Annotated in this window: 58 protein-coding genes, 1 tRNA gene and 1 riboswitch (1 of these 60 running past the window's edge); of the genes, 42 read left to right on the top strand and 17 right to left on the bottom strand. The window is 47.8% G+C overall.

The genetic code is table 11. The features are described from left to right. From BUA12_RS09295 to BUA12_RS09285, 3 genes are all read left to right on the top strand, one after another. A protein-coding gene (locus BUA12_RS09295; protein WP_072710333.1) for an ABC transporter ATP-binding protein crosses the window boundary here: on the top strand, positions 1 to 401 show its 3' portion. 478 nt of this gene lie to the left of the window's left edge; the window shows 401 of its 879 coding nt (coding positions 479-879); the start codon falls outside the window, past its left edge; its stop codon occupies positions 399 to 401. Then, positions 398 to 1,165, top strand: a complete 768-nt coding sequence (locus BUA12_RS09290; protein WP_072710332.1) for an ABC transporter permease — start codon at positions 398 to 400, stop codon at positions 1,163 to 1,165. Before BUA12_RS09295 ends, BUA12_RS09290 begins: the two co-directional genes overlap by 4 nt. Positions 1,166 to 1,253: 88 nt before the next feature. Then, entirely contained in the window at positions 1,254 to 1,940 is a 687-nt protein-coding gene (locus BUA12_RS09285) for a phosphoribosylaminoimidazolesuccinocarboxamide synthase (protein WP_072710331.1), read from the top strand. A gap of 69 nt (positions 1,941 to 2,009) precedes the next feature. Here BUA12_RS09285 and BUA12_RS09280 read toward each other — a convergent pair. Further along, positions 2,010 to 2,082 (bottom strand) — tRNA-Ala (locus tag BUA12_RS09280). 230 nt (positions 2,083 to 2,312) lie between these two features. Here BUA12_RS09280 and BUA12_RS09275 point away from each other — a divergent pair. Beyond that, positions 2,313 to 3,086, top strand: a complete 774-nt coding sequence (locus tag BUA12_RS09275; protein WP_072710330.1) for a formate/nitrite transporter family protein — start codon at positions 2,313 to 2,315, stop codon at positions 3,084 to 3,086. Positions 3,087 to 3,160: 74 nt separating this feature from the next. Here BUA12_RS09275 and BUA12_RS09270 read toward each other — a convergent pair whose 3' ends face one another. Then, the gene (locus tag BUA12_RS09270) at positions 3,161 to 4,771 is read right to left on the bottom strand and encodes a PucR family transcriptional regulator (RefSeq protein WP_072710329.1); all 1,611 of its coding nucleotides are present in this window, start codon (positions 4,769 to 4,771) and stop codon (positions 3,161 to 3,163) included. Between the two features lie 298 nt (positions 4,772 to 5,069). Between BUA12_RS09270 and BUA12_RS09265 the strand changes: the two genes are divergently transcribed. From BUA12_RS09265 to BUA12_RS09255, 3 genes are read left to right on the top strand one after another with little or no spacing between them, the layout of a single operon-like run. After that, the gene (locus BUA12_RS09265) at positions 5,070 to 5,783 is read left to right on the top strand and encodes a DUF5058 family protein (protein WP_072710328.1); all 714 of its coding nucleotides are present in this window, start codon (positions 5,070 to 5,072) and stop codon (positions 5,781 to 5,783) included. Between the two features lie 43 nt (positions 5,784 to 5,826). Beyond that, positions 5,827 to 6,558, top strand: a complete 732-nt coding sequence (locus BUA12_RS09260) for a small-conductance mechanosensitive channel (RefSeq protein WP_072710327.1) — start codon at positions 5,827 to 5,829, stop codon at positions 6,556 to 6,558. 20 nt (positions 6,559 to 6,578) lie between these two features. Continuing rightward, complete coding sequence (locus BUA12_RS09255) at positions 6,579 to 7,835, top strand: M20 family metallo-hydrolase (RefSeq protein ID WP_072710326.1); 1,257 nt, start codon at positions 6,579 to 6,581, stop codon at positions 7,833 to 7,835. A gap of 71 nt (positions 7,836 to 7,906) precedes the next feature. Here BUA12_RS09255 and BUA12_RS09250 read toward each other — a convergent pair whose 3' ends face one another. Then, the gene (locus tag BUA12_RS09250; RefSeq protein WP_084670098.1) at positions 7,907 to 8,497 is read right to left on the bottom strand and encodes a pyridoxamine 5'-phosphate oxidase family protein; all 591 of its coding nucleotides are present in this window, start codon (positions 8,495 to 8,497) and stop codon (positions 7,907 to 7,909) included. 189 nt (positions 8,498 to 8,686) lie between these two features. On the opposite strand from BUA12_RS09250, the gene BUA12_RS09245 reads away from it, so the two are divergent. Beyond that, positions 8,687 to 10,246 carry an ABC transporter substrate-binding protein gene (locus BUA12_RS09245; RefSeq protein ID WP_245772796.1) on the top strand — a complete coding sequence of 520 codons (1,560 nt, stop codon included), beginning with the start codon at positions 8,687 to 8,689 and terminating at the stop codon, positions 10,244 to 10,246. A gap of 76 nt (positions 10,247 to 10,322) precedes the next feature. On the opposite strand, the gene BUA12_RS13310 is transcribed toward BUA12_RS09245, so the two are convergent. Next, a complete protein-coding gene (locus BUA12_RS13310; RefSeq protein WP_415735800.1) occupies positions 10,323 to 10,703 on the bottom strand; it encodes a M15 family metallopeptidase in 381 nt (126 codons plus the stop codon). 445 nt (positions 10,704 to 11,148) lie between these two features. Here BUA12_RS13310 and BUA12_RS09235 point away from each other — a divergent pair, with 445 nt between their 5' ends. After that, on the top strand, positions 11,149 to 12,318 hold the full coding sequence (locus BUA12_RS09235) for a serine hydrolase domain-containing protein (RefSeq protein ID WP_072710323.1): 1,170 nt from the start codon (positions 11,149 to 11,151) through the stop codon (positions 12,316 to 12,318). Positions 12,319 to 12,359: 41 nt separating this feature from the next. After that, positions 12,360 to 12,875 (top strand): O-acetyl-ADP-ribose deacetylase, encoded by a 516-nt coding sequence (locus tag BUA12_RS09230; protein WP_072710322.1) that lies wholly within the window; start codon positions 12,360 to 12,362, stop codon positions 12,873 to 12,875. Positions 12,876 to 12,950: 75 nt separating this feature from the next. Here the strand turns inward: BUA12_RS09230 and BUA12_RS09225 are convergent, their stop codons facing one another. The 3 genes from BUA12_RS09225 to BUA12_RS09215 form a co-directional block, all read right to left on the bottom strand. Further along, positions 12,951 to 13,820, bottom strand: a complete 870-nt coding sequence (locus tag BUA12_RS09225; protein WP_072710321.1) for a DMT family transporter — start codon at positions 13,818 to 13,820, stop codon at positions 12,951 to 12,953. A gap of 93 nt (positions 13,821 to 13,913) precedes the next feature. Further along, positions 13,914 to 15,275, bottom strand: a complete 1,362-nt coding sequence (gene mgtE, locus BUA12_RS09220) for a magnesium transporter (RefSeq protein WP_072710320.1) — start codon at positions 15,273 to 15,275, stop codon at positions 13,914 to 13,916. A gap of 226 nt (positions 15,276 to 15,501) precedes the next feature. After that, positions 15,502 to 15,668: riboswitch (M-box (ykoK) riboswitch) on the bottom strand. Between the two features lie 56 nt (positions 15,669 to 15,724). Further along, positions 15,725 to 16,372: a phosphatase PAP2 family protein gene (locus BUA12_RS09215; RefSeq protein WP_072710319.1), complete on the bottom strand. Its 648-nt coding sequence runs from the start codon at positions 16,370 to 16,372 to the stop codon at positions 15,725 to 15,727. A gap of 291 nt (positions 16,373 to 16,663) precedes the next feature. Between BUA12_RS09215 and BUA12_RS09210 the strand changes: the two genes are divergently transcribed. The 7 genes from BUA12_RS09210 (at position 16,664) to BUA12_RS09180 (ending at position 23,628) form a co-directional block, all read left to right on the top strand. Beyond that, the gene (locus tag BUA12_RS09210) at positions 16,664 to 17,044 is read left to right on the top strand and encodes a fluoride efflux transporter FluC (protein ID WP_245772794.1); all 381 of its coding nucleotides are present in this window, start codon (positions 16,664 to 16,666) and stop codon (positions 17,042 to 17,044) included. Beyond that, a complete protein-coding gene (locus BUA12_RS09205) occupies positions 17,041 to 17,409 on the top strand; it encodes a fluoride efflux transporter FluC (protein ID WP_072710317.1) in 369 nt (122 codons plus the stop codon). Before BUA12_RS09210 ends, BUA12_RS09205 begins: the two co-directional genes overlap by 4 nt. A 140-nt stretch (positions 17,410 to 17,549) precedes the next feature. Beyond that, a complete protein-coding gene (locus BUA12_RS09200; protein ID WP_072710316.1) occupies positions 17,550 to 19,085 on the top strand; it encodes a BCCT family transporter in 1,536 nt (511 codons plus the stop codon). Positions 19,086 to 19,181: 96 nt separating this feature from the next. After that, complete coding sequence (locus BUA12_RS09195; RefSeq protein ID WP_072710315.1) at positions 19,182 to 19,832, top strand: hypothetical protein; 651 nt, start codon at positions 19,182 to 19,184, stop codon at positions 19,830 to 19,832. A 154-nt stretch (positions 19,833 to 19,986) separates the two neighbouring features. Then, positions 19,987 to 22,053 (top strand): HelD family protein, encoded by a 2,067-nt coding sequence (locus BUA12_RS09190; RefSeq protein WP_072710314.1) that lies wholly within the window; start codon positions 19,987 to 19,989, stop codon positions 22,051 to 22,053. 213 nt (positions 22,054 to 22,266) lie between these two features. Beyond that, positions 22,267 to 22,971, top strand: coding sequence for a DUF5058 family protein (locus BUA12_RS09185; protein ID WP_072710313.1), 705 nt, complete (start codon positions 22,267 to 22,269; stop codon positions 22,969 to 22,971). 12 nt (positions 22,972 to 22,983) lie between these two features. Continuing rightward, positions 22,984 to 23,628, top strand: coding sequence for a small-conductance mechanosensitive channel (locus BUA12_RS09180; RefSeq protein WP_072710312.1), 645 nt, complete (start codon positions 22,984 to 22,986; stop codon positions 23,626 to 23,628). Positions 23,629 to 23,693: 65 nt separating this feature from the next. Here the strand turns inward: BUA12_RS09180 and BUA12_RS09175 are convergent, their stop codons facing one another. Further along, positions 23,694 to 24,473: an aspartate dehydrogenase gene (locus BUA12_RS09175; RefSeq protein ID WP_072710311.1), complete on the bottom strand. Its 780-nt coding sequence runs from the start codon at positions 24,471 to 24,473 to the stop codon at positions 23,694 to 23,696. Between the two features lie 298 nt (positions 24,474 to 24,771). On the opposite strand from BUA12_RS09175, the gene BUA12_RS09170 reads away from it, so the two are divergent. Then, positions 24,772 to 26,430 (top strand): BCCT family transporter, encoded by a 1,659-nt coding sequence (locus BUA12_RS09170; protein ID WP_072710310.1) that lies wholly within the window; start codon positions 24,772 to 24,774, stop codon positions 26,428 to 26,430. Between the two features lie 44 nt (positions 26,431 to 26,474). Here the strand turns inward: BUA12_RS09170 and BUA12_RS09165 are convergent, their stop codons facing one another. Continuing rightward, a complete protein-coding gene (locus tag BUA12_RS09165) occupies positions 26,475 to 26,927 on the bottom strand; it encodes a 2-thiouracil desulfurase family protein (RefSeq protein ID WP_072710309.1) in 453 nt (150 codons plus the stop codon). Positions 26,928 to 27,009: 82 nt separating this feature from the next. Between BUA12_RS09165 and BUA12_RS09160 the strand changes: the two genes are divergently transcribed. After that, positions 27,010 to 27,495: a GNAT family N-acetyltransferase gene (locus BUA12_RS09160; RefSeq protein WP_072710308.1), complete on the top strand. Its 486-nt coding sequence runs from the start codon at positions 27,010 to 27,012 to the stop codon at positions 27,493 to 27,495. A 10-nt stretch (positions 27,496 to 27,505) separates the two neighbouring features. Here the strand turns inward: BUA12_RS09160 and BUA12_RS09155 are convergent, their stop codons facing one another. Beyond that, on the bottom strand, positions 27,506 to 28,240 hold the full coding sequence (locus BUA12_RS09155) for a YqjF family protein (RefSeq protein ID WP_072710307.1): 735 nt from the start codon (positions 28,238 to 28,240) through the stop codon (positions 27,506 to 27,508). Positions 28,241 to 28,406: 166 nt separating this feature from the next. Between BUA12_RS09155 and BUA12_RS09150 the strand changes: the two genes are divergently transcribed. From BUA12_RS09150 to BUA12_RS09135, 4 genes are all read left to right on the top strand, one after another. Further along, positions 28,407 to 29,039: a YkyA family protein gene (locus BUA12_RS09150; RefSeq protein WP_072710306.1), complete on the top strand. Its 633-nt coding sequence runs from the start codon at positions 28,407 to 28,409 to the stop codon at positions 29,037 to 29,039. Further along, positions 29,036 to 29,911: a polysaccharide deacetylase family protein gene (locus BUA12_RS09145; protein WP_331463075.1), complete on the top strand. Its 876-nt coding sequence runs from the start codon at positions 29,036 to 29,038 to the stop codon at positions 29,909 to 29,911. The genes BUA12_RS09150 and BUA12_RS09145 overlap by 4 nt, the downstream gene beginning before the upstream one ends. A 2-nt stretch (positions 29,912 to 29,913) precedes the next feature. Further along, positions 29,914 to 31,092: a putative glycoside hydrolase gene (locus tag BUA12_RS09140; RefSeq protein WP_084670112.1), complete on the top strand. Its 1,179-nt coding sequence runs from the start codon at positions 29,914 to 29,916 to the stop codon at positions 31,090 to 31,092. Positions 31,093 to 31,163: 71 nt separating this feature from the next. Then, positions 31,164 to 31,754: a superoxide dismutase family protein gene (locus tag BUA12_RS09135; protein WP_072710304.1), complete on the top strand. Its 591-nt coding sequence runs from the start codon at positions 31,164 to 31,166 to the stop codon at positions 31,752 to 31,754. Between the two features lie 162 nt (positions 31,755 to 31,916). Here BUA12_RS09135 and BUA12_RS09130 read toward each other — a convergent pair whose 3' ends face one another. Continuing rightward, positions 31,917 to 33,908 (bottom strand): catalase, encoded by a 1,992-nt coding sequence (locus BUA12_RS09130; RefSeq protein WP_072710303.1) that lies wholly within the window; start codon positions 33,906 to 33,908, stop codon positions 31,917 to 31,919. 186 nt (positions 33,909 to 34,094) lie between these two features. On the opposite strand from BUA12_RS09130, the gene BUA12_RS09125 reads away from it, so the two are divergent. From BUA12_RS09125 to BUA12_RS09105, 5 genes are all read left to right on the top strand, one after another. Then, positions 34,095 to 35,171 (top strand): hypothetical protein, encoded by a 1,077-nt coding sequence (locus BUA12_RS09125; protein ID WP_072710302.1) that lies wholly within the window; start codon positions 34,095 to 34,097, stop codon positions 35,169 to 35,171. A gap of 34 nt (positions 35,172 to 35,205) precedes the next feature. After that, positions 35,206 to 35,679, top strand: a complete 474-nt coding sequence (locus BUA12_RS09120; RefSeq protein ID WP_072710301.1) for a pyrimidine dimer DNA glycosylase/endonuclease V — start codon at positions 35,206 to 35,208, stop codon at positions 35,677 to 35,679. A gap of 92 nt (positions 35,680 to 35,771) precedes the next feature. Beyond that, on the top strand, positions 35,772 to 36,398 hold the full coding sequence (locus BUA12_RS09115; protein ID WP_072710300.1) for a GNAT family N-acetyltransferase: 627 nt from the start codon (positions 35,772 to 35,774) through the stop codon (positions 36,396 to 36,398). A gap of 18 nt (positions 36,399 to 36,416) precedes the next feature. Next, a complete protein-coding gene (locus BUA12_RS09110) occupies positions 36,417 to 37,001 on the top strand; it encodes a hypothetical protein (protein WP_072710299.1) in 585 nt (194 codons plus the stop codon). A 42-nt stretch (positions 37,002 to 37,043) separates the two neighbouring features. Further along, entirely contained in the window at positions 37,044 to 37,424 is a 381-nt protein-coding gene (locus BUA12_RS09105) for a hypothetical protein (RefSeq protein WP_072710298.1), read from the top strand. A gap of 34 nt (positions 37,425 to 37,458) precedes the next feature. Here BUA12_RS09105 and BUA12_RS09100 read toward each other — a convergent pair whose 3' ends face one another. Next, positions 37,459 to 38,106 carry a DsbA family oxidoreductase gene (locus BUA12_RS09100; protein ID WP_072710297.1) on the bottom strand — a complete coding sequence of 216 codons (648 nt, stop codon included), beginning with the start codon at positions 38,104 to 38,106 and terminating at the stop codon, positions 37,459 to 37,461. After that, positions 38,103 to 38,276 (bottom strand): hypothetical protein, encoded by a 174-nt coding sequence (locus BUA12_RS13085; RefSeq protein ID WP_178138258.1) that lies wholly within the window; start codon positions 38,274 to 38,276, stop codon positions 38,103 to 38,105. Before BUA12_RS13085 ends, BUA12_RS09100 begins: the two co-directional genes overlap by 4 nt. Before the next feature lie 146 nt (positions 38,277 to 38,422). Between BUA12_RS13085 and BUA12_RS09095 the strand changes: the two genes are divergently transcribed. From BUA12_RS09095 to BUA12_RS09085, 3 genes are all read left to right on the top strand, one after another. Then, positions 38,423 to 38,938, top strand: a complete 516-nt coding sequence (locus BUA12_RS09095; protein WP_072710296.1) for a GNAT family N-acetyltransferase — start codon at positions 38,423 to 38,425, stop codon at positions 38,936 to 38,938. Positions 38,939 to 38,942: 4 nt separating this feature from the next. Continuing rightward, positions 38,943 to 39,464, top strand: a complete 522-nt coding sequence (locus BUA12_RS09090; protein WP_072710295.1) for a DinB family protein — start codon at positions 38,943 to 38,945, stop codon at positions 39,462 to 39,464. A 77-nt stretch (positions 39,465 to 39,541) separates the two neighbouring features. Beyond that, positions 39,542 to 41,131, top strand: coding sequence for a glutathione ABC transporter substrate-binding protein (locus BUA12_RS09085; RefSeq protein WP_072710294.1), 1,590 nt, complete (start codon positions 39,542 to 39,544; stop codon positions 41,129 to 41,131). Positions 41,132 to 41,176: 45 nt separating this feature from the next. On the opposite strand, the gene BUA12_RS09080 is transcribed toward BUA12_RS09085, so the two are convergent. The 4 genes from BUA12_RS09080 to BUA12_RS09065 all read right to left on the bottom strand — a co-directional run bounded on the left by BUA12_RS09080 (position 41,177) and on the right by BUA12_RS09065 (position 44,724). Further along, on the bottom strand, positions 41,177 to 42,289 hold the full coding sequence (locus tag BUA12_RS09080) for a M24 family metallopeptidase (protein ID WP_072710293.1): 1,113 nt from the start codon (positions 42,287 to 42,289) through the stop codon (positions 41,177 to 41,179). 155 nt (positions 42,290 to 42,444) lie between these two features. Continuing rightward, on the bottom strand, positions 42,445 to 43,020 hold the full coding sequence (locus tag BUA12_RS09075) for a hypothetical protein (RefSeq protein ID WP_072710292.1): 576 nt from the start codon (positions 43,018 to 43,020) through the stop codon (positions 42,445 to 42,447). A gap of 19 nt (positions 43,021 to 43,039) precedes the next feature. Next, complete coding sequence (locus BUA12_RS09070; RefSeq protein WP_072710291.1) at positions 43,040 to 44,479, bottom strand: sodium:solute symporter family protein; 1,440 nt, start codon at positions 44,477 to 44,479, stop codon at positions 43,040 to 43,042. Next, positions 44,479 to 44,724 carry a hypothetical protein gene (locus BUA12_RS09065; protein WP_072710290.1) on the bottom strand — a complete coding sequence of 82 codons (246 nt, stop codon included), beginning with the start codon at positions 44,722 to 44,724 and terminating at the stop codon, positions 44,479 to 44,481. The genes BUA12_RS09070 and BUA12_RS09065 overlap by 1 nt, the downstream gene beginning before the upstream one ends. 219 nt (positions 44,725 to 44,943) lie before the next feature. Between BUA12_RS09065 and BUA12_RS09060 the strand changes: the two genes are divergently transcribed. The 11 genes from BUA12_RS09060 (at position 44,944) to cas2 (ending at position 56,774) form a co-directional block, all read left to right on the top strand. Continuing rightward, positions 44,944 to 45,357, top strand: a complete 414-nt coding sequence (locus BUA12_RS09060) for a GlcG/HbpS family heme-binding protein (RefSeq protein WP_072710289.1) — start codon at positions 44,944 to 44,946, stop codon at positions 45,355 to 45,357. A gap of 84 nt (positions 45,358 to 45,441) precedes the next feature. Beyond that, on the top strand, positions 45,442 to 45,894 hold the full coding sequence (locus BUA12_RS09055) for a GNAT family N-acetyltransferase (RefSeq protein WP_072710288.1): 453 nt from the start codon (positions 45,442 to 45,444) through the stop codon (positions 45,892 to 45,894). 204 nt (positions 45,895 to 46,098) lie between these two features. After that, entirely contained in the window at positions 46,099 to 47,316 is a 1,218-nt protein-coding gene (locus BUA12_RS09050) for a CopD family protein (protein WP_072710287.1), read from the top strand. 1 nt (position 47,317) lies between these two features. After that, complete coding sequence (locus BUA12_RS09045; RefSeq protein ID WP_084670095.1) at positions 47,318 to 48,409, top strand: hypothetical protein; 1,092 nt, start codon at positions 47,318 to 47,320, stop codon at positions 48,407 to 48,409. Positions 48,410 to 48,722: 313 nt separating this feature from the next. Further along, positions 48,723 to 51,146 carry a CRISPR-associated helicase/endonuclease Cas3 gene (locus BUA12_RS09040; RefSeq protein ID WP_072710285.1) on the top strand — a complete coding sequence of 808 codons (2,424 nt, stop codon included), beginning with the start codon at positions 48,723 to 48,725 and terminating at the stop codon, positions 51,144 to 51,146. Between the two features lie 160 nt (positions 51,147 to 51,306). Further along, entirely contained in the window at positions 51,307 to 52,020 is a 714-nt protein-coding gene (gene cas5c, locus BUA12_RS09035) for a type I-C CRISPR-associated protein Cas5c (protein WP_072710284.1), read from the top strand. 14 nt (positions 52,021 to 52,034) lie between these two features. Continuing rightward, the gene (cas8c, locus tag BUA12_RS09030; protein WP_072710283.1) at positions 52,035 to 53,921 is read left to right on the top strand and encodes a type I-C CRISPR-associated protein Cas8c/Csd1; all 1,887 of its coding nucleotides are present in this window, start codon (positions 52,035 to 52,037) and stop codon (positions 53,919 to 53,921) included. Then, positions 53,922 to 54,770 (top strand): type I-C CRISPR-associated protein Cas7/Csd2, encoded by an 849-nt coding sequence (cas7c, locus tag BUA12_RS09025; protein ID WP_072710282.1) that lies wholly within the window; start codon positions 53,922 to 53,924, stop codon positions 54,768 to 54,770. It abuts the gene before it with no gap. Positions 54,771 to 54,772: 2 nt separating this feature from the next. Beyond that, entirely contained in the window at positions 54,773 to 55,441 is a 669-nt protein-coding gene (gene cas4, locus BUA12_RS09020; protein ID WP_143146123.1) for a CRISPR-associated protein Cas4, read from the top strand. Continuing rightward, a complete protein-coding gene (gene cas1c / locus BUA12_RS09015; RefSeq protein WP_072710280.1) occupies positions 55,438 to 56,466 on the top strand; it encodes a type I-C CRISPR-associated endonuclease Cas1c in 1,029 nt (342 codons plus the stop codon). Before cas4 ends, cas1c begins: the two co-directional genes overlap by 4 nt. Positions 56,467 to 56,480: 14 nt before the next feature. Continuing rightward, positions 56,481 to 56,774, top strand: coding sequence for a CRISPR-associated endonuclease Cas2 (gene cas2 / locus BUA12_RS09010; protein ID WP_072710279.1), 294 nt, complete (start codon positions 56,481 to 56,483; stop codon positions 56,772 to 56,774). Positions 56,775 to 56,966 lie beyond the last annotated feature (192 nt).

Genomic DNA, 56,966 nt, shown 5'->3' with positions numbered 1-56,966 from the left:
CGACGAGTGCGCTGGATCCAAAAGGACGCAGAGAGATTTTAAATATACTTCAACAGATCAAAGGTGAAACGACCGTCATTTTCTCCACGCATATATTGACGGATGTGGAACGCATCTGTGATAAGGCCGGCATTTTATATGAAGGAAAGATCAGAAAGGAAATCGATTTGAAGAAAGAGGCATTGGGTGAGAAGGGCATCGTAGTGGAACTGATGCCCGAAGAATATGAGGTGCTTTCAGGTGAATTGCCCCTGGAGCGTCTGGATGAAAACAAGTACCGGGTCACCGGCCTCCCGATCGAAACAGTGTACCGGCTGCTGAACACCCATAAGATTTATCCGGACCATCTCGTGAGGGAGAGAAAAACGCTCGAGGATGTTTATCTGGAGGTGACTTCATGAACCAGGCCGCTGCATTGTTCAAAAAGGAAATGGTCGAACACATCAGGAATTTCAAACTGTTTGCGCTGATCATCGTCTTCATGATCCTGGGGGTCGTAAGTCCCCTCACGGCCCTGCTCATGCCTGATATATTGGAGGCAGTCATGGAAGATTCAGGAATCACCATTGATCTGCCGCCTGTATCTGCATTCGATTCGTACGCCCAGTTTTTCAGCAATGCCAACCAGATGGGCCTGGTCATCCTCGTCATCGTCTTCGGTAACATTATGACGCATGAATTCAGCGGGAAGACGCTGGTCAACCTGGTCACAAAAGGGCTTAAGAAATATAACATCATTCTGGTGAAATCAGCGTTTGCGGTGATGGTGTGGACTGCAGCCTATATCACCGGTGCATTGATCACGTACCTGTACACGATATATTACTGGGAGGATGAAGTTCAGCATCTCATTGCAGCATTCGCTCTGACGTGGTTGTTCGGGATTTTCCTCATCAGTGTGATCATGGCGGCCTCTGCAATATTAAAATCAAGTTTTGCAGGGGTGCTGATCACTATGCTTGCGGTGGTCATCATCATGGTGATCGCGGGCATCCATCCGGATGTCGCGGAATATCTGCCGCAATACCTCATCAGCAGCAATATGGAACTGCTGACCGGGGAGCTTGAAGCCCGAGAGGTGGTGCCTTCCGTCATCGTCACAATCGCTGCCACTCTTATAATGATTGGTGCATCGATCTTCATCTTCAATAATGTGGAGATGTAGGATGACAGGTGAACTGCAATTTTATTTTCCCATTTTTCATGAAAATGATTATAATGGGAAGTAACTTATCAGATGAGGTGGCATATATATGGATTTGATTTACAGAGGAAAGACGAAAGATGTTTATCGGAATGAGGATGGAGACACCGTCCTGTATTTCAAGGATGATATGACCGGTAAGGACGGGGTTTTCGACCCGGGTGAAAACCAGGTCGGCCTGACGGTGGAAGGTTCCGGTGAAGCGGGGCTTAAAATGACGAGCTTCTTCTTTGAGAAGTTCAATGCGGAAAATATTCCGACGCATTATATCGATGCCGATGCAGAGGCACGTGAAATGCGCGTGAAAGAAATCTCCGTGTTCGGGGAAGGGCTGGAAGTGATCTGCCGTTACAGAGCAGTGGGCAGCTTCATCCGCCGCTACGGGGATTACATTGAAGAGGGCGGAGAGCTGCCGGCTTACGTGGAAACGACGCTTAAAGACGACGAACGCGGGGACCCGCTGATCAATGAGGCGGCGCTTGAAGCACTCGGGATACTGCAGCCGGGTGAATATAAGAAGGTGGTGGACCTCACGGTGAAGATCAGTGGGCTCATCAAAGATGAACTGGCGCAGAAGGGTCTCGAACTCTACGATATCAAGCTGGAATTCGGGCGTGATCTGAAAACGGGGGAAATCCTGCTGATCGATGAACTTTCAGGCGGGAACATGCGTGTCTTCAAAGCCGGGGAAGCTGTCGATCCTTTAAAAATTGGCGAGTACCTGTTCAGTGAATAGCGTTTGAGGATGGATGAAAAAATCCATCCTTTTTCATTTTCAAAAAAGGATGGACGTATTTGAATATTATGGAGCCAAGGGGGTTCGAACCCCTGACCTTTGCACTGCCAGCGCAACGCTCTCCCAGCTGAGCTATGGCCCCGGAATCTCTTTATAGACTATATTGTAGAACATTTTTACATATAACTCAATGGTCATTTTTACAACTTGATTAAATGAGGCCCCCTCCAAAGGTCTGCCGGACTGGTTGGATTGATGCGCATCATAATATTATGTTACGCTATTCACAAATGAGTGGATTTTGCAGGCGTCATATACGTCTGATCATTGATTTGATATCAAACGTGTTGACGGATGCAGAGGAGGGAAATCATGTACAAGGAAACGATTGACGGGATGAATGACAAGGCGCTGGATAAACTGGGCATGTACAACGATTCGAAGATGAAGTACCTTGTCGCTTCCATCTTGGCAGGTGCGTATATCGGTGTCGGGGTGATCGTGCTCTTCTTCATGGGCGGGCCGCTCTATGCAGTGGATTCACCGTTTGTGAACCTCATCACGGGCATCACATTCGGTGTGGCGCTGGCGATAGTGATATGGGGCGGTTCTGAATTATTCACGAGTAATGTGATGATCATGGCATTCAGTGCCCTGTCAAAAGTGACCACATGGAAAGATACGATGATGCTCTGGATCTGGTGCTATCTCGGCAACTTCATCGGGGCGGTGGTATTTTCATACTTGATTCTCTTCAGCGGCATATTGTCGGACATCAGTATGGACGGATTCACCGTGGCGACGGCAGCCGGCAAGATGAATGACGGATTCATGAACCTGCTTGTTCAGGGGATACTGTGTAACTGGCTCGTCTGTCTGGCCATCTGGACCTCTGTACGGGCAAAAGGGGACGCGGCAAAGCTTATACTGGTGTTCGTGCTGATTTTTGCATTCGTCGCAGCCGGCTTCGAACACAGCATAGCGAACATGTCGATACTCAGCATCGCACTCCTGCACAGCGACGTTGAGGCGGTGACGATGGGCGGGTTCTTCTATAACCTCATTCCGGTCACGATCGGTAACATCATCGGCGGCGCAGTGTTCGTGTCGGGGATCTACTACTATTTGAGCAGGCCGAAGAAGTGAATATGAAGGTGATCATACTGATGGCGGGCCGGTTTTGAACCGGCCTTTTCCATTGGTTGACCGCCGTTATGATGCTAACCGAGGTCATGGGCCGTCACTGCAAGCTGGAGCAGCATGAGGTCTTTCATCTTATCCGGGTCCAGGGTCGTCAGCTTTCTGATTTTATTGATCCTGTACCTGACGGTGTTTTTATGTACGAACATCACTTTGGCCGTCGCATCATAATTTGCATTGTTATTGATGAAGGTTTTTAATGTGGTGAGGATTTCCCCGCCATTCTTTTCATCATACTCTATCACTTTATGGAGGTATTCCTTGACCAGCTTCTCGGACTCGGACCTCGGGTCCTCTGAAAACAAAATTCTTTCCACGTCCAAACGGGCGAAATCACTCATCCATAACTGCATGTCCTTCCGGGGGGCTCCCTGCGCCTCCGTCTCAGCGACTTTCAATGCCAGGAGGGCTTCTTTATAGCTGGAATTCAAAGACTCGAGCTCTGAGGTTCTGCCCAGCCCCCCAACTATTATTTTGATTTTCAGCCGTTCAGCCATCAATTTCAAATTCTTCGATATGGTCCCTTCGTCCACATCTTCGGTGACAAGCAGGATCAGATGATTTTGTGAATCGAGGCCGGTCAATGTCTTCGGCAGCAGCCAACGCAATTCATTGGTGAAGTCACCCAATATGTTCAATTTTCTTTGGGACTCCGGAAGGTCGCCTTCATTAGTGTTGTCCTCCGGACAGTCCAAAATCACAACTTTATAACGGTCTTTCATTTCCCAATCCACTTCTTTGGCACGCCTTAATATCACCTCACGCTTCAAAGTGTGTTCACTGAGCAGGGTATCAAGAAAATCATTGCGGAAATGCTGATATGTATTCGCGATCGTCCGCAGCCGCTCCGTTTCAACGGAGGTGATGATGGCCATCTGTTCCAAAGCGGCCTTTTTCCAGGCACTGAGTGGTGCGTTGAGTCCCCATACGAAGACTGTGCTGACGAGGCGGCTTGCATTGTAATTCCATCTGACGGTGAAGTCCTCCCTGTGAGTGTAGATGGTCCTCGCGGTATGGTCCGGGGCTGCAGTGATCCCGGAAATGATCTCCTCGACCTTCCCTTGTGAAAGCTCCACTCCGGAAGTGTTCACTATAAGGTTGAATGCCCGGATATAAATCGTGACAGGGCAGTCCATGAAATTTTCAAGCAGTTCGGCGAGTTCTTCCAGACTGCTGCCGTTCTTCAGGAGGGTCTGAAATCTTTTATAAACCTTATGGGTCATTTCCAGCTCATATTTTTGCTGTTTATTGATTTCGGTTATGGCAGGCACAATGATGTCAGTCCACGACGGTTCCCCCGGCAGTTCAAGGATGGGAAAATGATTTTGATCCGCAAACTTTATGACACGATCCGGGAGATAGGGGATATACCTTCCCATTTTAATACCTATCCCGGCACCTCCCCTTTTCACTACTTCATTCAAAAAGTCCCATAGGCCTTCTTTCCAATCCTTGTTGCTTGTAAAAGGGTATCCTGTGGTGACGATGAAATCCCCCGTCCTGTACCAGGGGAATGCATCCGGTGCATCTGTAATCGTAACATTGAGCACTTCATTGGACAGGCCGCTTTCCCCTGCAAGTACATTGGTCTTTCTATACACTTCAATTTCCCTCAACTGATTGATATCCATCTGCATCACCTTCCATGTCATAAAAGTAATCTGACTTATAAGAATATACAAAATACTACCTTATTTTTGTACATTTGTACAATATAATTCGTATTATACTGTGAAAAACACCTGCAATACATTTAATTCAATCATTTTATTGTAGGAAAATCCAACCAGAGAAAAAGGGGAGAGGAGAATGACAACAGACATTGCATGAATCAACGACACTGTGTCCAACTTGCATGCATCATCACTATTTTCATTCGTATTTGTAAGCGGATTCACAAAGGGATCAATCATTTGAGGGGGAAAAGATATGACAGGAGAAGTAATGAGCTTGGCAAACAGTCCTGTGTTATGGATCATCGCTTTATTTATAATCGGCATGGTCATTTTTCAGGCAATCATCTTCTATAGAATCGCCAAAGAAGCGGCTCCGGCTGCGGGGTTGAATCAGGAGGAAGTGAAAAGGGCGGCAAGGACGGGTTTCATCAGTTCCATCGGTCCATCATTCGGTATAGCAATCGTCATAATATCGCTGCTTGCCTTATTGGGTTCACCCATTACACTGATGAGGATCGGAATCGTCGGATCGGCAGCCACCGAAACCGCAGCGGCACAGATCGGCGCGAATGCCTTCGGAGTGGATTTGGGAGGGGATGGCTTCAACATGCAGGCCTTCACCACCATGGTCTGGACGATGTGTCTTGGTGGGATGGGCTGGCTGTTGTTCACCCTGTTCTTTACGAAGTCGCTGGGCAAGACTGAAAGCAAGGTCCGTAAGAAAAACCCGAAGGTGATGGCAGTGGTATCACTGGCAGCCATGCTGGGTGCATTCGGTTATCTGCTTACAGAACAGATGGTCAACGGCCTCAACTATGCAGTCGCAGCAGTCGTATCGTTGACGATCATGGTAGTGATCATGAAAGTTGCAGACAGGACAAATATCAGCTGGTTGAGGGAATGGTCACTTGGGATCTCCATGGTTTTCGGTATGGTGGGCGGATCTTTGATGACGACGTTGATGTGACTGTCAGGAGTGGGTGTATTTATTAAAAGGGGGAAAAATCAATATGGCTTTAGAAAATGTCAGTAATACAGCAGCCGGTAAACTCAGTGTTGAATCAAGCGTCAATGCCATGACCGGTATGGAATCATTCCACAATAAATCGCACTTTTGGGGGAGGCTCACTTTACTGCTGGTCATCATCGCTTCAATATCCCTGCCGATGTATTTATCATTTGTCGTCGGTGCACATCCGGGCTGGGGGCCGATTCTTGGAGGGCTGTTGGGGTATGCGGCCTTCATAGGGGTGCTGTGGTTCATAGAACCGATCACCTACTTTCCGGTGCTCGGGGTTGCAGGGACATACATAGCATTCCTGTCAGGCAACATAGCGAATTTATGTCTGCCCTCCTCATCGGCGGCCCAGAAAGCAGTCGGTGCAGAACCGGGGACGGAAAAAGCTGAAATCGCGGGGGTGCTGGGCATATCGCTGGCCTCCCTGACGAACACGGTGGTGATATTGGCGACGGTGCTTGGAGGGGCGTATGTCATCACGCTGGTTCCGGAATCGATCCAAGGGTCATTCCAATTTGTACTTCCGGCGATTTTCGGTGCAGTACTGGGGCAGTTTGCATTCAGGACACCGACGTACGGTGGAATTGCTTTGGTCATCGGCCTGCTTGTCTTCTTCTCGCCGGTGCCGTCCCTGTTGAAGATCTTAACGACGGTGGCGCTCACCATCGCTCTGATTTATTACTTTGAAAAGAGGAAAGATGACAGGCAAAGGGTCAATCAGTAACAGGAGAAGGAGAATTATGAATGATTAAAACCAAATTGACGATCAATCAGGAAAGACTTGAGAAGAGGATGGAAGCCCTCTCCAAAATCGGAAAGCTGGGGGAGACCGGTGTTTGCAGGCTGGCATTATCCAGTGAGTATAAAGAGGGCATTGAACTGGCCAGGCAGTGGATGGAAGAGGCAGGCTTGAAGACGCGTACGGATAATTTCGGAAATCTGATCGGACGGCTTGAAGGGAAAAATCCCGGGGCCCCGATATTGATGCTTGGTTCCCACCTGGACTCCCAGCCAACCGGAGGAAGGTTTGATGGTCCGATTGGAGTGCTGGGTGGTTTGGAAGTGGTTGAAACGCTGCAGGAAAATGGGTTTGAACCGGATCGGCCGATTGAAGTGATGGCATTTTGTGACGAGGAAGGTTACAGGTTCGGCATCGGCCTGTTCGGTTCAAGGGGGATCAATGGGCAGTTGCAAAATGACGAACTTGAACGCGCAGATGCTGAGGGTGTCACAAGAAGAGAGGCGTTGAAGGCGTTTGGTGCCGACCCGGATGCACTCCAATCGTCCGAATACCCGGCGGGTTCCATTGGAGATTATATAGAGATGCATATCGAACAAGGGCCTGTTCTTGAAGAGAAAGATGAACCGGTCGGAATCGTGACGGGGATTTCAGGTCCGTTATGGCTGACCGTGGAATTGACCGGTCAGGGCGGACATGCCGGGACAGTGCCCATGGCCTTGAGGAAAGATGCCCTGGTCGGTGCTTCAAAAGTGATCACCGGCCTGAGGGAGATTGTCGGGCAGCAGCCGGACGCACCGACGGTCGGAACGGTGGGGAGTATCACCGTCGAGCCGAATGCGAGGGCAATCGTGCCTGAGAAGGTGACCTTTTCAGTAGATCTGAGAGACATCGATCTTGAACGTAGGAACCGGTATGAAAAGCAGTTGAGGGCTTATATAGAAGAGGTCGCAGAAGAAAACCAGCTGGAAGTCAGGATTGAAGAAGACTCTAAAATGAATCCGGAAGCATGCAGTGAAAATATATTGGATGTCATGCGGGAACAAAGTAAGGTGATGGGGATCCCCCGGATTACAGAGCTGACCAGCGGTGCTTTTCATGACGCCCTTCCCATGGCGGAGCATTCTGAAATCGCAATGCTTTTCGTCCGTTCAAAAGATGGCATCAGCCATGATCCACGTGAGTTTTCCACATATGACGATATCGCTGTCGCAACCGAACTGATGTACAGGACGACCCTGAAGATGATGAAGAAATCATGATGACAATAAGATCAATGTTAAAAGGTGCCATTCTTTTTTATAAAGAATGGCACCTTTTAACATGGGGATCATCATTTATCCTTCCGGACGTTGAAGAAATCCCCGCCTTTTTTCTTCACATCATCTGTGCCCCAGTCGTTTGAAGCGTTCTTGTCGATAAAGTGCGGGATATGTTTTGAACAGTGGATGTAGGCTTCATGAACCGTGATCATCACCCAGCGTTCCGCACGGCCGGCATGCAGTACGGTCAATTCATCCACCGTCCCCTCATCCACGTGGACATGTAATTCATCATTCTCGATGATTTCAGCACCGCCGTTCACATGGAGGCCGATGTGATGTTCCGTGAAATCCATGAACAGCAGCCCGACATGCGGGTTCTCGGTGATATTTCCGAGCGAAGCCATGACACCATTGCCGCGGTATTCCGGGTACATGAGCCGTTGATCATCAATGATATGCACGAATCCGGGGTCGCCGGCCTTGAAAGTCGAATCACAGTTGCCTTTGGCATCACTCGTGGACATGAAGATGAAAGACTGCCGGCTGATGAAGTGCTGCATCTCCTCATTCAAAAAATCGAGCATCTGATTATTATAAAAAGCGTTTGCGCGCTTCGTTGTATTGAAACGTTCCTGTAAAGTGCGTTCACCCTGTGACATTGGATCACTCCTCATATACCGCCCATTCTACCATCAGGATAGGGGGTGATATCGCTTGAAAGGAGAAATTTATATGACAATTAAAAAAACAGAATTTTTTTAATTATCAAAAATATTATATTGTGTCCTCAATTATCATGGGTTATAATCATAACCATTCAAAAAAATTAAAGTACAGGAGAGTGGATAATGAAAATGAATTTATTCAGGAATTTCGGATTGGTTGCAGTCCTTACTATATTTCTGGCAGCTTGCAATGATGATTCGGATGTGGATGGTCAAGCGTCGGATGAAGGAAGTGATGGGGAAGGTACCAGCCAGGAAATCGCTTTTGCCACATCATCGGATGCAGTGGGCCTCTCCCCGATAGACACCAATGACTCGGTCTCTGCTTACATGCTTGAACAGATTTACGACACTTTGTTTGTACATAATCCTGAAACGATGGAAATCGAACCTCATCTGGTGGAGTCATACGAAGCCCTGGATGATACTACATGGGAATTCAAATTGTTGGAAGACATCGAGTTCCATGATGGGACACCTTTAAACGCCGAAGCCGTAAAGTATACTTTTGAGGAGCTGCTTGATGAAGAGAGGGCCGCACCGAGAGCATCATTACTTGAGTCCGTCGAGTCCATTGAAGTGGAAGATGAGTATACTGTGGTCATTCATACAGAGGAGCCATACGGTCCTTTGCTTGCGGCGCTCTCCCATGTCAATGCTTCAATCGTTTCACCTGAAGCGGATGAATCCGGGGATCTCATGACCGATCCGGTCGGTTCCGGACCTTTCAAGTTCGAATCATGGGCGAGCGGGGATAATATCGTCGTCACCAAAAATGAAAACTACTTTAAAGGTGCGCCTGATCTCGACACAGTCACCATGCACGTCATTCCGGAATACGCTTCTGCTGTGGGGATGCTGGAAACCGGGCAAGTGGAGTTCCTGCCGAACATCCCCTCGGAACATATTCCGAGGATAGAAGATATGGAAGATGTCGAGCTTGATGTGACACCTGGCACAGGCATCAATTACCTGGCTTTCAATATGGAGAGGTCGCCTTTCAATGATCTTGAATTCAGAAAAGCAGTTTCACATGCCATCGACCGGGATGAGTATGTGGATCAGTTGAATGGTGCCGGCATACAGGATAACAGTATCATAGGGCCGGAAGTGTTCGGTTATGATGAAGAAGCCCGGGATTTCGGCTATGACTATGATCCGGATGAAGCGCAAAGGATCATAGAGGAAAACAACTTCGATGAAACGCCGATAACGTTGCTTGTGGCAAACGAGGGGCACTTCGTACTCATGAGTGAAATCGTTCAGGCACAGTTGATGGAAGCGGGATTTGAAGTAAGCATCGAAATGATGGAATGGGGTGCCTTCCTTGAGCAGGCTGCGGAAGGGAATTACGAAATGGCATTCATAAGCTGGGCGAACAGTACTGCTGACGGCAGTGAACTATTCTATCCCAACCTTCACTCTGATAATATAGGCGCAACGAACCGCGCTCGATATGATAATGAGGAATTCGATGCACTCGTTGAACAGTCCCGCACGACCATCGATCAGGAAGAGCGGATGGAGCTGCTTCACGAGATAAACGAATTTGCGACAAATGATGCGGTCTGGGTGCCGATGCATCATGCAAATGTGAGTGTTGCATACCACGAATCAGTCGAAAACCTGATCATTTCTCCAAATACGAGTTTTTCACTGTACGAAGTGAGCATCGAGGAGTAAAACATTCAGCAGTATATAAAAAGACGCTGACAGCCATATTGATCATGGCTGGCAGCGTCTTTATTTTGAGAATTCATTAGAAGAGATCATGATCTCCTTTTTCCAATTCCTCCAGGGAAGTGTCGAAATCCATCTGCAGGTGAGGGTAGTCGACGAAATCGTCCCAGTCTCCGCCCCATTCGAAACCGAGGTCTTTGGCGATCTCCCCGACTTCCTCCCAGTCGGAGGTGCCGCTGTCATTGCCGTCATGCTCCACATCCCAGACCAGGTCGTCCCCGTCTTCGATCGCAAAGTCCACCGCAAGGCCGTAATTATGATAGGATTCCCCGCCTCGTGCGTTCGTAACGATCTGACCGGGCGCCGTCCTGCCCTGTGCAAAGAGTGCATCCTGTTCTTCGTGGCTCCTGAAGCCGTCTGTGATGCGGATTGAAATATCTTCCTCTTCCGCCTTTTCCACGAGCGACTCCGTTTTGTCCTTTACTTCAGGGTGGAGATTTTCAGGCTCGCCTGTGCTCTTTTCGTCTTCATCCTGCTCTTTTTCTTCAGTTTCTTCAGGGACCGGGGGCTCAGGCACTTTCAAGCTGCCAGTGGCCAACCCTGAAACTGATTTCAACGCTGTGCTGTGTGTCTTATGTTCATCAATTTCGATTGAAGCGGTTGATTGTATGTTTGCTGCCACCATCGCGCCGCCGCTGAGCGTCAATAGGGACATCAATAATATATTTAATAGAATCTTCATCAAGATATATTTCCACCTTTAAATTTTTTCCACGACAGAGTATACATCAGTCACTTGTAAAAAAACACCCTTATGCTCCTGTTGTCAGAATGCTGTCACATTCCTTAAGGTTGTTCCCGGTGTGGGGTATAATGGTATGTAATACACAGGCAGGAGGATGAAGATGAATTCCTACAGACATGGACATGAGAAGATCGGGACCATAGAAAACATCTATAACGGGGATATGTTCCCCGAATTGGCCATCAGTACATTCCGCAATATAGAAAGACTATTTCCGACGCGTGCAATTCCCGCTTCCACGACCCCCGAGCCTTTCGAGCAGTCACGGCAGTCTCTGCAGCCGTTCAAATCACGCATCAAAGATACAACGACAGATAAGACGGCGCAGTATTACGATTTATACGATTACATTGCCTTGAACTCCGTGACCGGGATGGTGGTGCTGAAAGAGGGCAGGCTGGTCTATGAAAATTACTTTCACGGCAACGGTCCCGACACGCGGTGGATGTCGATGTCGGTCGCAAAGGCGGTCACTTCGACGCTGGTGGGGGCCGCCATCAAAGATGGTCATATTAAGAGCATCGATGATCCGACGGTCAAATACGTACCTGAACTGAAAGGGAGCGCTTATGAAGGGACGACCGTCCGTCACATTTTGGGGATGAACTCGGGCGTGAAGTGGGACGAGACATACACCAACTCCGATTCCGACCGCCGGGCTTTCTTAAAAGCACAACTCGCACAAAGACCGGGGGCACTGCTTGAAGTGATGAAGGATCTGCCCGCCGCAGGGAAGCCCGGCCATATCCATAATTATTCCACGGGTGAGACCACAGTGGCGGGAGAGATCGTCATCGGCGCGACGGGTAAGCGCTTATCCGACTACTTGCATGAAAAGATTTGGGAACCGTACGGCATGGAAGGTGAAGCTTCGTGGTGGCTCGATTCCCCGGACGGCAATGAAATCGGCGGCAGCGGGATTTCCGCCGTACTGAGGGACTACGCACGATTCGGACAGTTTTTCATGGATGGTGGTGAAGCGGGCGGCCAGCAGGTCCTGCCGGAAGGCTGGACAGAAACGGCCGGGCAGCCGGTGACGCTTGAGAACGGTGAAATGGTCGACTATGGCCTGATGTGGTGGCCGGCATGGACGGAGAAGTCCAAAAAGAACAAAGCCTTCCAGGCAATCGGAATCCACGGTCAGGTCATCCATATCGATCCGGCGGAAAAAGTGGTCATCGCGATCTCATCCGCCCGTCCGAAGCCAATGGGCACGCAGCCGATAGATGATATGCTTTTCCTTGAGGATTTGATGGAAAGTATCAGATGATTGAGTTGTTGATATAAATTTTATATTGAAGGAGTGATCATATGCTTCACACTGAACTTGGAGACATCACAAAAGTCGGGGATGTGGACGCAATCGTGAATGCTGCCAATAAAAGCCTGATGGGCGGCGGCGGTGTGGATGGTGCAATCCACAGGGCGGCCGGTCCTGAATTGCTTGAAGAGACCGAAAAACTTGGCGGCTGCGAGACGGGGGATGCCAAAATATCCAGCGGTTACAACCTGCCGGTGGCCCATGTCATCCATACAGTCGGTCCGATATGGCACGGGGGAGATGAAAGTGAGGAAGCGCTGCTTGCGAATTGTTACAGAAGGTCCCTTGAAGTGGCTGTGGAGCATGGATTCCGGACCATCGCCTTCCCGTCCATTTCCACAGGTGTCTATGCTTTCCCTGTAGATCAGGCGGCCACGATTGCAGTCGACACTGTGCGGGCAGTGACTGCAGAAGACCCGGATGCTTTTGAGATGATCAAGTGGGTGTTGTTTGATGAGGAGACCAAAGCCGCATATGACAAAGCTTTAAGATCCGGCACAGAATGATGAGTGGATGATAAAAGCCCTCCATATGGAGGGCTTTTATAATGATTTCGTCAATTTGATATCTTCACACCGCCGTCATGCCGCCTGCTTGACGCTGAGCACTGTAATCGTGATCAGTATCAGCGCCATTCCGCCGATCTGGATGATGGCAAGCTGATCCCCGAGGAGGAGGACGCCGAATAAAGAAGCGGTGACGGGCTCGACCATGGCCACCATCGAAGCGGTCGTCGGGGTTGTACGCCGGACACCGATCACATAGATGATGAAAGATACGCCGGCACCCACGATGCCGAGCAGGATGAACAGCCACACATCATCCGAAGTCAGGACGCTTATCGCCTCTCCGATGTCCATGAGTGCTGCAAGTATGAGGCAGAAAGAAAAGAATGCGACGGTGAGCACTGTCTGCGGTTTTCCCATGGCAGAAGCATTCTTGAAACTGAAGATGAACAAAGCATAGGACATTCCTGCGGCAAGCCCGCTCACCACTCCGGCAATGCCTGTGGATACGGAATCCGGATCATAGGCTCCTGTAAGCAGGATGATGCCGATGATGACCGACAGGACGCAGCCCCATTTGAACCATGTCGAGTATTCTATCCTCAATATGAAAGAAGCCAGCAAAACGAATATGGGTGCTGTATACATCAGAGTCGCGGCTACAGCCACGCTCGATTCCTGTATGCTGAGGAAATAGAAAGTGAAATTGCCGGCGACGCCGATGCCCCCGAGCACAGCCCATAAATGGAAGCGGGGGGATTTGACCCAGTTTTCCCTGAAGTTGATCAGGAACCAGAGGAAGACGAATATGAAACCGGCTGCGCCCCTGTAGAAAGAAATCACAAGGGGATCCCAGCCTCTTTCCATCAATATATCAGCAATGCCTCCGCTGAGGCCCCAGAACATTGCAGCCAGCATGACCAATGCGATACCTGTATATTTCATCTTACGTCCTCCCGGAATGGATTACATCAACTGCCGTCCAATGTATAATATGGTACTTCTTTACCCCGCACTGAAACAATCAACCATTTCTTTTTAAAAGAAATCGAGTAGTGAAGTTGCGATGGAGAAATATATGAGGAGACCGAGTATATCATTGATCGTTGTGATGAAAGGACCGGAAGCGATGGCCGGATCGAGTTTGATCTTGTTGATGATCAGCGGTACGGTCGCCCCGATGACGGTGGCTATACTGAGTGTGCAGAAAATCGAGAAGCCGACCACCAGGGCAAGCAGCCACTGGTCATACAGTAAAGTGATGGTGATGCCGAGTACAGCCATACAAATCATCCCAAGTATGACCCCCGTACCAAGTTCACGCCGCAGCATCTTTCCGATGGTCTTCTTTTGGATGGTGCCGAGCGCGAGGCCGCGGACTGCCACCCCGAGTGACTGGGTGCCTGTATTGCCCGCAGAATCCATGATTAAAGGTATGAATATGGCAAGAAGCACGATTTCTTCCAAAGTTTCTTCAAACTGGCCAATCACTCCAGCGGTGATCAAACCGAAAAACATGAGCAGGACGATCCACGGGGCACGCTTACCTGCGGCTCTGAAGGGGCTGATGTTGATATCGGTGGCCCCTTTCACGGCCGAAAGCTCACCAAGGTCCTCAGTTGCTTCTTCCTCGAGTATGTCGATGACATCATCCACTGTGACGATGCCGAGAAGCTGTCCATCTTTGGAGACGACGGGTACAGCGAGGAAGTCATAGTCACCAATCATTCTCGCCACATCCTCCTGGTCGACATCCTCTCTCACGGACACAGGCCGTGTGCTCATAATCTCCTTTATCAATTCTTCAGGTTGTGCAGTGATCAGGTCCCTCAGGGAGATGACACCGGCCAACCTTTTTTCGGCATCGATCACGTAAAGGTAGTAGACGGTTTCGGCGTCTGGTGCGGCCCTGCGCAGCTGCTCCAGAACTTCGGCCACGGAATCGTCCGCGGCAATGCTCACGACTTCTTTTGTCATCACCGCACCGGCGGTTTCAGGGGTATAACCCATGACTTCCCTTGCTGCTGCGGCTTCTCCCGGATCCATTTCCAGAAGTACCTTTTCAGCACCCTCATCATCCATCTCATTGAGGAAGGTGGCCACGTCATCTGTGAACATCTCGTTCAGCATCAGTGTCCCGTAGTCACCGGGCAATTCTTCGAATATTTCGCTCTGCTGGTATTCATCAAGTGCTTCGAAAATATATGAGAACTCTTCCGGGGTCAAGATGTCATAGACTGACTGTCTTTCCCCAGTTTCAAAGCTGATGAAGACGGCAGCCTGATCGGTGGGGTGGAGGGCGAGGAAGGCCGCCCTGAATTCGGTGTGATCACCATTCCCCGGACGCTCTGCCAAAAGGCTTTTTAAGTGTTCAGTATTGCTTGTTTTTGTATTGGTCATATATCCTCCCGGTTTTTTCAGCCTGCCCCTATCAAGTCACAAGGAAGTGAGATGGAGGAAGGCCGTCATATTTTTCATCGGTCGTCTTTTCCGTCGTTATGGGTCGGGGGTCCGGGTCTGCAGCGCTTTTCTTCATTCATCTCACCTCCATAATAAAAAACTAATAAAAAACACACCTCTCCTGAAAGGAAGGTGCGCCAGACTTAATACGGCCGTCGGAAAGACGGCATCCCCTCCATTCGTAGAGCTTTAGCACTGTGCGGCATAGGATATATACCAGCTGCATTAAAAACCACCTTATATCGATGGTTCCTGTTGACCCATTGGCGTCTTTGGACATTTTTGGGCAGCAGCATATCTCCGGCACAGGAGCCTCACCTAACGAGGATGTATGCATTTGGTTGAAGCAATGATTTTGCGATTATGCATGCAGGAAGCCTGAATCAAAGTCATCGCTTTTGCGGCATGAGTCTTTCGGTCAGTCCCAGACAGGCAAAGAACCAGAAGATGGAAATGCTCACAGCAGCCAGGATGTCAGTCGGGAAATGCATATCCACAAGAATTCTGCTGATTGCGATGAGCGACATCAAGCAGAGCAGCATTAATGTGAGCACGACTTTCATGACCTTGGCTCCTGCATGGCGCAGGGTTAAAAGGATCAAAAATGAGAAGAGCAGTACGCTCCGCATCGTATGCCCGCTTGGAAAGCTGAAGGATGCCACTTCAAGTGAGAAGCCGAACATTTCGATCACGGTCATATCCCCGGGCCGTTCACGCTGAAAGAGGATTTTCAGCAGAAAGTTGAGCGCGATGCCTCCAATGCTGACCATCAGGAGCATCAGTGCATACTCGAACCTCCTATACAGCATCAATGCTGAAAAGATGATGAAAGTCAATATGACAATGACTTCACCGGATCCGAGAATCGTCACGGCGGACATCAACTGTGATGCATAGCCGGGCGTGGTTTCGGTGATCCAGGAGATTAATCTGCGGTCGAATGTCACCGTATGATGCTGTAATGAAAGAAAGGTGACTATGATGAATATACCGAGTGAAACCATCATTATGCCGTTTCTGTAACGATTTGAAATCATAAAGCGTCCAATCCATGCAATGGGTCATCCGGTTCAACAAACGTTTGATGATGACAACCCGCATTAATCGTAATTACTACGTTTTATATTCTACAATATCACGAGACGCTTTCATAGTAATATTTTTCATTTTTGTGTCCGTCCGGTGACACGGCCCGAGCGTGACTGAAAAATAAAAATCACCGGCCCATCAGCAGAAGAGACCCTTTAAATGTTAAAATGATATGGAAACGCGTATGGGACGATGGTGCATGAATGAGTCCTGGAAAGCACGGTGGAAGGGGTGAGGTATTGATTTATGTATTGGTGGGCATCGCGGGGGCTTTCGGTGCCGCACTCAGGTATTCGGCCGGAGTGCTGTTATACACGGAAGGGGCTTTTTTTCCGGCCGCAACCTTGAGTGTGAATTTCCTGGGAAGTTTTTTGATGGCCTGGCTCGCTGCCGGGATTTTTAAGAAGATTTCAGTTCCCGATAATATAAAAACTGCAGTCACCTCAGGTTTCATCGGGTCGTTCACGACATTTTCGGCATTCAGCATTGAAACGCTGGGGATGTTCCAGGAGGAGAGGATGCTGGCAGGCGGGCTGTATATATCCGCGAGCTTCTTCGGCGGGATTTTATCGGGTTATGCAGGTTTATACCTCGGGGCGGGGAGGCGGTCGTCCAAATGATGATAGCCATGATGCTGGTCGGGGCCGGCGGTTTTTTCGGGGCCATGGCCCGCTATGCCATCAGCCTCAGGTGGAACAGTGACGGTTCGTCAAAAATACCTGCAGGTACGCTTTTCGTAAATTTATCCGGTTCATTTTTGATCGGTCTCCTGACAGGTGCAGGGGTCGGCGGAATGGTGATGCTGTTGTTCGGGGTCGGATTTTTAGGGGCATTCACGACATTTTCCACCTTGAATTATGAGGTACTTCAGTTGCATTTAAAAAAGCATAAAAAGGCACTGCTGATATATATGTTCCTCACCTATGGCGGAGGGTTGTTGCTTGTTTGCCTGGGCTTCCTTACAGGCGGAATTTTACCGCTTTGAACATTCCATCCGCAGGGGTCGCGGGGATCACGGGCGCCCCTCTTCTTGAGAACGGCCTGAATGTATTATATAGTGGAAAAATGTAAATCACTTCACACGAATTTGTCATGTAACATAATAATGAACAGAGGGGCATTTTTATGAATTTAAAATCGGTTTCTTCGGTCTTCTGGGTGGCGCTTGCAATTTGTGTAATCTTTGTCGGGTTTGGTGCATTCATGCCGGAACAGACCGAACAGGTCACGGGGGAGATTACAGCATTCATTTCAACGTATTTCAGCTGGTATTATTTACTGTTGATCATGGTCATCCTGGTCATCAGTGTATACCTGCTGTTCTCCCGCTACAGCAGCATCAAGCTCGGCAGGGCGGATGAAGACCCGGAGTTCTCACTGCCTTCCTGGTTCGCGATGTTGTTCAGTGCGGGGATGGGCATCGGCCTTGTATTCTGGACGACGGCAGAGCCGGTCAGCCATGCTTTCATATCCTCTCCGGTTTCTGAGCCGGGCTCGGATCAGGCAGTCGAAGAAGCCCTTCAATATTCTTTTTTCCACTGGGGCATCCACGCCTGGGCCGTCTATGCAATCGTCGCTTTGACTTTTGCCTACTTCAATTTCCATAAAGGGTACCCGGGGCTTGTGAGTGCAACATTGACGCCGCTCATCGGTGAGAAAAGGGCGCGGGGCGTCTTCGGGAAAATGATCGACATCCTCGCTGTCATTGCAACGGTGACAGGTGTGGCGGCGACGCTCGGATTCGGTGCCATGCAGATCAACGAAGGTCTCGGCTACCTGTTTGATATTCCGTCGAATTTCCCGATCCAGTTTGCGATCATTGCGGCCTCGACCGTCCTGTTCACATGGTCGGCATGGGCAGGCATCAACAAGGGCATCAAACGGCTCAGCAATTTCAACATGTCGGTGGCCTTCCTCATTCTGCTGGCTGTGTTCCTTGTCGGACCGACGCTGTATATCCTGAACATGTTCACGCATTCGATCGGCAATTATATTACAGGCTTCTTTGAGATGGGTCTGCGCATACCGATGAATGATGCAGATCAGATGGCCTGGCTGAGCGACTGGACGATATTCTACTGGGCATGGTGGGTGTCATGGGCGCCATTCGTGGGCATCTTCATCGCACGCGTCTCGAGAGGCCGGACGATCAAGGAGTTCATCATCGGTGTGCTCGCGGTGCCTTCGCTTGTGATGTTCATATTCTTCACGGTGTTCGGCGCTTCGGCGATCAACCTTGAAGTGAACGGCGTTGCGCAGATTTCGGATTATGCCACTGAAACGGCGACTTTCGCCATGCTGGAACAATATCCGCTGGGCTACCTGCTCAGCATGTTCACAGTTGTGGTCATCGTCATTTTCTTTGTGACGTCCGCGGATTCGGCAACATTCGTCCTCGGTATGTTATCGACGAACGGGGACATTCATCCGTCCGGCATCGTGAAGATCAGCTGGGGTGTCATATTATCCGCCTTTGCAATCATCATGATCTACACCGGCGGTGTACAGTCCATCCAAAATATGCTCATTGTCGCAGCCCTGCCTTTCTCACTCGTCATCATACTGATGACCTGGTCGCTGTTCATCTCGTTGAGCGAGGAGCGGCCGAGGTATAAAAACCGCGGCAATAGAAGAGTATTCATGAAGAATAAGGATCAGTGAACCCGATGATAAAGCCCTCCCCGGAGGGCTTTTATCATTGAGTATTCACGTATAGTATACAGAATGAGTTAAAATCTGAATCTGGGAGGAACTGCCATGGTCATTACAGAAACACTCATTTCAGTTGCGATCCTCGCAATCAGCGCGTTGTCCGGCGGAATTATCTACACTCTGATGGACACCCATGGAGATAAGAAGCCCCTGCTGGAAGATCTTTTCTCGCAATTCGTCAATCTGCTCATTTTCATCTTCATGATAAAAATCATCATGAATCTGGACATCTTTTTAAATGACCCCTTGGCCGTGCTCGCCTACCCAAGCGGTTCGGGCATATTTTACACAGCGCTTGCCTTGACGGCCCTGATGATCATTTATAAACATGTCAAAGGTGAAATGAACCTGAAATTTTTTTTGGAAGTTCTGACGATTGTATCTTTAACATCTTCCATGATGTATGAATTCATATACTTCATCATTTACGGCGATGCCTATGCGTTTGGTTATTTTATCGTACTGGCAATCATATTCACGGGATTCCTTCTGCTATACGGCCGGTTGGGAAATGGAAAGTTGATGATCCTCACCGTGCTGGCATGGTCGGCCGGGCTGTTCATACTGTCTGCAATCTACAATGCAGCGACTGTTTTTGATTATACGATGCACCCCTGGTTCATCGCGGTGCTCGGTGTCGGCGGAGTGCTTTTAATTTTATTTGCCGGTAGGCAAAATGAAGAAAAGGAAGTTTGATGATGGAGAAGAATATCATTGTGCTGCCGGATGAGGACGGGTGCTTTCGATTCGGTGATTACATTACTGCACACGCCCCCTGCAAACATAAGACTACTTTTTCCGGCTGAATCATTGTAAGATAAGCAATGCATTTAATGATAGGAGTGTTACGATGGGGAATGAATTTGAACTTGAAAGGCACCACCTGAACTTCACGGTGAATTTCCTTAAAGCATATAATGCCAGTCTGATGCACCAGCTGGACCGGACATCCGGTGATATTCTCGAAACCCGGAAGTCATTGAACGACGACGTTTCCAACACATTCGATTTTGAAGACGGCAACGTCATGGATTTCATTTCCATGGTCCCGGAGATGCGCCTGACGGAAACGAAATTCAACTATATAGAGAATATGCGTGAGACGACGGAGCGGCTGATGAAGAAGCCGTATTTCGGCAGGTTGACTGCGGACGGGGAGCCGGTGTATATCGGCGGGGCCACGATACAGGATAACGAACAGAACATTTTGATTTATGACTGGCGCTCACCCATCGCGAGTTTGTTCTACGAGAACCGTGTGGGCGAACTGACTTATAGGATCCCCGACGGTTCAAAGATAAAAACCGATGTCTCTTTGCGGCGCCAGTTCCAGATCGAGGACGGGACGCTTTTGAACATGTTCGACAGTGATCTGTACATCGGCGATGAAATGCTCCAGCAGCTGATCACCGATTCCTCCAGATCGAAGCTTAAGAACATCGTTGCGACCATCCAGAGCGAGCAGAACATCATCATCCGCCAGCCGCTGAACCAGAATACACTTGTATACGGACCGCCGGGAAGCGGCAAGACCTCCCTCGCGATGCAGCGCATCGCATATTTGATGTTCACATACAGGAGCCGCCTGAAGGCGGACAATATCATGCTGATGTCACCGAACGAAGTGTTCAACGACTATGTCTCCGATGTGCTGCCGGAACTGGGCGAGGACAATGTTAAAAACATGACGTTCTACCGCATGCTGAAAGCCCTCATTTATTTCAACGGACGCAGGTTCGAATCGCTGGCCGATAATATCCAGAGGCTGGGTCATGGGGACAGTACGGCCTATGAATACAAAACCTCCCTCGAATATTTTAATCACCTGAAGCGGTATATGGAAGGGCTTGGTGAATACGGTATGCATTTCCGGGATCTGAAGTACGGCGGGAAAGTGCTTGTTCCAAAAGAGCTGATTGAAAGGGTGTTCTACGAGGATCTGGGCGTCCATCCCGTCTCACGCCGCCTTCATAAGATTTACGAAGACCTGATGGATATATACCGGAGGGAGCTGAAGCAGCTGACGAAGGAGAAGTTCAAGGCACTGGACGGGGCCCCTGAGTATATCGGTGAGAAAGAAGAATTGAAAGAGATGGCGAATGACCAGGCCACTAAAGAGCTGGCGGGGCTTCATGCGCAGATAAGACGTTTCAGGTTCGTCCAGCTCGAGAAAGTGTATGTCAGGTCGATTGCTGATCGGGCGGTGAGGAAAAAGACGATAGAGGACATCAGGCAGAATGACTTCAAGTATGAAGATATTGCGCCGATGATGTATTTATATATCCACATTTTCGGAGCAGGAGATAAAAAGATACGCCATGTCATCATCGATGAAGTGCAGGATTATTCCAATATCCAGTATGCGGTGATGAAAGATTATTATCAGCGTGCAACTTTCACGAGTCTCGGGGATAAAAACCAGCAGATCCACCCGGTCGGCAGTCCGGAGCTGAAAGTTGAGGACCATCATATGATGCATCTGCAAAAATCATACCGTTCGACAAACCAGATCAATGATTACCTGAACACCATCGTGCCCGGCGGCATCGATTCGGTGTCCGTCGACGGACAGGACGTGCAGTTTATCGACGTCGAAGATGAAGCGGCGCACATCCGGTCAATGGTGAGTCAGGATATGCCCGGGCAGATGGCGGTCATCACACCGTCGAGGGAGGCGGCCGACCGGCTGTTTGAACAGCTGAAAGGTGATATTCCGGGGCTGAAGAACTTACAGGAAGTCGACACCATCTACAATCAGGATTATCTCGTCCTGCCATATTATTTATCGAAAGGCTTCGAGTATAATACCGTCATCGTCACCGGCGCTTCATTTTATGACGACCTGCCGCTGGTGAAATACGTTCTGGCATCGCGGGCGACGAGGAACCTGTATCTTCTTGACGGACCGGCGCGGTGAAGTGTGTAAACATCCGAAACCTCACGGGGTGACGGATGTTTTCTGGTCGTAGTCTGAATTTTCAATTGCCTGTGGCACCGATTACTGATACAATGATTTTTGTTGCACATAATGACCCGGTGCCAGTCACTATGCATCAATAAGATGTAAACGTTTTATTTTCACCGGGCATGCGGTACTCACACAATTTAAGGACCAATGGGGGTTATACATATGACAGGAATGGAATTGGCAAATCATCCGGTGATCTGGATATTTGCTTCAGCAATTATAGTTATAGTTGTTTTTCAGGCTTTCAAATTTTTATCGATGTCGAAGAAAAGAGCAAAAGAAATAGGATTGACGGACGAAGACATCAAACGATCCATAAAGACGGGGGCCATCACCGCAATCGGACCTTCGGTGGGCATCATCATCGTGGCAGTCTCACTCATCTCACTGATTGGAAATCCGCTGACCCTGATGCGTATCGGGGTGATCGGTTCTGCACCTATTGAAAGCATGGGCGCCCAGCTCTCTGCTGAAGCAGCGGGGGCACAGCTTGGCAGTGCCAGCTTCACTCCCGAAGTCTTCAGCCTCATTGTATGGGTACTTTGTATCGGCGGTGCGGGATGGATGATCTTCACTGTCTTTGCGACACCATCGTTGGATAAGATCCAGGATAAGCTGAGTGCCAAACCAAATGGCAAGCACATACTGGGTCTGGTGGCAAGCGGGGCCATGATCGCCATATTCGGATCACTTTTGAGCAATGAATTTCTGAATGGCTTCCCGTATATTTTCACAGGCTTGGTTGCAATGATCGTTTCATTCACCATCAATTATATTTCCAATAAGAAGGGGATCGCCTGGCTCAAGGAATGGTCCCTCGGGTTTTCGATCTTAATCAGTCTAATAGCAGTTTATTTCGTGGTATAGGGGGAGGAAAAAATGGAGAATTACGCAAAAGCAACACATTTCTGGGGACGCCTGACATTGAGTCTCGGTATATTGCTCTCATTCGCACTGCCCATCTACCTGTCATTCGTCATGGGCTACCATCCCGGCTTTGCTCTCATATTCAATGCTTTTCTGGCCTATGCGGCTGTCATAGCAGTTGTTTGGTTTGTGGAGCCGATCATGTATTACCCGGTTCTGGGCTCGGCGGGGACGTATATCGCCTTCTTCACAGGTAACATTTCAAATATGTGCCTTCCGGCGGTGGCTGCCTGCCAGGAGGCAGTGGGCGTGGAACCAAGCTCGCAGAAAGGGGAGGTCGTGGCGACACTCGGCATCAGTGCAGCCTCGCTGGTGAACAAGCTGATACTGGTTCCCGTGATCCTCGCCGGACTCTGGCTTCTGACCGTGATACCGGAAGGCATCCAGGAGATTTTCCCGTATGTGCTCCCTGCCATCTTTGGTGCGGTATTTGTACAGTTTGCCGGTAAATTACCATGGTACGGGGTACTCGCGCTGGCAGTCGGTTTCATGGTCAATATTTCCCCGGTGCCGTTATTCGCAAAAAATCTGATCTGTATTTTACTGGTCGTTTCAGTCATGATTTATATCGACAAACGCAAGAGGCCCGCTGTGTAAATATCATATGGACGGGCCCAATCATAAAAAAGAAGAAATCCAATCCGGATTTCTTCTTTTTTTGGTTAATTCCCATATCTGATATTTCCCGGGACACGCTCAAGCGTTCCAAGGATGCTGAGTGCAGCGAGTGCGCTTGTCTTTGGATTTTCAGGCAGCGGGTTGTTTTTGATTGTGAGTACCGCTTCGCCGAAATCACCGGCAAGACGGATCTCATGAATATTTTTTTCTATTGCGGGGTCGGCGATCAACCGGACATCCGTCTCATTGATCCCGAGACCTGCGAGGGACAGGATGATTGAGACATTCATGTTCTTCGGGAACTTTTCAATGGCCTCAAACGCTTTCCCATGGAATACGGTTTTTTCTTCGGTGATTGACTCCCCGGTCAGTGAAGATGCGGGTTTTCTCGTGGTCAGTTCCACTCGTTCCAGATTGCCGAAGGTTTTTGCATTCTGAATCAGATCCAGACCGCCGACAGCCCCCGAAGGCAGGTGCAGACGTGTGGCGTGCGCCTCCGCAAGACGTGCGGTTTCCACAAGCAGCTGCTCATCGGCCAAAGCACCGACACTGATCAGCATCGTATCCTTTTTCCGGATCACATGTGGAAGCAGGGCCTGGACCGTTGCAACATTTGCTGCTTCGACCACCATATCGATGTCCGATGCGAGGAATGCTTCAACATCTGTATGGAGCACCACGCCATAGTCACCTTCCAGATGACGGTATTTTGCCGTGTTTCTGACCAATATATGTCCAATATGCAGTTCCGGGTGGCTGTCTTCATTTATTTTCTTAAGCAGATACTGACCGATGGCGCCGGATCCGATCAATCCTATATCCATGTCATCCCTCCGTATGTTTTGTTAATATAAGTGTAAGTGTAAAGTCGGCCGGTGACAATGAAATCAACCGGATGGCCGGTTATTCTGAATTTTTATTTTGAAGCGCATTCATCCGGAGATGGTGTTTTCTTTAGTTGATATACATGTTACCCTGATTAAGTTCGATGACTCGGGGATTGGAGGCTCCCTTTTAGGGTATCTTCCTATCTGAAAGTCTTTTTATATGTATTTTGGATCCGGCATAAAACCTATCATCATAGGTAGAAGAATCCGGCATAAAATTTTAGGAGGTTTATGGATGAAAAACAAGACAAAAGTCACTTCGGTCTTTTATATCTCTCTTGCGGTGGCATTCGTGTTCATCTTGTGGGGGGTCTTTTTTCCAGAAAATGTGGAAAGGATACTGGGGAATGTGAATGACTTCATCTCCAATACCTTCGGATGGGTCTATATGCTTGCGATGACGGGCTTTGTGCTGTTCGCACTGTTCCTCGTCGTCAGTCCGTACGGCAAGATCAGACTGGGCAGACAGGATGAAGAGCCGCAATATAAATATTTCACGTGGTTTTCATTCCTGTTTACGGCAGGTATGGGTGTCGGTCTTGTGTTCTTCGGTGTGACCGAACCACTGACCCATTACTATACTCCGCCGACGGTCGAAGGTGAATTGATGGCGGCCCAGCAGGAAGCGCTGCAGTATACATTATTCCACTGGGGTCTGCATCCCTGGGCTGTGTATGCCATCGTCGGGCTTGCCCTCGCATACTTCAATTTCAGGCATCATGCGCCGCTGCTCATGAGTTCCTCACTCGTCCCGCTGATCGGTGATCGGAGGGCGAATGGCTGGATGGGCAAGAGCGTGGATGTCCTGGCGGTCTTCGGCACCATCTTTGGTATTGCGACGTCCCTCGGCCTCGGTGCGACACAGGTTTCCGCAGGGCTCAGCTACAGTTTCGATTTTATTGAAAACACCATCATGACACAGATGATCGTCATCGTCCTGATCACCCTCGGCTTCGTGGCATCCGCGATAACGGGTCTGAATAAAGGGATTCGTTACTTGAGCATCGGTAACGTCGTCACTGCGATCACGCTCATGATTTTCGTCTTCATCTTCGGATCGACCGTTCAGATGATCGAATCGTTCCTGACGAATACGGGGAACTATATACAGAACCTGCCAAGTATGACGCTCGGCATGAATGCATTTGAAGGGGACAGATTATTCCTGGATGACTGGACGCTGTTCTACTGGGCATGGTGGATCGGCTGGGCGGCCTTCGTCGGCAGCTTCATCGCCCGTGTCTCCCGCGGACGTACGATACGTGAATTCATACTCGGTGTCATCGGCGTGCCGGTGGTGTTCAGTGCACTCTGGTTTGCGGTCTTCGGTGTCGCAGGCATTGAAACCGACACGCTTCTGGATGGCGGTCTTTACAGCCTGATGGTGGATGGCGGGAACGAAGTCGCATTATTCGCTTTCCTTGAAAACTATCCTGCAGCACCAGTGGTCATGGGAATCGCGATCCTGCTGATAGCATCATTCTTCATCACCTCTGCTGACAGCGGTACCTTCGTGCTCGGCATGCTGACCACCGGCGGTTCATTGAACCCGCCGCTCAGGGTCAAATTGACATGGGGTGCGATCCTGGCCGGAACAGCAATGGTGTTATTGTTCTCGGGCGGTCTGGACGCACTCGAGATGGCGATGCTCATTGCAGCATTCCCGTTCACTTTTGTCGTCATGCTTCTGGCGATCTCACTGTTCAAAGCGTTACGGGATGAATACCACATCATCCAGCTTGAAAGAAGGAAGTTGTTATACGAACCTGGTTACGAAGAAGAGACAGTCAAAGAACTTGAAGAGAGAATAGAAGAATTCGAGAAAACCCTACCTGAGGAATATCCTGAGGAAGAGGAAGAAGCAGAAGATACCGAACCAAAAAAAGGTGAATGATCATAATATGAACGGCGGCTGTCTCCCATGACAGCCGCCGCTTTTTATAATGCGTCGAATTCTTGTTCGGATATGACTCTGATGCCGTTCTGCTCCAAAAGTGCAGTCGTCACCCCGGCGCCGGGGACTTTCCTGCCGCTGAAGGTACCGTCGTAAATGTTCGAGCTCCCGCATGAAGGGCTGTTCTCTTTCAGCACGACCATCGTGGGGGCGTATTGTTTGATGATTGCGAGTGTATCATATGCACCTTTCAAGAATTGTTCTGTCACATCAGCACCGGAAGTATCAATGACTCCGGCGTTGCCGGCGAGGACGTCATGGCCGTCGCCGCCACGGATTTCGGCAGGTTTTCTCGGTGTGGCGAGGCCGCCGGCCACCTCGGGGCAGACAGGCAGGGTGCTACCCTCATCCATCAGCCGCCTGATTTTTTCATTTAAGCTGTTGTCTCCGTCATAGCGCACATTCTCGCCGATGAGACAGGCGCTGACCAATATCATCAGCTCACCTCCCGGTTATAAAAGTGATTGCAGATATAGTAACATTAACCATGAACGAAATACATGCAGACAGGTGATTGTTATGACTGATAAAGAAGTGATGCTGAAGTTTTACGATCCATCATACCTTGATGATCTAAAGGGGTACGTCCTGACGGAAGCACACGCCCATTTCTCTGCCCATCCGCTTGATGTCCTGGACAGCTGTCTGCACGGCCCCAGCCGGCGGATGGTGCTGATCATACAGGAAGGGGTTGCCGGGGTGTTCATCCTGCAGAGCGGCGATGTCGTGCGGAACTACAGTGACAACACGGATGCACTTGTGATGTTCAGCTATTCGATCGATTCCAGGAAACAGGGCCGCGGCATCGCCGGTGCATCATTCCGTAAACTCGATGCTTTCGTGAAGGCGCATTATGAAAGGGTGGATGAGGTGGTGCTGGGCGTCAATGTCAGGAATGAAGCCGCAAAGCATGTTTATAAAAAAGCCGGCTTCAAAGATACCGGCCGAAGCTTCATCGGGCCGGTCGGCCGGCAGATCATCATGAGCAGATGCATTGGATCGTGAGCGGGCCGGGTCACTCCGATCTGTAAGGCGGCCAGAATATCACATCCAGCATCGGGCAGTAGTGGGCGATGACGGGTTCTCCGGTCATATCGCCCGGCAGCAGTGAGTTGACGGAATCGGGATCATAATCGACGGAGACGTCGGCAAGCTTCCACTTCAGATGGTGGATGCCGATATGGATCACGGCCCCTCCGACGGTCTTATACAGCCTGTATCGCTCGAACAGCCAGTGATCCAGCGTGCCTTCTTTTGAAGGTGCAGCACTGGAGAGGACTTTATACCTGCCGTCGAACCAGGCTGTCGTGTCGTGCTGGCGTCTGCTGCAGAAGTATTTCCATCCGCCTTCTTCCTTCCTCTTCATCTTCGCTTTATAGTATGGGAGTGTCGCGCTCCTCGCACCGAGCACAGGAATGATCTTCCCGGCATCCAGGCTGAAGAAGTAAACGCCGGGTATGCCTTTATGTTTCACATAAGTCCTCGTGTTCAGCTCCAGGAATTCATGGAAATATGGGAATCGGGGGACTTTCCTCATCCTCAAGTTCTTTACATTGAAAGGGAATATCGAGATCCATGCTTTACCATCGTATACATCAAGATCGAGCTCATCCGGTACATGATGTGCCAATTCGTCCGGGTCTACGGGGATGTGCATCGCCACCAGGTCTTCCCATTTCTGGTACATCATCCACGGACCGGCCGGCAGGGGTGCGGTTCTGTGATCCGTATAATTCAACAGTTCATTCATTGTCACCCAGCCTCCATCCTTTACTGCCCTTTAGCCTCCACTGGAGAATATTAAACTTATAGGGCATTCCCTTTTAATCCAGTTTTTTCAAAAAAATCAGAATGATACATTCCTTTTTCATATATAGTTGTTATAATGACTCTAAACCAAATATAAGGAGATATTTATGAGAATAAGCTTGCAGAAAATGTTTTTAGTATCGGGTGTGACATTAGTGATGGGCGGATGCGGCAACGGATCGGCCCAGGTGGAGGATCAGATGGAGGCACTTGAAGAAGCACCATTACAACATGAATTGCAAACACTCATCGATTATGAAAATCGACTCCAGGACGACTTTGAAAGCGCATTGGAAGAAGATGATACATCGGTCTTCGCTGAATCAACGGCAGCGGTATTTGCCAACGTGGACTCAAGGCGGGGCACCCTTGAAGATTTGAATGAAAGCACTTCAACTTATGAATCGGTTCAGCAGGAGCTGCAGGAGGTCTCCTTTTCGGAAGATGAGGCGGAAATCGAGGGCACCGTGTCGGCCATGATTGAAAACCTCCAGACGATCACAGGGACGATGGAGTCATTCCTTCCTCAATATGAAGAGACGCTGAGCGGGGAACTGGATTATTTCAATTCACTCGGGGAAGAATCCGCTGACTATGAGCATTTCACCGACGGGGTCGGCACAGTGAATGAGCATCATGAGGACCTCAATGATCACTATCGGTCTTTAAACGCGTCCCTTACTGAATTGAATGAAAATAAAGCACAGGCGCTCGAAATCATCAACGGGGAAGGTGAATGATGATGAGATATATCACTTTGATCATCTTGACCCTTTTACTTATGGGCTGTGGGAACGATGACGGTCAGGAAGAAGCGGAGAGCGGAGCTGAGCGCACGCCTGAAGATGAAGCGGTGGAAGAGGAAGCCGAAGTGCCGGCGGAAGAAGATGCTGAAGAAACGGAAACATCAGGAGAGGCTGAAGAATCCGAAGCGGCCGAGGAGGCAGAAGAGACCGGGGGAGACTTCTCATATGAAGTGCATCCGGAAACGTTCCAGATCGTCCCGCTCGACGAAGCAAACCCGGAAGTCGCGCTGCTCACCATTGATGATGCACCGGACGGTCACGCGGTGGAAATGGCGGAAACTTTGAAGGCACTGGATGCCGGAGCGATTTTTTTCGTGAACGGAATGTTCATCCAGGACGAAGCCGGACAGGAAGCGCTTGAAGAAATCCATGGGATGGGCTTTGAGATAGGCAACCATACGACGACACATCCTTATCTCGATCAAATCGGTCCGGAAGAGACGAAGGAGGAGATCGTCGGCACCAGTGACCTGGTCGAGGAGATCACCGGTGAGAGACCCAGATTTTTCAGGGCGCCTTTCGGAATCAATACGGAAGAATCCATCCGGATTGCCGGGGAAGAGGGCATGACCCTGATGAACTGGACCTACGGTTATGACTGGGAAGCCGATTATCAGGAACCCCAGGCATTGGCGGACATCATGGTGAATACGGAATTTCTGACGCCTGGTGCGAACCTGCTCATGCATGACAGGGAATGGACTGCAGAGGCACTTCCGGACATCGTGAACGGTCTTGAGGCGCAGGGGTATGAAATAGTGGATCCGGAAGATATCGAGAGCAAAGAAGCGGAGGGGTCGGAATGAGGATGAAATCTTTACTGGCGTTTATCATACTGTTTGCGGTTTCAGCAGCATCTGCCGGAAAAGCGGGTGCGGACGTTTTGGATATCAATGAAGCACCGGTATTAAGCGTGCCCGAGGAGATGCCGGGTGCGTTCGTCTATGACAGCGGTGTGGAAATACCTTACCCGGACGATGGCGTGAAAGGGATATACGTATCGGGTTACATCGCAGGCAGTCAGCGCATGGATGAGTTGATACACTATGTGAATGATTCAGGATTGAATTCAATGGTCATCGACGTGAAAGAGGATATGGGCGATATCATGATGGATCTGCCGCTCGAACATGAGGTTGCAGTGGAGAACACCCATGCATTCGTGGACCCGGAGACAGTGATGGCGCAGATGGAAGAGAATGAAATTTATCCGATTGCGCGCATCGTCGTGTTCAAAGACTCGAGGCTTGCCGGGGCGGCACCGGAACTCTCCTTCCAGAACCCTGACGGGACGACGTGGCAGAACGGACGCGGTGAAAACTTCGTAAACCCGTTCCTTGAGGAAGTATGGGAGTATAATATGGAAATTGCAGTGGAAGCGGCGAAACTCGGATTTAAGGAAATCCAGTTCGATTATGTCAGGTTCCCGGAAGGTTTTGAATTTTACGGGGAATCACTCGACTATGACCTCGGACAGTATGACGGCGAAGGGGACGCCGGAGAACAGAGGGTGGATGCAGTGACCGACTTTGTTGAATATGCATACGATGAACTGGAGCCATACGGCGTGGATGTTTCCGTGGACATATTCGGATATGCGGCGACACATGGTCCCGCTGAAGGCATAGGCCAGGACTTCAGCCGAATTTCTGAAGAAGTGGATGTCATATCTTCAATGATCTACCCGAGCCACTGGGGGCCGGGCTCGTTTGGTATCGATGCACCGGATACGGAGCCGTATGAGGTGATCGACCAGTATATCCAGGCTGAAAATGAAGTGCTTGATGCACTCGAAGATCCACCGATCAGCCGCCCGTGGCTCCAGGATTTCACCGCTTCATATCTTGGTGCGGGAAATTACGTGGATTATGGCATTGAACAAATTGAAGCGCAAATCCAGGCTTTGAAAGATAACGGTGTAGATGAATTCCTGCTTTGGGATGCTTCCAATCAATACACAAGAGGTGTGAATTATCATGGGGAATGATATTTCTGATATATGGGCGTTTACACCAACTTAAACGGGGAAGAGTTCCAGTAAAGAGTGGAGGGATGTCAATGAAGCGATGGGCTTTTATTCCATTATTCCTGATGGTTTTCATAGTGGCTGCCTGCGGTGCAGGCGAAGAAGCCGGAGAGGGTGCCGATGAAGGCGGCGATGAAGAAGGCGCAACACAGGAGCCGTCTGAAGAGATCGAAGTGACGATGTATGACACCGATGAAGAGCCGATCGGTACAGCGGTCCTGTCGGAAGCGGATGACGGTGTGACGATTGCGCTCGAGGCTGAAGGGCTGGAGCCGGGCGAACACGGCATGCATATACATGATGCGGGCCTGTGCCAGGGTCCGAACTTTGAGACGGCAGGAGATCATTTCAATCCGACGGATGCCTCCCATGGATTCGACCATGAAGATGGGCCGCATGCGGGGGACCTTGAAAATATAGAAGTGGCGGAAGACGGCACGGTATCGACTGAAGTGCCGGCTGACAATGTGACGATTCTCGATGAAGAAGTGGAAACGTCTCTAATGACCGACAGCGGCACATCGCTGATCATCCATTCCGACGCTGATGACTATGTTTCACAGCCGTCAGGCGATGCAGGTGATCCAATCGCATGCGGCGTCATTACAGAACCGCAAGGGTAATATTTTTAGAGTGGGCAGAATCCCGTAATGGGGTTCTGCTTTTTTGATGAAGGAAGCCCCATCGGCCAAGTGGTGTCTCGTTTGGCCGATGAATCACATCTCAATTGCAGAGACAAATGACGGCAATAAAAAGAGCCCGCGAGGGGCTCTTTAAGTTGTGGTTCATCTGTCCCACACTCTGTGTCCTTTGACGTCTTCAAGGAAGCCGTCGAGGTTTTTCTCTATATCGTTGACACCTTTGTCATCCTGGGAGAATGAAAGCATATCAAAAATGTTCTCTCCGCCGAAGCCGATGGCTTTTTTGTGCTTAAATGCGATCTCAAGATTTTCGGCCGCTTCTGCAGGAAGTGGTTCTTCCCCTTTCAGGGCGATGACTGCATCAAAAAGCACACAGTGTACAGTGTCGAAAGTTTCATCGAGCTGCGTTTCACCGATTTTATGAATTTTGTCGGAAACGAAACTGACTTGGAGTCCTTTTTCCTCAAGTTTGTCTTTTGTCTCTTTGAGTGTTTCTTCTGCGATGTCCGGCATTGTGATGACCATGACGGTCCTTGTCTCCAGTGACGAGGTCGTGTGGTCGATGCCGAGTGCCGGCGATTTTTTGTCGTATGTGGACGCTTCCACCTGTTCAGGCACCGTTGCACCGATTTTGCCTGCGACGTACTCAGCCAGTCCACGGTCTATTTTATTCAGGACGGCAACCGCATTATTTTTGACATCCATACTTTTGCACTTGCCGATTTCAAAGCTGTAGGCATCGAACAGGTGCTGCTTTTCGTGCTCTGATAAGGAGTTCAGGAACATCTTCGCCTGGCTGAAATGGTCATCGAAGCTTTGTGTCGGCCGTTTCTGGCCAATTTTACCTTCGACGGTTTCAGGGTAGTGTTCGTATCCGCCCTGTTCGGGAGGGAGTGGCGCCGGCTGATTGTTGTTCATCCGGTTTTTATGATGGGCAGTGGGCCCTTTATGGATATACATCTGATTGAAGCCGTCGCGCTGATTGTTCGAGAACGGGCACATCGGGCGGTTGATCGGGATCTGCTGGAAATTCGGCCCGTTGAAGCGGTTGAGCTGCGTGTCCGTATAGGAGAACAGCCTGCCCTGCAGCAGGGGATCATTTGTAAAGTCTATGCCCGGTACGATATGTCCCGGATGGAAGGCGACCTGTTCGGTTTCACCGAAGTAATAGTCGACATTCCGGTTGAATGTCATCTTCCCGACAAGCTGGACCGGTATATCTTCCTCCGGCCACAATTTGGTCGGATCCAGGACATCGAAGTCGAATTTGAATTCATCTTCTTCAGGAATGATCTGGAGTCCCAGTTCAAATTCAGGATAGTTGCCCATCTCGATATTTTCCCAAATATCCTTCCTGTGGAAATCCGGGTCCTTGCCCATGACCATCTGGGATTCATCCCAGATGAGCTGGTGGGTGCCGAGCTTCGGCTTCCAGTGGAACTTGATGAAATGTGCCTTGCCCTCTGCATTCACGAGGCGGAATGTATGGACCCCGAAGCCCTCCATCATACGGTAACTTCTCGGTATGGCCCGATCGCTCATCAGCCACATCACCATGTGTGCACTTTCCGTATTCTGTGAATACCAATCCCAGAATGTGTCATGAGCGGCAGTTGCCTGCGGAATTTCATTATGCTGCTCGGGTTTGACCGCATGTACGACATCCGGGAATTTGACCGCATCATGTATGAAGAACACCGGCATATTGTTCCCCACAAGGTCGAAGTTGCCTTCTTCAGTATAGAATTTCGTCGCAAAACCGCGGGTATCGCGTGCAGTGTCAGAGTGGCCGCGGTTGCCCGCTACGGTTGAGAACCTGGTGAAGGTCGGTGTCTTTTTGCCGGGCTCCGTCAGAAATTTCGCTTTCGTATACTTTTCAAGTGATTCATAAAGTTCGAATTCACCATGGACACCGAAACCTCTGGCATGGACCACCCGTTCAGGGATCCTTTCATGGTCGAAGTGGGTCATCTTCTCACGGAAATGAAAGTCCTGCATCAGTGTGGGGCCTCTTTCACCGGCTGTCAAATCGTGTTCATCATCACTGATCGGGAGACCATGATTCGTTCTGAGTGGCGCATCCTGTGTATGGTCGATCGTATCGCGCTGATTCAGTTCATCCTTCTTTTTTGACATTAAAAATCCCTCCTGAAATTAAACTACATGTACAATACCCTGAATTTTCAGTAATTACTCACCGGAATCTGAGAAACAATAGAGTTTTTATAAGGATATTGCGGTATAAATCAGAGTAAATACACTTTGAATGTGCCCGCTCTCATGTATACTTGAAATGAGAATAACTATTAAGCGGGTGAGGAAATGACTAATTTATATGAATTGAAGGCTCTGGTGGAGAACACGGATCATGAGACGCTTCAGAACTTTGTGGTGGACCTGCTCAGTGAAGATGAAAATCTGGTGATGCGTCTCAGACTCCTCAGCAATAACGAATTGACGGCAGAAGATTTTGACCAGTATAAAAGGAAATATCAGGCCATCGTCAACCCGAATGTCGAAAAAGGGAGTTTTGTGCCCTACTCGAAAGCGAGGCGGATGGAGAGGGGACTGAATGATTTCCTGAATGACGAAGTCACGGGCCTCGTGCAAAACAAATATTACGAAGAAGCGTTTGATATCACAAAACTGATTTTTCTCCGGATCAATAAGCTCCGTATCGAGGATGCCGGCGGCGTGGTCTCGGACATCATGGATGAGATTTTCAGGGTATGGCAGGCAATTTTGAATAACGGCCCAAAATCGATGGCAGTGACGCTGTTCAGGTGGATCATTTCAAGGCACGCGAGTCTGGGTGATGCGACGGATACGGATGAGTACCTCGAGTTCCTGCTGGATAATTTCAGGGAGCCGAACCAGATGGAGAGGAAACTGCAGATTGCCGGTCAGCAGATCGAATTGCTCGAAAGCGGGGAAGCACACGCTGGCTCCGATCTTGAGAGATGGGCGGCGTTTTATCTGGAACTGGCGGAGCAGATGGATGATTCAGAGAGGATGGAACAGTTCATCAAGTCACACTTGAACTTGTTCGAAGTGAGGCGGTTTGCAGTAGATCGGCATATTTCAAACAGGGAATATGACGCAGCGATTGAATTGTTGAAAGCGGGCCGGGAAATCCCCCATAAGCCGCATGGATTGAATAAGCAGTATACGCTTCAGCTGAAAGAACTGTATAAAATGAAGAAAGACCGGGCGGCATATATTGAGGAACTTTGGCTTCTGATCACCGAGTATGATGTCAACAACCTCGAACCCTTCAATGAGTTGAAGGCTGAGTACAGTGAGGCCGAGTGGCTGGAAAAACGTGGTGAAATATTTAGGAACCTGCCTGAATATGCACTGCTTGGGGAGTATTTCAGAAATGAAGGCATGGAAGGTTGAAGTATGATTTTGAAAAGTCGGAGGAGGGCGGTCAATGCAGATATTCAGAGTGAGCCCGGATCATGAAGACAGTGCGAAATTCCTGGATAACAGGAGATTGTCGAAGCAGGTGCTGGAACTGTATCAAATCATCCGTGTCTGCCTCGGGGAAATGGGCCTCGTGGAAGTGAACACGCGGTACCTTCATCACCCTGTGGTCAAAGTGGTCTACAATGACGGCAGACCTTATTTACCCGATACGCTCGTAATGCTGGAAGCGATGGATGAGGAACATATGAGAAGAGGCGGGAAGCGCTCGCTTGAGTTCCGGGACAACCTGGATAAACTGGGCCGTATGATTAAAGCGAAGATGGATGAAGACATCTTCAGTGAAGAAAAACTTCCACCCTTTTATGTATACGGGGATGAACGCTGTTTTTCAGAAGCAGCTTATAGAAAATATGAGGAATTGTTATTCAGCAAATGGGCGGCAGACAAGATCCCGCCAAGATGCAACGTGAAATATTAGCATGAATGAGTGTCATCAGAAGTAATTGATTGAAGGTGTCTGTTGTATAATTGAAGTGTATTGTGACAAGTCATATATTTGAGGAGCCAGTTATGAGTTCAATAGAAATCATTCCGATGGAAAATAAGCACATTGACCAGGCCGCACGCATAATTGCAAAAAGCTTTCAGACCGAGGAATTTGCCAGGAATACGTTTGATTTCAGTGATCCGCAAACGGAGGCACTTTTTGCCGAGCTGTTGAAGATAGAGCTGGTGGTCTTCATGAAACACAGTGAAAAAGTCGATGTGGCCATGTACGGGGACGAGATGGCCGGCGTGTACTCTGTGAAGGTGACGGGCGGCAGGCATGGTTTTTCAAATCTGAAGCAGACCCTCAAAAAGCTCAGGAAAGTGGTGCCTGTTGCGAAGCGGGTCAAATATAAAAAACTTTACAGGTTGCACAAAGCGATGCAGCAGCCCCGGAGTATACCGAAAGAGGCGGTATTGCTTGAAATACTTGCGGTAAGCCCTGATTTCCAGGGCAGGGGGGTCGGCAGTGCGATGATGAACAGCCTGGATGACTACTCTCAATCCGTCGGGCGCCCGATCTACCTTTACACAGGCAATGCGGAAAATGTCAGTTATTATGAAAAACTGGGTTACAGGACGATGGAGACCATCCAAAAGAAGGACTTCACTGCTTACCATATGTTAAAAGATTTAAGCGGTGCTCAATAAAAAAACGGAGGGGAAGCCATGAATTTCGTTTATCACATGGTGCCCGGGAACATGTCCGGGCATTACCTGATACCTTTGAACAAGATGAAAAATCTGGATGAGAACCTTTACGCGAAGTACATCAGTAAATATGACGATCATCCGGACAGGGAATTTCTGGTGGAGAGGGAAGTGCCATTGCTTGGCTGCCTGTGGAATGATGTTGTACACTTTTCCACCCTGCATCCGCATCATATCTACAGGGAGCTGAAAAAACTCGATTTGAACCTGAAGGATGACCTGCACTTCTATAAGATACCGATTGAAAGCCTGAAGGATAATGAAAATGTGCTGTATCATTATGACAAAAAGCATTATCACGGGCCGGAGGCACCGATCGCCCCTGAAAATATCGGATGGATGGATATTGATGACTATGAGGAGCTCGGGTCATTGCCGATGGATACACTCAAGTATTTTGTGGAAGAAAGCAAAAAAGAGGAACGCGTAGGAATGTTCCATTTTGTCCCCCACGTGCTGAGCAAGGGCAGGGTGTCGGTCGAGGATGCTGAAGTCATCAATTGGAGCGAAGGGATCGAAGATGAACAGAAGCCGCCTGAGTAAGCGGGATGTATCACCCGGGAAATATTGATGAGGAGGAAGCATATGGGGATATTTGGCATGTTCAAGAGCAATCAGCCGGCAGGTGATGAAAATCCGTACACCTTGCTCAAGATGGAGCAGGGCAGTAATGATGCACCGACCATCGATGACGTCTATAAAGCGCTGGAACTGCTTGAAAATGGACAGACGGATTTTGTGTCACTCGCAAAACTGAATCAGGAAGTGGAGATAGAAGGGGTGCAGGCAGTCGGGGAAATGGGCATGTTCACGGTGGAGGCCCTGCCCTCGGAGGACACCCCGGAGCAGGGTAAGATATATTATAAGGAGCATCTGGACGAATACTCATTGCAGTATTACTTTCACGCCTATTTTGAAACGGGGAAAGTCAAAGGTCTTGAGGGTTTCGAAGTCAGGAAATCATAAAAAAGAGGATGCACAGGCATCCTCTTTTTTATGATCATTGTGTTGTCTGATCTTCCTGACTGATCTGATTCAGCGCCTGCCGGAACAGTTCGACCGGTTGGGCACCTGAAATCGAGTATTTGTCATTTATAAGGAAGAAGGGTACGCCCTGCACACCAAGCTGTTGCGCCTCGCTGATGTCCTGCTGCACTTTGGCGGTATGATCTTTATTTTCGACGATACTGCGCACTTCTCCGCCCTCCAGTCCGATTTCCTCGGAGATGCGGACGATCGTATCCGTATCGCTCAGCACTTCACCTTCCGTAAAGTGGGCGGCATAGAAACGTTTGAAGAACTCTGTGCCTTTACCATGTTCTTTCGCATACTGGAAAGCACGGTGGGTGTCGAATGTGTTCGCAATTTTAGCGATGTCATGATTTATGATGACGCCGGAACTTTTTGCCGATTCAGCCTGCTGCTTAAGTTGTTCTTCAGCCTGATCTGCAGACAGGCCGAATTTATCTGCAAAGAATTCATAGTAGGAGATGCCCGGCCGGTACTCGGCATCAGGCATGAGCAGATAGCTTTTATATTCTATTTCCACTTCGTCTTTGTGTTCAAAATCTTCAAGTGCCGCATCAAGGTGTGCCTGTCCGATGAAGCAGAACGGACAGACGAAGTCCGACCATATTGTTATTTTCATTTTTCATCCTCTTTCTCTTCGTCTACAGGGCCGCAGACGCCGGTGCCGGCATCACACATCATGCCTTCCGATGTATCCAGGCTGAATGATTTCAATTCGATCACTTCACTTTGCGGTTCTTCCATCCCACTGTCTTTGCGGGAGGCGTCATCGTGTGCTTTGATGTCCATGACTGAATCCCCCTTTTTGTAAATGATGTTGCCACTGATGACATCAATTGTAACACCGGTGATTGAAGAGCACGATTAAACTGCCTGCATCCGGGTATTTGAAAGACAAACGATAAAGCGAAATACTTTTGGCAAAGGAGAAGGCAATGGAAGTCAGAGCGATCAAGGTCACGGAATTCAATGAAGTCGAGTTGTTGCTGAGGGACAGTTTTACGGAAACCGAACATGGGTATCAGGGCGAAGCGGAATTGGTGAAAAGGATCCGTGCTGAAAAGTCCTATAACCCGGAATTTGAACTGGTGGCCGTCGAAGCGGAGCAGGTGCTTGGCCACACTCTGATGAGTGAAGTGCATATCGGGGGTGCTGAAGGACTCGCCCTGGGACCGGTGGCGGTGAGGCCCGGCTTGCAAAACCGGGAGGTCGGCACCGCCCTGCTCATGGAGGCGGAGCGGCGTGCTTTGGAAGCCGGGTATGATTATATCAGCATTCTCGGTTCGCCGGAATATTACGGGACTCCCGGCTACGTCCCTGCAGGTGAATTAGGCATTTCCGCAGCATTCGAAATGCCGGAAGAAGCTTTTCTGATCAAAGCGCTCAAAGCGGGTGCTCTTGAAGATGTGGGAGGGACACTCAGGTACACGGGCGCATTAAGCAAGGGGTGATGGCATGAACAAGGAGATTGAAAAGACCTTCGATGAACTGGAAGCGCTGAGGAACCAGTACTTCAGCACAAAAGAATTCAACGGGGACATTCATAAAAGGGCGGTGCCTGATAAATGGAGCATCGGTGAAGTCATCTACCACTGTTACCTGCTGGTGAAGTTCACCAGGCAGTTCTCACAAATCTATCTGCCCGCAGCACGCGCCGCCGTTAAAATCGGGGGGATGAAGGCTGAAGAACATGATGACCATATGGACAATATTTATGCGGGGCCGACGATGAAGGCACCAAAAATACTGGAACCCGATATGGGGAGGGAGTATTCAAAGGGTGAACTGAGACTGATGCTGGAAGAGGAAACCGAAAAACTGAAAGTGCTGGTGCAGGATCTGACGGACACGGAAGCCTATACAATCAGATATCCCGACCCCGTCCCGGATTATCCCAATATCGTCCAGGCCATGAAAGTCGGACTGATCCATGAGAAACATCACTATAATGTATTGATGGAACGGGAAAGACGATAAAATTGTATAAATGCCTCTTTATTCATAGTTTATTACTAGGTATAATGGATGTAATGACTATTCAGGAGGCTGGTGGAATGAAGAAGTATTTAATATTGGTATTATCCCTGGTTTTTGTACTTGCTGCATGTACAGATGACGGGGAAGTGGACGAAGCAACTGAAGAAGAAGCAACCGGGGAAGACGCTGCGGAGGAAGGCAGTACAGGAGGCAGTGAGGGGACCATCAACATGAGCCTGCTTGCCACACCGAACTCCCTGGATCCCCATGCGGCGAATGATCAGCCGTCAAATCATGTGAATGTGAACATCTATGAAAGACTGGTCGAGTTCACGCCGGAGCTGGAACTTGAGCCGGGGCTCGCGGAAAGTTATGAACAGGTCGAGGATACGACATGGGAATTCAGCATCAGGGAAGGTGTGAGCTTCCATGACGGTGAAGAATTGAATGCAGAAGCGGTGAAGGCGAACCTGGACAGGGTGACTGATGAAGACGTCGGTTCCCCTGTGGCATTTCTATTCGAGCTGATAGAAGAAGTGGAAGTCATTGATGATTATACAGTACATATCCACACTTCAAGTCCGTTTGCGGCCCTGCCTTCGCATCTTGCACACCCTGCCGGCGGCATGATCAGCCCTGCGGTGATCGAAGAGGATTACGCAGAGGATGAGCAGTTGACGGCTGTACACCAAAATCCCGTCGGCACCGGCGCTTACCAATTTGAGGAGATTTCGGAAGGCGACTATGTGACTCTCGTCAAAAATGAGGAGTACTGGGGAGAGGAAGCTGAATCGGATGTCTTCACATTCAATGCAGTACCGGAAGATGCCACACGTATTGCAGAGCTTCAGACAAGGCATGCGGACCTGATCTTCCCATTGGATCCCAATGACTTCGAACAGATCAATTCCGACGAAGGCACAACTGTGAACGAAACGGAAAGTGTCCGTATGGAATATGTCGGTTTCAATGTGGAAGTCGAGCCTTTTGATGATCCTGTCGTACGTCAGGCAATCGCCCATGCCATCGACAAAGAAGATATCATCAATATCATGCTCGAAGGGAAAGCGGTCGTTGCAGATACTTTACTGAGCCCGGCAGTTTTCGGCCACGCTGAAGACATCGACGGCATCGGTTACGATTTGGAAACGGCACAGGAACTGCTTGATGATAATGGCTACGAAGAAGGTTTCTCCGCTGAAATCGTCGTCCAGGACAGGACGGCTGCAGATATCGCCACTTACATTCAGGAGCAGCTGCAGGAATTGAATATCGACCTTGAGATCTATCAAATCGATCCCGGAGCATACCTGGATTACGTCGGGAGCGGCAGCCATGATATGTTCATCGGCGGCTGGGGCACTGTGACGATGGATGCAGACTACGGTCTCTATCCATTATTCCATTCTTCCGGCATCGGGAACTCCGGTAACAGGTCAAGGTACGCTAACGAAGAAGTGGATACGTTACTGGAAGATGCGCGGACTGAAACTGATGAAGCACAACGTCTGGCACTGTATGAAGAGGCACAGGAGATCATCATAGCGGAAGCGCCGATCATCCCGATCTATCATCCGTATCTGCTCACGGGCATGAGTGAAGACATCGACGGCTATGCACAGCACCCGGCGAGCTTCCATTTCCTGAGTGACGTCAGTAAAGAATAGAGATGAAAGCCGGAACTGAAATTCATTCAGTTCCGGCTTTTATTTTCATATGGAAATTTCCCTTAAATCCCTTGGAAAACTAGTAAGTACTTCAGCTTCACCATCTTCGTTGATGTATACTTCCTCTTCGATGCGTACACCGCCGTAGCCGGGTATGTAAATGCCGGGCTCTATCGTGAAGACCATGCCTTTTTGGGCAACATCCTCATTCAGATGGTGGATGGAAGGTGCTTCATGCACTTCAATGCCGAGTCCGTGTCCGACCCTGTTGTTGAAGTATTCGCCGTAACCCGCTTCCTCGATGACACGCCTTGCGGCGATATCGAATTCTTTCAGAGGTGCCCCTGCTTTCACCGCATCCACGCCGGCCTGCGTGGAACGCTTTACGATATCATAGATTGCCTTCTGTTTGTCATCCGCTTCTCCGATGACAAATGTTCTTGTAATGTCGGAGCAGTACATGTCATAGGTGATGACACCGAAGTCGATCAGCAGAAAATCCCCGTCCATGAACTTCGTGCCATCCGGCTTTCCGTGGGGCAGTGCTGACTTTTCACCTGCCAGCACCATCGTTGAGAACGACGGGCCGGACGCCCCGTGCTTCTTCATCAAGTATTCGAATTCGGCGACGAGATCCGCTTCCGTCATCCCTCTTTTGATGGTCTTCAGACCTTCTTCCAGCACGCCCTCGATGATCTCCACCGCTTTTTTCAACCCTTCGACTTCTTCCCTGGACTTATAAGCCCTCAACGCATTGATCCTCGGCTGGATATCCATGAATCCCGCTGCTTCGAAGATGGACTTTAGACCATTTTGATGTGCGACGGTCATCACATTCATCTCCACACCGATTTTACGGGAATCATTCGGCAGATGATCCGCTAGAACTTCAAAAGGCGATTCCTCATCAGAGATTGGAATGATGTGGTCAACATCCGCAGCTTCACCCGCAGCATCCTTATCCAGCGCAGGGACGAATAAATGACTTTCCTTACTTTTGATATCCAAAATCAAAGACATGTACCGTTCGTGAGGATCCGCATAAAAACCTGTGAAATAAAATATGTTGATGGGATCCGTCACCACGAGCAGGTCGGAATTGGAATCTTTCGTGCTTGCAAACAATTTCTCTATTCTTGAATTATAATCGATTGACATTGTAGGCCTCCTCCGTATTACCCCTATACTATCATATGTCAGCCGGGGAGAAGAACGAATGGGAACGCAGGATATCAACGGAAAAAACTGCAGGTCCCATAAAGAACCTGCAGTGTCTTTGATCAAATTAATTATCATAGGCCAAAGGCTGGGGATTATTGCAATAAATCCTTTTTACTCCGCCATCTTTCACTCAAAAACGCCTCCGACTCCCCGGTATTTGCATTGATGTAGAAAACATCATTGATTTCCGCGCTTTCCACCCTGACCTTGAAAATGGGGAGGTGGGCAAGCGTTTTTTCAACGACCTCATGCTCCGGCTTTTTCAGCAGATACTGCTTGTTGATCTGCTTTTCCTGAACATGGCGGATATAAATGTCGATGTCTTCCTCATTCCGAAGGAACGGGGCGGCGATGCTGCCGTCTGCCGCTTCTTCCTCTGTGATCGTCGGCACGTGTGAGAAGATGCCCCTGTAGCCTGATACCGCATCGATGAAGATCATCCTGGGTATCTTTTTCGGAGGGAAGGGCGGCCGGGCGGCGACGATCAGGCTTTTCACCATCCAGAATGGATGGTGGATCAGTTCTTGGCCTGTGATGTGCGCCCGGATGTAAGAAGTGTCGACCCGCCTGGTGAATCTCTCTTTTGCCCCGAGGCTTTTATATACGGATTTGATGAGTTTTTCCTCAGTGATATTCTTCTCGCCGATACGCTTGATTGTCTGTGTCATGGAATTATCCTTTTCTTAATTAGTTATCCAGGTGCGAGTGGTACATTTCCACCCTGGCCTGCTGCTCCTGCGGCGGTGCCGGTGTCATCAGGCTGACGATGATCACAAGGGCGAGTGATACAGGTGCTGCAATGATCGGTTCGGCATTCGTCGGCAGTATTTGCAGGGAGACGAGTATGAGGAACAGCAGTGCACCTCCGAGCATTCCTGCAAAAGCCCCGTATTTGTTCGCCCGCTTCCACCAGATTCCGAGGACGAACGGGAAGCCGAACGCAGACAACAGGAATCCGCCGACCCAGCCGACCATGACTGCAATGATGCCCGGTGGGTTGATGGCGACGATGATGCCGATGATGACGGTGACGAACATCGTGATCAGCCCTACGAGGGTGACGAAGCGCTCACTTGCTTCCTTATTGATATGCTGCTTGTAAATATCGTGTGCTATCCCTGCAGATATCGCAAGGAGCATGGCATCGGCGGAGGACATGACCGCTGCCAGCAGCCCGGCCAATATCAGACCGCCTAAAATCGGAGGCAGATATTCCTGTACGACGCTGACAAAAATCATGTCCGTATTCTCAAGGGTGTCCACTGTACCGAGGGTGACCCCGGCGATGGTGATGAAAAATCCGCCCAGGAATAAAATGATGTATATGAGTGTACCGCCCATGGAGGAGCGGCGTGCAGTCCTTGCATCCCTGGAGGCGAAGTTACGCATCACCACTGAAGGTGAGATGATCGCGAACCAGATGAATGCGATGAACAAGCCGAAATATGACATCCACGGCTGCGTGACGTCCCCAAACTCAGGGTCCACAGCGAGTGCGCTGTCAAGCATGTTGCCGATGCTGCCGAAATCCACGATGATGACGCCTGCAAGTATCACAACACCGAACAGCATGATCATCCCCTGGAACAAGTCGGTGTAAGTGATTGCCCACATGCCCCCGAGTGCTGCATAGACCGTGAAGCCGATGCCAAGCACGATCGTCGCGGTCGTGTACTCGATTCCCAGGACGTATGAGCCGATCAGGCCGGCGGCCGTCAGCTGCGGCACCAGATAAAAAGTCATCGCGACGACGACGAAAATCGCCGAAAGGATCTGGACCGAAGTCCCGAAACGCTGATGGAAAAAGTCGGGCATGCTTTTGACCCCGGCCCTGCGGACCTGTCCTGAAATCAGGAACATTGCGAGCGGGAGTGCTGCAAGCACACCGAATGCATAGGTGAAATAATACGGCAGTCCGAGCGTCACGCCGGAACCGACGGCACCCATCAATGAGCTGGAACTTGCGATGGCTGCGAAAATAGCAAATGCACCGACGAACGCGTTGATGCTCTGGCCGGCGGTGAAATAGTCGCTCTCACTTGTACGCGCCCTCTTATAGAAATAAATACCGATGACCGTCATGAAAACAAGATATAGCAACAGTATGATACCTTCAGTGACCTGCATCATTCATCCCCCTTTCTTTCCACGGGTCCCGGACCGGGATCCCTTTCAATGCGTTCGACCCAGATGACATAAATCACGGTCAGGGTGAACCAGATAGCAAGTCCTGCCAGCATCAGCCATGCGACCAGTGAAACGCCTGCGACATAGATGTCCGTAGGCCACCAGCCGAAAACAAAAGCTGAATATATGACAATTACAACCGTGGCGAGCAGCCCCGGGTCTTTGAACTTCGACCTTTTCGTCATAACCAACATCCCCTTTAAAATATTCGGTTTATTCAAACAATAATACGTTTTCATTATAGAAAAAACAGGATGACATTGCAATGTGCATCATCGTATCCCGGCCGCTCCGGCAAATTCAATTTCTGGGAAGCACCTTTCGCTTATGTTAACCTTGAAGTGACATCATGAGAAGTATATACATCACACTGGAATTTCCGAATTTAATGAGGAGGTAATGAAGTGAGTGAATTGAAACTTGAATCAGTGAAAAAAATTATCGAGGGCGCAGAAAAAGAAGCGGCGGACATCGGGGTGCAGATGGTCATCTCGGTCGTCGATGCGGGCGGCAACCTGCTTGCCACACACCGTATGGATGATGCATGGATTGCGAGCCTTGACGTCGCACAGAACAAAGCATGGACGTCGGTCGCATTGAAGATGCCGACATCGAACCTCGAAGAGGCAGCTTCACCGAACAATGAACTGTATGGACTGAATACGACGAACCAGGGACGCATCGTAGTCTTCGGCGGCGGCATACCGCTTGAGAAGGACGGCAAAGTCGTCGGCGCGGTAGGCGTCAGCGGTGGGGCGGTCGCACAGGATGTCCAGGTGGCCGAAGCAGCTGTAAAAGTATTTGAAGATGACAAGTAGGTTTCAAAGAAAATAGACAATGGGATGACCGTCACTATAAAATGGATAGTGACGGTCATTTTTTGAGGAAAAAGGGGTGTGGATATGATTGTATTAAAAGAGATCACAGAAGATAACTTTCATGAAGTCATCAGGCTGAAGGTCGGTGAAGCACAGGCTAAATTCGTTGCACCGAATGTCAAGTCGCTCGCCGAATGCTGGCTGTACCGGGACAATGGTGATGTATTCCCCTATGCAGTTTATGACAAGGAAGAGATGGTGGGGTTCCTGCTGCTGGATTTGGATGAGGAGAAGCGGGAGTATATGATCTGGCGCATGATGGTTGATGAAAAGTTCCAGGGCAGAGGATACGGCAGGCAAATTGTGGAACATGTCATTGAGAGGGCGAAGGGCGACGCGGGTTATGATTCCCTGATTGCCGACTACGTCATGGGAAATGAAGCAATGAAGAAATTACTCGGGACTTTGGGTTTTGAGGAGACGGGCTTTGAAGAAGATGTCGATGAAGTGGTGATGACGCTGGATGTTCAAAACTGACATCAGCTGCAGGATAAGAGTTTGAAGCTGCGGGGCAGCCGCGAATATTCCATATTTAAAATGGGTAAAGATATACATTGGAACTTAAACACCTTCAGTTACGGCATCCCATGTGCAATCGTGGCTTTTGCATATACCATCATGCAATGAATTGCCGGTTGAGCATCTGAGGGAACCAACAGACAGACGAAGGCGGTGGAAAAAATGGAGAAAATGGCCGTCGGTGTAGTTTCGGCACCCGGACTCCCCGAGAAGCTGCTTGGGGATATCATGGAAAGCATAAAAGACCTGGCCGGTCCGTCCATTGATGAAAATATCGACTGGGATATCAATTTTAAGACAGACCCCCTGGCAAGCTCTGCGGAATATATACTTGATATGTTCGACAGGCTGGAAGATTTCAAAGAAAACAACGAGTGGGATATGGCGATTGCGATCACCGATCTCCCAAGTATTTCAAACAATAAAGTGGTCATCTCGGAATTTGCCTACGACAGGAAAGTGTCCTTGATGTCGGTGCCTGCAATCGGTGTGGTCAGACAAAAAAAGAAACTCGAAACCCTGCTCACCCATCATATGGAAACACTTTACCACACATATTCGGAGGCGGATACGGAGAGTGTGCAGCCCGATTTTCTGAACAGGATTTCCGAAGTCAAGGCGATAGAGGAGGAGGATGACAGAAAGCGGTATATACTCAAATCGACGCTCGGCGGCTGGCTGCGGCTCACCGCCGGCATGACCCAGCTGAATGAACCGTTGAAGGAGTTCGGAAACTTCAAAACGATTGTTGCACTGGCATTTGCGACCGGCACCTACATATCGATATTCCGTACGCCGTGGGAATTGAGCCTGGATTACTCCCCGTGGCGGCTGATACTGCTGATGCTGATCGCAGTGGCGGGGATGGTCGGCTGGTTGATTTATGCCCATAACCTCTGGGAAATGCGCTCATCCAGAAACCAGCCTGTCTACAGGCGGCTTTACAATTTCACGACCCTGCTGACCCTGCTGACTCTGACAATCATGAGTTATATCGTGGTCAGTCTGCTGCTTACGGTCTCCATCCTCACCTTCGTCCCCATGGGGCTTTTCGAAACATGGACGGATGCGGAGGTGGAATATGATGTTGACTGGTACGACTATTTGGACCTGATCTGGTTTGCCGCCTCGGCAGGAATTTTGGCGGGTGCGTTCGGTTCGACCGTCGAAGAGGAAGAGAAGGTCCGCAACATCACTTATTCATACCGGCAATGGTACAGATACAGGAAGCTGGAAGAAGAAAAAGAGGAAGCATACAAAGCGGACGGAGAGGAAACTAAGGGCGCCGGTGAAGAATCCAGTGGAAAAGAATCTGGTGATGAAGGGGAATCGCACTCCGGCGAAAAGCAGGAGCATGACGAAGCTGAGGAGGAGAGATGATATGACGAAAAAACATATCGGCATTGTTGCAGCTCCGGGGGCGCCCGACGATCTCGCGAGGAAAATCAAGGCAGAGCTGCCTGATGTGCTCAGCCGGGAGATCGATGCGGAAGTCGAGTGGGAAGTCAGCACCCATGTTGATCCCCTGACCGACTATGCGGAATTGATTGAAGAACTTTATGAAAAGACCGACCAGTATGAAGAAGATTACCAATGGGACCATACAATCTTCATCACAGACCTGCCCGTCTACCATGGGGATATGATCACCACGGTGGATATCAATAATGAGACGGGTATCGGCCTGATTTCATTGCCCGCCTTCGGCTGGCCGCCGATTAAGCGGACGACGCTCAACACCATCGTCTCGATCATAAAGAACGTGGACAATCGTGAAGGGCGGGAAGAATTGACGGACACATTCAACACATACTTAAAAACCAGCAGGATATATTATGAAGAGATATTTTTCGAAGAAACGGAAGCCAACCACTCGGTCTACTATATCAAAGACAGGTGGCGTGGACGTCTGCGTCTCATCAGCGGCATGTCCTGGGCGAACAACCCGTTCAATATGATGCGGAGCCTGAGCACGGTGGTGGCCCTTGCATTTGCGACCGGGACTTTCAGTATGATGTTTTCGACGATGTGGAACTTGAGCAACGTCTTTCCTGCATGGCGCCTCTTCGCCGTATCACTGCTTGCGGTGTCCGCCATGACTATCTGGGTGATCATCTCCTATGATTTATGGGAGCGGGTCGGGAAGCAGCGTAACAGGAGGGTGCTCATCCTGTATAACGGGGCCACGGTGATGACCCTTTTCATCTCAGTGTTATTTTACTTTGTCATCCTGTACATGATGTTCTTCACTGGAGCACTGGTGCTGCTCCCGCCGGGATATGTCGTCAACCACATCGCTCCGGATGAAGTCACCTTCATGTTTTACGTGGAAGTGGCATGGTTTGCGGCATCACTTTCCACGGTGGTCGGTGCAATCGGCGCCGGCGTCCAGGATAAGTCGCTGATAAAGAACAGCACATATGGCTACCGCCAGCGTTACCGTGAACAATACAGGGCATCGGGTGATGGATGAAGTTGTGGAATGTTCTTGGACAGTTTGAATAGAGTCTTTGAGTAAAAGGACTCAAGAAGTTAAATAAAACTGCAGCAGTGAATCACTGCTGCAGTTTTATTTAAGTGTCCAAAAGAATCGATGTTCAGAATGATGAAGATTTGAAAATTGGCAAGTTGAGTGTCGAGGCTAATTGGGGGTGAGTATTGAAGAGAATTGGCTAATCGTTTTGCCAGTTTCAAGTAAATGAATGGTGAAATTTTTAAAACAACGACTTAATACTATTGTGAAAATTACAAATATTAAATATAATATATGTAAAGGAGGTAAAAATTTGGTACTTATAGCGCACAAGAACCATGAAACGGCTGAAGAACAGGAGTTATCGAATCATTTATTGAATGTGGGGAGATTGGCGGCTGAAAATGGAAGCGTTATCAAACATGAGGAGACGCTATATTTAATTGGAATTCTTCATGATTTAGGAAAAGCAGACCGTCGATTTCAAGAGAAAATCACTCAAAAACCCAGTATGAAAGTCAAACATGCGGCAGCAGGTGCGAAGTATTTTAATCAATATATTAAACAAAAATACGACCTGAAAGGAAATATTTTGAAAGAGGACTATATATTATTTGGTGAGTACTTGGATGTCATATCTTATGTCATCCTCTCCCACCATGGACTTTTTGATATATTTTCAACACATTCCCATGAGAATCAACTGGTTTATAGAATGGAATATGACGAACGTAAAGATGAGGGTATCTACTACTTTGAAGAAGATGTAGTTAAATTTGCTAATGAATTTTTCCAGGAAAATGATGTTGATTTATCGCGATTAATTACCGATTCATTTAAAGAATTTAAATGTCTCAGCGAAAAATTATCATCCATCGATGAAACAGAAGAGCACTTTTACAGTGGATTGAAAGTGAGATTATATTTATCCATTTTAAAAAATGCAGATATTACAGATACGATCAATGCATATAGAGAAGAGGTGGAGTCGCTTAGTGAGGAGGATCTGGAAGAGAAAAAAGAGCATTATATGAAGGCGGTGGAACAAGTTTATGCCGGGTTTTCTAAGCCCGTAACAGAAATTGATGAAGTCCGTAATCGTTTAGCAGTAGAAGCAAGAGATAGGGGGAGGACTGACGGCCCGGGAATTTACAGGCTGAACTTACCAACCGGAGCAGGTAAGACGCTTCTCTCGTTAAGATATGGCGTACATCAAATGAAACATCAAAATAAGCAAAGGCTGATATATATAACTCCCTTCCTTTCGGTTCTGGAACAGAACGCTGAAGAGATTAAAAGTATTTTGAAGGATAAGCATATCACCGAACACCATTCCAATATGGTGCGTACCAGTGAAGAAGGAGAGACTGGTGTACAAGAAGATACGAGAGAGAATATGCTCTTTCAGTACATGATGGATTCCTGGGACAGTCCGATGATACTCAGTACAATGGTTCAGTTCTTTCAAACACTTTTCAAAGAAAAATCAAATAATATAAGAAGATTTTCCTCCCTCGCTAATTCGGTGATCATTTTGGATGAAGTACAGTCTCTGCCTATTGAAGTGACACATTTATTCAATATGATGATGAATTTCATCAGTCAAGTGATGGACTCAGTAATCATTCTATGTACAGCCACACAGCCTGTTTACGATTCGGATTACATAAAGTACCAGATTGATTACCAGCACCGGAACAAAAAAGACATTGTAAAGATGAATGAAGAAGAAAGGAAATCTTTTGACCGGACCACGGTCAGCAAATTGAATCAGGGCGAGAGCTCAGACGAAGAGGAAATTACAGAAGAAATCCTCAACCATCCCGATGACTCCACATTGGTGATACTCAATACAAAAAAAGCGGTAAATAAAGTGGTTGAAATTTTAAAAGCACAAACTTCCAGACCGGTCTATTATTTGAGTACAAACCTCTGCCCCGAGCACCGAAAAGATATCATTCGTGAGATAAAAGAAAAGTTGCCAACCGAGCCGGTAATTTGTGTGAGCACCCAATTGATAGAAGCGGGCGTGGATATAGACTTCAAGAGGTTAATCCGATCTTATGCAGGAATAGATTCCATTGTACAATCCATGGGAAGATGTAACCGAAATGGGAAGCTGGAAGGTAAGGGACAAGTGAAACTTGTAAAAACCAAGAAAGAATTTGAAAATATTGATGTGTCGGCATTGAAATCAATCAAAGAGAAAGTATCTGTGACCGAACGGATTTTAAGAGATGAGAATGCAGAAATCAATATTACAGAGCTGAATGATAAATTCTATGAATCTTACTTTGCAAACGCTTCGGAAAATCTAAATTATTCTTTTGGAAAAGACATGGGGACGGCCGTGGATCTTTTATCTGAAAATAAATATCTCGCCCTTCCAAGTAAAAGAAGATACTTGAATCAATCTTTCAAAAGTGCAGGACAAATGATCAATTTAATAGATCAGGAGACCATACCAGTCATTGTCTATTACGGAGAAAGTAAAGAAATCATTGAAGAGTTGATTCCGATGCTTGAAAGAGTCGAAACAGAGTACAATCTTGAAGAGATTGATGAGATTAAAAAGATTTTAAACCAACTCCAGCCTTACACGGTGAATTTATACAATTTGGAAAAATTAGGCCAAGCGATCATGAGTTATTTTGATGGCAGTATCAATATTTTAATCGAAGACAATTATGATGAAGCTCTGGGAGTGATAGAAGAAGCCAGTGATTTTGTAACGTAAAAAAGCATAAAGCATTAAAGCTTTATGCTCGATAATTAGCGATAATATTTCAATCCGCGCAGCTGACTGCGAATAAGAAGATTATACCAAAGGAACAGAAATTGACAAAATAATATTAATATTTTATATTTAGCGATAATGAAAAAAAGAGGTGAGAGATATGAAATTTCAATCGAAACCGTTATATTTCAAGGTTTATGGAGATTATGCGCTCTGGAGTGATGTATCAAGCAAAGGCGGAGGAGAAAAGTTTTCGTATTCAGTGCCGACCAGGCAGGGGCTTCATGGTATCGCCGACAGTTTGTATTTTAAACCTACCCTGGTAAATGTCATTGATGAGGTCAAAGTCATCAATCCAATCCAGACAGACACCAAAGGCATACGTGCCATGGTGGGCAAGGGGAAAGCGGACCTAAACTATGTGACCTATTTATCGGACCCATGCTATTACGTCAAATATCATTTTGAATGGAATGAAAACCGACAGGATTTGGATTATGACCGTAATCAGAAGAAGCATGAAGCCATCGCTGAACGTTCGATTAAAAAAGGCGGCAGAAGAGATGTGTTTCTGGGCACCCGGGAGTGTGTGGCCTACGTTGAAGCGGTATCTGCAGATGAATATGATCAAGCAAGAAGTTTTTATGATGATCAGACTTTATCATTTGGTATCATGTTCCACTCGTTCAAGTATCCGACCTCTCCAAATAAGCCTTTGATTGCCTGCTTTACCAACACTGTGATGAAAGACGGTGTCATCCGATTTAAAAGTCAAGATGAATGTGAAGTTCAAAATGAACTCTCGGTTTATGACTTCAAGTATTCAAAACAAATCAAGTCTGTGGAGGAGGAGTATGATGGATTGGATAAATAGAAGGGGGTGTAATCATGAGTCTGGTCACGGCACTACTGAATACTTATAATCAGGCTGAAAAAGCAGGGTTGGTGGATCAATACGAGGAAGGCAGCACGGTATTGCTGCCTATTTATCACAATAATATGAGGTCGGATGGTAAGAACATCATTCAATGCACTCTTACCAAAGAAGGGGAGTTTGTAAAAGCTGAATTTTTAAATGATAAGGAAAGTATCATTTTCCCTGTAACAGAGAAATCATTGACACGTTCCGGTAAAAATCCTCCTCCCCACCCCCTCGTCGATAAATTACAATACTTAGCACCGAACGATGAACAAAAACACACGAATTATAAAGAGATTTTTAATGACTGGCTGGATAATAATTTTAGTGAGCACACAAAACGCTTTCTGAAAGCCATTAAAGCATTCATCAACAGTGAAGAAATGTTAATATCAATCATCAGCAGTCTGTATGACGGCCTGGATTATGAGATTCGGGGTCTGACCGTCAATTACAAAGATGATAAAGGTAAGCCGAAGCAGGATGATTTGTCCAGCGTATTCATCACCTTCAGCATTGAAGAGTTTAAAGGACCGGTCAATGTCAGCGTCACCAGAAATAAAGAATTACACCAGGATTATATTAGATATGTTGAGAATAATAATAAGAATAACGGTGTGTGCTATTTTACAGGAGAAGAAGATTACATCGTCAAAAATCATCGCGGGTTGTTGGGCAATGCAAAGCTGATATCAGTCAGCAACAATAAAGAGACATACTACGGCAGGTTCAAATCTGGTACTGACATCGTCCAAATAGGATACAGCACTTCTGAAAAAGTACACCTTATGCTTAAATATCTACTGGAAAACAGGAACAGCAATCAACATTTAGGTGAGCAACAATACTTGATTAATTGGTTTTCAACGGATCTTTCAAATGATGCCGGAATTGATGTCACGAGTCCAGGAGAAGATATGGACGATTTCCTTTTTGGAACAACCCCACCTGAGGAGGATTTTGTCCCCGTAACTAAAAGAAATGAGAGAATTGGTCAAATATTTAAACGAGGGGATATGAAACTCGCGGAGTCAGACATCTACTATGTAGCGATTCTTGATAAGGCGAGCAATGGAAGGATTTCTGTGAAGTATTTCAAAGAACTCTCTGTATCGCAGTTAGTTAACAATTTAAAAAAATGGCAGGGAATCAATTCCTGGTGGCGATATAACCACGAAAAAGGAAAGAGTGAGATTCAAACACCTAATACTTACAATCTCATCCATACAATTTATGGAATTGAGAGAGATGGTAAGATGTCACTGGATAATGGTAGCTTCAGAAAATCTCAAGAACGGACAATCGTCACTCACATTATCGAAGGGGGAGACATGCCAGCTGACTTCGTGGTGAAGGCAAAGCTTAACATTAAAAACAGAATGAGTTACGACAATATGTGGAACCATTTGATGTTTGTCGCTTTGGCCGTACTCAATAATGGGAAGAAAGGGAGGTTTGAGAAGATGGTGGATAAAAATAATATGGATAGATCCTATTTGTATGGCCGATTATTAGCGGTATACGAGAGGATTGAAGCGAGTACTTTCGATAAAGATAATAAACGTGTCACAAATGCTGAAAAATTTTGGACTTCTTACACCAATAATCCGGCAACGATGATGATGCGTCTCGAAGAAAAAGTTAAATCATATGAGAAACGGTTAAGAAACAGCGAAGGAAAAAAGGGCTTATATTATAAATTGGCCGCAGAAAAACAAGAAATCATCAATGCTCTGCACCATCATACAGATGAAAAAGAACTGAATAAATCTTTAGGATATCAGTTCATTTTTGGATATTACTCAGAAAACGATTATATATTTTCTAAAAAAGATGTTGAAGAGGAGGAAATTTAAATGATTGAAAATAAAATTGATTTTATCGCGACCATAGTCGTCAACAATGCTAATCCGAATGGTGACCCGCTGGCAGGGAATATGCCGAGAACTGATTCCAAGGGCTATGGGGAGATGAGTGATGTCAGCATCAAGAGAAAAATACGGAACCGTATGCAGGATTTCGGTCATGAAATATTTGTGAAATCACGTGATCGAGTAGATGATGATTTTTATTCTCTGGAGGAGCGCTATCTTGAGCATTTCAAAGGAAATAAGAATGACCTTGAGGTTGAGAAAGGAGTACTGGAAAAATGGTTGGATGTAAGGGCATTCGGTCAGGTGATCACTTATGAAAAGAAGTCAATTGGTATACGTGGTCCGGTATCCATCGGCATTGCCAAATCTTTGGACCCTGTGGAAATCACCTCCATGCAAATCACAAGAAGTACAAATGGTATGAAACCTAAAAATGAAAAGTCTCGTTCTTCCGATACAATGGGGACCAAACATGTGGTTGAATTCGGTACATATGTTATCCACGGAGCGGTCAACTGCTTTTATGCAGAAAGAACAGGTTTTAATGAAGAAGATTTAAATGTATTAAAAGAAGCCATTCAGACCTTGTTCATAAATGATGCTTCTTCAGCCCGTCCCGAAGGTTCCATGGAAGTTAAAGATATCTACTGGTTTAAGCATTCATCAAAAATCGGTAACGTATCAAGTGCAAAAATCAAAGGGTTATTGGAATGGGACAGAGAAAATGATATGAAGGAACAGTATGAAGACTATAATCTTCGCTTAAATGAAGAGAAATTGAAGGAATATGAAGCGCTCGGACTCAAGGTCGAGCAATTAGAGGGGATCTGATTATGTACCGGGAAGATGACTATCTCATGTTAAGCGGGATACAGCACTTCTATTTTTGTAAGCGGCAATGGAGTCTCATACATGTTGAACAACAATGGAAAGAGAACAAATGGACAGCAGAAGGACGAATCGTCCATGAAAAAGCGGATAATCCTTATCTGAAAGAAAAAAGGAAAAATCATTTCATCTCGAGAGCGATGCCTGTGGCCTCCTCTAAATTGGGTTTATCAGGCATTCTCGATGTTGTAGAATTCACTAAACAAGAAAGTGCAGGAGCTGAAATCCAAGGAAAGAATGGATTGTGGGACCCTGCAATCGTTGAATTCAAACGTGGTAAAGAAAAGAAGGACAACAGGGACATTGTGCAACTTGTTGCCCAGGTGATTTGCTTAGAAGAGACATTGGATGTCGAGATTTCTCATTCTTTTTTATACTATAACCAAACCAATAAAAAGGTTAAAGTGGAGATAACACAAGATTTGAGAAAAGAAGTGGGGCACACTGCCAACATCATGCATGAGATTTATAAGGAAGGAAGAACCCTCCAAGCCGAGACTTACAAAAACTGTAAAGAATGCTCATTATATGATATTTGTATCCCGCGTCTGACCAAGAAGAAGACGAATATTGCGAACTATATGAGCAATCATCTGAATGAGGATATGATATGAGAAAATTATTGAATACTTTATATATCACTAATGAAAATTTTCACTTAGGCCGTGAACGTGAAAATATAGTTGTCAGGCATGAAGATAAAGTTGTCAAACGCTTCCCGATACACATATTGGAAGGGATTGTATGCTTTAATTACACAGGAGCCAGTCCGGGAGTAGTCAGGCTGGCCAATGAAAATAATATATCGATAACTTATCTTACCCCAAATGGACAGTTTTGCGGTAAATTCATCGGTGTCACCAATGGGAATGTCCTGCTCAGAAGAGCACAATACAGATTGGCAGATGATGAAGAATCGAGTTTGTTGGTTGCTGTTAACTGTGTTAAGGGGAAGCTCATAAACAGCCGTAAGCTATTTTTAAGACTGCTTCGTGACCACGGGGAAAAGGTGGATAAAAGCAAGGTACTCTTTACCATAGAATATTTAAAAAGTCAGATTGAGAAACTGGATCAATGTGCAAATCTTGATTCTTTGAGAGGGGTGGAAGGTGACGCAGCCCGACAGTATTTTCAAACATTTGATGAACTAATATTGTATCAAAAAGAAGACTTTAAATTTGTTATGCGATCGAAGAGACCTCCTTTAAACAGGGTTAATGCTATATTATCTTATCTATATAGCCTATTAACTTATGAAATACAGTCAGCCTTAGAGACGGTAGGGCTGGATAGTTATGTTGGATTTTATCACACAGACCGGCCGGGGAGGGTGAGCCTGGCCTTGGATCTTATTGAGGAATTGAGACCCTTCATGGTCGATAGGTTTGTCGTCACCTTGATAAACCGTAAGCAAATTAATGAAAAATATTTTGAGGTAAAAGAAAATGGAGCTGTGCTTTTGAATGATAAAGGACGGCAGAATGTATTGAAGTTGTGGCAGAACAGAAAAAAGGAAGAAATCATTCACCCGTTTATACAAGAAAAAGTTCCTATAGGACTGATACCTTATGTCCAAGCTCAACTGCTGAGCAGGCATATAAGAAAAGATCTTGAAGCTTATCCTCCATTTCTCACTTAGGCGGTGATTAAAAAATGTTGGTTTTGGTGACTTATGATGTTAACACTGAATCAAATAGTGGTAAAAAGAGATTAAGGCATGTAGCAAAGAAATGCACCGATTATGGACAGCGCGTTCAAAATTCAGTATTTGAATGTAGTATTTTGCCGGATCAGTACGTCCGTCTGAAGAATGACTTGAAAGATATTATTAATGAAGATACAGATTCATTAAGATTTTATTTATTAGGAAAAAATTGGGATAGAAGAATCGAGACATTAGGGAAAGACGATTCCTATCATCCCGATAAAGATGTGTTCATTTTATAGAGTAGTGCTTCTAGAGTAGTGCGAACCGGGGTTGCTCATGAAACGTGGAGAGGTTCGCACAAAAATCAAACATTTTATTATGTGAATATAAGAAAAACTGTTGTAATATCTCGCTTATGTATTACACACAGGGCCTTATTGTTGTTAAATAAGCAGTCGCACCCCGTGTGGGTGCGTGGATTGAAATTCCAT

The organism is Lacicoccus alkaliphilus DSM 16010 (assembly GCF_900142805.1).
GTDB lineage: Bacteria > Bacillota > Bacilli > Staphylococcales > Salinicoccaceae > Lacicoccus > Lacicoccus alkaliphilus.
This window is presented reverse-complemented; position numbering and strand designations above follow the sequence as displayed.

Bases quoted from the DNA above. Each gene is read 5' to 3' on its own strand.
- BUA12_RS09290 (WP_072710332.1), top strand. From the start codon at position 398: ATGAACCAGGCCGCTGCATTGTTCAAAAAGGAAATGGTCGAACACATC.
- BUA12_RS09285 (WP_072710331.1), top strand. From the start codon at position 1,254: ATGGATTTGATTTACAGAGGAAAGACGAAAGATGTTTATCGGAATGAG.
- BUA12_RS09275 (WP_072710330.1), top strand. From the start codon at position 2,313: ATGTACAAGGAAACGATTGACGGGATGAATGACAAGGCGCTGGATAAA.
- BUA12_RS09270 (WP_072710329.1), bottom strand. From the start codon at position 4,771: ATGGATATCAATCAGTTGAGGGAAATTGAAGTGTATAGAAAGACCAAT.
- BUA12_RS09265 (WP_072710328.1), top strand. From the start codon at position 5,070: ATGACAGGAGAAGTAATGAGCTTGGCAAACAGTCCTGTGTTATGGATC.
- BUA12_RS09260 (WP_072710327.1), top strand. From the start codon at position 5,827: ATGGCTTTAGAAAATGTCAGTAATACAGCAGCCGGTAAACTCAGTGTT.
- BUA12_RS09255 (WP_072710326.1), top strand. From the start codon at position 6,579: ATGATTAAAACCAAATTGACGATCAATCAGGAAAGACTTGAGAAGAGG.
- BUA12_RS09250 (WP_084670098.1), bottom strand. From the start codon at position 8,497: ATGTCACAGGGTGAACGCACTTTACAGGAACGTTTCAATACAACGAAG.
- BUA12_RS09245 (WP_245772796.1), top strand. From the start codon at position 8,687: ATGAAAATGAATTTATTCAGGAATTTCGGATTGGTTGCAGTCCTTACT.
- BUA12_RS09235 (WP_072710323.1), top strand. From the start codon at position 11,149: ATGAATTCCTACAGACATGGACATGAGAAGATCGGGACCATAGAAAAC.
- BUA12_RS09230 (WP_072710322.1), top strand. From the start codon at position 12,360: ATGCTTCACACTGAACTTGGAGACATCACAAAAGTCGGGGATGTGGAC.
- BUA12_RS09225 (WP_072710321.1), bottom strand. From the start codon at position 13,820: ATGAAATATACAGGTATCGCATTGGTCATGCTGGCTGCAATGTTCTGG.
- mgtE (WP_072710320.1), bottom strand. From the start codon at position 15,275: ATGACCAATACAAAAACAAGCAATACTGAACACTTAAAAAGCCTTTTG.
- BUA12_RS09215 (WP_072710319.1), bottom strand. From the start codon at position 16,372: ATGATTTCAAATCGTTACAGAAACGGCATAATGATGGTTTCACTCGGT.
- BUA12_RS09205 (WP_072710317.1), top strand. From the start codon at position 17,041: ATGATGATAGCCATGATGCTGGTCGGGGCCGGCGGTTTTTTCGGGGCC.
- BUA12_RS09200 (WP_072710316.1), top strand. From the start codon at position 17,550: ATGAATTTAAAATCGGTTTCTTCGGTCTTCTGGGTGGCGCTTGCAATT.
- BUA12_RS09195 (WP_072710315.1), top strand. From the start codon at position 19,182: ATGGTCATTACAGAAACACTCATTTCAGTTGCGATCCTCGCAATCAGC.
- BUA12_RS09190 (WP_072710314.1), top strand. From the start codon at position 19,987: ATGGGGAATGAATTTGAACTTGAAAGGCACCACCTGAACTTCACGGTG.
- BUA12_RS09185 (WP_072710313.1), top strand. From the start codon at position 22,267: ATGACAGGAATGGAATTGGCAAATCATCCGGTGATCTGGATATTTGCT.
- BUA12_RS09180 (WP_072710312.1), top strand. From the start codon at position 22,984: ATGGAGAATTACGCAAAAGCAACACATTTCTGGGGACGCCTGACATTG.
- BUA12_RS09175 (WP_072710311.1), bottom strand. From the start codon at position 24,473: ATGGATATAGGATTGATCGGATCCGGCGCCATCGGTCAGTATCTGCTT.
- BUA12_RS09170 (WP_072710310.1), top strand. From the start codon at position 24,772: ATGAAAAACAAGACAAAAGTCACTTCGGTCTTTTATATCTCTCTTGCG.
- BUA12_RS09165 (WP_072710309.1), bottom strand. From the start codon at position 26,927: ATGATATTGGTCAGCGCCTGTCTCATCGGCGAGAATGTGCGCTATGAC.
- BUA12_RS09160 (WP_072710308.1), top strand. From the start codon at position 27,010: ATGACTGATAAAGAAGTGATGCTGAAGTTTTACGATCCATCATACCTT.
- BUA12_RS09155 (WP_072710307.1), bottom strand. From the start codon at position 28,240: ATGAATGAACTGTTGAATTATACGGATCACAGAACCGCACCCCTGCCG.
- BUA12_RS09150 (WP_072710306.1), top strand. From the start codon at position 28,407: ATGAGAATAAGCTTGCAGAAAATGTTTTTAGTATCGGGTGTGACATTA.
- BUA12_RS09145 (WP_331463075.1), top strand. From the start codon at position 29,036: ATGATGATGAGATATATCACTTTGATCATCTTGACCCTTTTACTTATG.
- BUA12_RS09140 (WP_084670112.1), top strand. From the start codon at position 29,914: ATGAAATCTTTACTGGCGTTTATCATACTGTTTGCGGTTTCAGCAGCA.
- BUA12_RS09135 (WP_072710304.1), top strand. From the start codon at position 31,164: ATGAAGCGATGGGCTTTTATTCCATTATTCCTGATGGTTTTCATAGTG.
- BUA12_RS09130 (WP_072710303.1), bottom strand. From the start codon at position 33,908: ATGTCAAAAAAGAAGGATGAACTGAATCAGCGCGATACGATCGACCAT.
- BUA12_RS09125 (WP_072710302.1), top strand. From the start codon at position 34,095: ATGACTAATTTATATGAATTGAAGGCTCTGGTGGAGAACACGGATCAT.
- BUA12_RS09120 (WP_072710301.1), top strand. From the start codon at position 35,206: ATGCAGATATTCAGAGTGAGCCCGGATCATGAAGACAGTGCGAAATTC.
- BUA12_RS09115 (WP_072710300.1), top strand. From the start codon at position 35,772: ATGAGTTCAATAGAAATCATTCCGATGGAAAATAAGCACATTGACCAG.
- BUA12_RS09110 (WP_072710299.1), top strand. From the start codon at position 36,417: ATGAATTTCGTTTATCACATGGTGCCCGGGAACATGTCCGGGCATTAC.
- BUA12_RS09105 (WP_072710298.1), top strand. From the start codon at position 37,044: ATGGGGATATTTGGCATGTTCAAGAGCAATCAGCCGGCAGGTGATGAA.
- BUA12_RS09100 (WP_072710297.1), bottom strand. From the start codon at position 38,106: ATGAAAATAACAATATGGTCGGACTTCGTCTGTCCGTTCTGCTTCATC.
- BUA12_RS13085 (WP_178138258.1), bottom strand. From the start codon at position 38,276: ATGGACATCAAAGCACACGATGACGCCTCCCGCAAAGACAGTGGGATG.
- BUA12_RS09095 (WP_072710296.1), top strand. From the start codon at position 38,423: ATGGAAGTCAGAGCGATCAAGGTCACGGAATTCAATGAAGTCGAGTTG.
- BUA12_RS09090 (WP_072710295.1), top strand. From the start codon at position 38,943: ATGAACAAGGAGATTGAAAAGACCTTCGATGAACTGGAAGCGCTGAGG.
- BUA12_RS09085 (WP_072710294.1), top strand. From the start codon at position 39,542: ATGAAGAAGTATTTAATATTGGTATTATCCCTGGTTTTTGTACTTGCT.
- BUA12_RS09080 (WP_072710293.1), bottom strand. From the start codon at position 42,289: ATGTCAATCGATTATAATTCAAGAATAGAGAAATTGTTTGCAAGCACG.
- BUA12_RS09075 (WP_072710292.1), bottom strand. From the start codon at position 43,020: ATGACACAGACAATCAAGCGTATCGGCGAGAAGAATATCACTGAGGAA.
- BUA12_RS09070 (WP_072710291.1), bottom strand. From the start codon at position 44,479: ATGCAGGTCACTGAAGGTATCATACTGTTGCTATATCTTGTTTTCATG.
- BUA12_RS09065 (WP_072710290.1), bottom strand. From the start codon at position 44,724: ATGACGAAAAGGTCGAAGTTCAAAGACCCGGGGCTGCTCGCCACGGTT.
- BUA12_RS09055 (WP_072710288.1), top strand. From the start codon at position 45,442: ATGATTGTATTAAAAGAGATCACAGAAGATAACTTTCATGAAGTCATC.
- BUA12_RS09050 (WP_072710287.1), top strand. From the start codon at position 46,099: ATGGAGAAAATGGCCGTCGGTGTAGTTTCGGCACCCGGACTCCCCGAG.
- BUA12_RS09045 (WP_084670095.1), top strand. From the start codon at position 47,318: ATGACGAAAAAACATATCGGCATTGTTGCAGCTCCGGGGGCGCCCGAC.
- cas5c (WP_072710284.1), top strand. From the start codon at position 51,307: ATGAAATTTCAATCGAAACCGTTATATTTCAAGGTTTATGGAGATTAT.
- cas8c (WP_072710283.1), top strand. From the start codon at position 52,035: ATGAGTCTGGTCACGGCACTACTGAATACTTATAATCAGGCTGAAAAA.
- cas7c (WP_072710282.1), top strand. From the start codon at position 53,922: ATGATTGAAAATAAAATTGATTTTATCGCGACCATAGTCGTCAACAAT.
- cas4 (WP_143146123.1), top strand. From the start codon at position 54,773: ATGTACCGGGAAGATGACTATCTCATGTTAAGCGGGATACAGCACTTC.
- cas1c (WP_072710280.1), top strand. From the start codon at position 55,438: ATGAGAAAATTATTGAATACTTTATATATCACTAATGAAAATTTTCAC.
- cas2 (WP_072710279.1), top strand. From the start codon at position 56,481: ATGTTGGTTTTGGTGACTTATGATGTTAACACTGAATCAAATAGTGGT.